54 protein-coding genes, 1 tRNA gene and 1 pseudogene (1 of these 56 cut by a window edge) are annotated in these 54,622 nt (G+C 69.1%); 25 read left to right on the top strand and 31 right to left on the bottom strand.

The genetic code is table 11. From position 1 onward, the window contains the following. The 6 genes from AC6EUL_RS14580 to AC6EUL_RS14555 form a co-directional block, all read right to left on the bottom strand. Positions 1-673, bottom strand: partial view of a bestrophin family protein gene (locus AC6EUL_RS14580; RefSeq protein ID WP_499870885.1) — the 5' portion only. Its footprint begins 248 nt before the window's first position; only the first 673 of its 921 coding nucleotides appear in the window; it begins with the start codon at positions 671-673; its stop codon lies beyond the left edge, outside the window. Positions 674-753: 80 nt separating this feature from the next. Further along, the gene (locus tag AC6EUL_RS14575) at positions 754-1,509 is read right to left on the bottom strand and encodes a glucose 1-dehydrogenase (protein WP_056352272.1); all 756 of its coding nucleotides are present in this window, start codon (positions 1,507-1,509) and stop codon (positions 754-756) included. Positions 1,510-1,700: 191 nt separating this feature from the next. Next, on the bottom strand, positions 1,701-2,651 hold the full coding sequence (locus tag AC6EUL_RS14570) for a LysR family transcriptional regulator (RefSeq protein ID WP_499870883.1): 951 nt from the start codon (positions 2,649-2,651) through the stop codon (positions 1,701-1,703). A 55-nt stretch (positions 2,652-2,706) separates the two neighbouring features. Beyond that, the gene (locus tag AC6EUL_RS14565) at positions 2,707-4,680 is read right to left on the bottom strand and encodes an acyl CoA:acetate/3-ketoacid CoA transferase (protein ID WP_056216025.1); all 1,974 of its coding nucleotides are present in this window, start codon (positions 4,678-4,680) and stop codon (positions 2,707-2,709) included. Between the two features lie 323 nt (positions 4,681-5,003). Continuing rightward, complete coding sequence (locus AC6EUL_RS14560) at positions 5,004-6,359, bottom strand: ATP-binding response regulator (protein WP_499870880.1); 1,356 nt, start codon at positions 6,357-6,359, stop codon at positions 5,004-5,006. Next, complete coding sequence (locus AC6EUL_RS14555; RefSeq protein WP_056216030.1) at positions 6,356-7,543, bottom strand: FIST N-terminal domain-containing protein; 1,188 nt, start codon at positions 7,541-7,543, stop codon at positions 6,356-6,358. The genes AC6EUL_RS14560 and AC6EUL_RS14555 overlap by 4 nt, the downstream gene beginning before the upstream one ends. Positions 7,544-7,686: 143 nt before the next feature. On the opposite strand from AC6EUL_RS14555, the gene AC6EUL_RS14550 reads away from it, so the two are divergent. Further along, positions 7,687-8,346, top strand: coding sequence for a response regulator (locus AC6EUL_RS14550; protein WP_082487530.1), 660 nt, complete (start codon positions 7,687-7,689; stop codon positions 8,344-8,346). A 33-nt stretch (positions 8,347-8,379) separates the two neighbouring features. Here AC6EUL_RS14550 and AC6EUL_RS14545 read toward each other — a convergent pair whose 3' ends face one another. The 3 genes from AC6EUL_RS14545 to AC6EUL_RS14535 all read right to left on the bottom strand — a co-directional run bounded on the left by AC6EUL_RS14545 (position 8,380) and on the right by AC6EUL_RS14535 (position 9,610). Beyond that, the gene (locus AC6EUL_RS14545; RefSeq protein ID WP_056277137.1) at positions 8,380-8,817 is read right to left on the bottom strand and encodes a PRC-barrel domain-containing protein; all 438 of its coding nucleotides are present in this window, start codon (positions 8,815-8,817) and stop codon (positions 8,380-8,382) included. 92 nt (positions 8,818-8,909) lie between these two features. Next, positions 8,910-9,413: a DUF2721 domain-containing protein gene (locus AC6EUL_RS14540; RefSeq protein WP_056491107.1), complete on the bottom strand. Its 504-nt coding sequence runs from the start codon at positions 9,411-9,413 to the stop codon at positions 8,910-8,912. A gap of 71 nt (positions 9,414-9,484) precedes the next feature. Continuing rightward, entirely contained in the window at positions 9,485-9,610 is a 126-nt protein-coding gene (locus tag AC6EUL_RS14535) for a hypothetical protein (RefSeq protein WP_499870876.1), read from the bottom strand. Between the two features lie 595 nt (positions 9,611-10,205). Here AC6EUL_RS14535 and AC6EUL_RS14530 point away from each other — a divergent pair. Beyond that, positions 10,206-10,571: an SWIB/MDM2 domain-containing protein gene (locus AC6EUL_RS14530; RefSeq protein WP_055947098.1), complete on the top strand. Its 366-nt coding sequence runs from the start codon at positions 10,206-10,208 to the stop codon at positions 10,569-10,571. Between the two features lie 94 nt (positions 10,572-10,665). Here the strand turns inward: AC6EUL_RS14530 and AC6EUL_RS14525 are convergent, their stop codons facing one another. Together AC6EUL_RS14525 and AC6EUL_RS14520 are read right to left on the bottom strand one after the other, a co-directional pair. Further along, positions 10,666-12,810 carry a helicase-related protein gene (locus tag AC6EUL_RS14525; protein ID WP_499870873.1) on the bottom strand — a complete coding sequence of 715 codons (2,145 nt, stop codon included), beginning with the start codon at positions 12,808-12,810 and terminating at the stop codon, positions 10,666-10,668. 422 nt (positions 12,811-13,232) lie between these two features. After that, positions 13,233-13,361 (bottom strand): annotated as a pseudogene (locus AC6EUL_RS14520) (DUF892 family protein); the annotation flags it as partial. A gap of 515 nt (positions 13,362-13,876) precedes the next feature. Here AC6EUL_RS14520 and AC6EUL_RS14515 point away from each other — a divergent pair. After that, the gene (locus AC6EUL_RS14515) at positions 13,877-14,143 is read left to right on the top strand and encodes a hypothetical protein (protein WP_056216044.1); all 267 of its coding nucleotides are present in this window, start codon (positions 13,877-13,879) and stop codon (positions 14,141-14,143) included. A 60-nt stretch (positions 14,144-14,203) separates the two neighbouring features. Here the strand turns inward: AC6EUL_RS14515 and AC6EUL_RS14510 are convergent, their stop codons facing one another. Both AC6EUL_RS14510 and AC6EUL_RS14505 read right to left on the bottom strand, forming a co-directional pair. Continuing rightward, positions 14,204-14,788 (bottom strand): sigma-70 family RNA polymerase sigma factor, encoded by a 585-nt coding sequence (locus AC6EUL_RS14510; protein ID WP_056216046.1) that lies wholly within the window; start codon positions 14,786-14,788, stop codon positions 14,204-14,206. Continuing rightward, complete coding sequence (locus AC6EUL_RS14505) at positions 14,788-15,135, bottom strand: NepR family anti-sigma factor (protein WP_056216049.1); 348 nt, start codon at positions 15,133-15,135, stop codon at positions 14,788-14,790. The genes AC6EUL_RS14510 and AC6EUL_RS14505 overlap by 1 nt, the downstream gene beginning before the upstream one ends. Before the next feature lie 368 nt (positions 15,136-15,503). Here AC6EUL_RS14505 and AC6EUL_RS14500 point away from each other — a divergent pair, with 368 nt between their 5' ends. Then, a complete protein-coding gene (locus AC6EUL_RS14500; RefSeq protein WP_499870870.1) occupies positions 15,504-16,445 on the top strand; it encodes a glutaminase in 942 nt (313 codons plus the stop codon). 126 nt (positions 16,446-16,571) lie between these two features. On the opposite strand, the gene AC6EUL_RS14495 is transcribed toward AC6EUL_RS14500, so the two are convergent. Then, entirely contained in the window at positions 16,572-17,612 is a 1,041-nt protein-coding gene (locus tag AC6EUL_RS14495; protein ID WP_056216051.1) for a glutamine synthetase beta-grasp domain-containing protein, read from the bottom strand. Positions 17,613-17,808: 196 nt separating this feature from the next. On the opposite strand from AC6EUL_RS14495, the gene AC6EUL_RS14490 reads away from it, so the two are divergent. Continuing rightward, positions 17,809-18,900, top strand: coding sequence for a cytochrome-c peroxidase (locus tag AC6EUL_RS14490; protein WP_499870867.1), 1,092 nt, complete (start codon positions 17,809-17,811; stop codon positions 18,898-18,900). Positions 18,901-18,936: 36 nt separating this feature from the next. On the opposite strand, the gene AC6EUL_RS14485 is transcribed toward AC6EUL_RS14490, so the two are convergent. Further along, positions 18,937-19,098, bottom strand: coding sequence for a hypothetical protein (locus tag AC6EUL_RS14485; protein WP_200927249.1), 162 nt, complete (start codon positions 19,096-19,098; stop codon positions 18,937-18,939). Between the two features lie 319 nt (positions 19,099-19,417). On the opposite strand from AC6EUL_RS14485, the gene AC6EUL_RS14480 reads away from it, so the two are divergent. After that, on the top strand, positions 19,418-20,419 hold the full coding sequence (locus AC6EUL_RS14480; RefSeq protein WP_499870865.1) for a hypothetical protein: 1,002 nt from the start codon (positions 19,418-19,420) through the stop codon (positions 20,417-20,419). 102 nt (positions 20,420-20,521) lie between these two features. Here AC6EUL_RS14480 and AC6EUL_RS14475 read toward each other — a convergent pair whose 3' ends face one another. Next, entirely contained in the window at positions 20,522-20,869 is a 348-nt protein-coding gene (locus AC6EUL_RS14475) for a cupredoxin domain-containing protein (RefSeq protein WP_082503982.1), read from the bottom strand. Positions 20,870-21,082: 213 nt separating this feature from the next. Between AC6EUL_RS14475 and AC6EUL_RS14470 the strand changes: the two genes are divergently transcribed. Beyond that, positions 21,083-23,971 carry an EAL domain-containing protein gene (locus AC6EUL_RS14470; protein WP_499870862.1) on the top strand — a complete coding sequence of 963 codons (2,889 nt, stop codon included), beginning with the start codon at positions 21,083-21,085 and terminating at the stop codon, positions 23,969-23,971. A 70-nt stretch (positions 23,972-24,041) separates the two neighbouring features. Here the strand turns inward: AC6EUL_RS14470 and AC6EUL_RS14465 are convergent, their stop codons facing one another. After that, entirely contained in the window at positions 24,042-24,344 is a 303-nt protein-coding gene (locus AC6EUL_RS14465) for a hypothetical protein (protein WP_499870860.1), read from the bottom strand. Between the two features lie 249 nt (positions 24,345-24,593). On the opposite strand from AC6EUL_RS14465, the gene htpG reads away from it, so the two are divergent. From htpG to AC6EUL_RS14430, 7 genes are all read left to right on the top strand, one after another. Next, on the top strand, positions 24,594-26,429 hold the full coding sequence (htpG, locus tag AC6EUL_RS14460; protein WP_499870858.1) for a molecular chaperone HtpG: 1,836 nt from the start codon (positions 24,594-24,596) through the stop codon (positions 26,427-26,429). A gap of 358 nt (positions 26,430-26,787) precedes the next feature. After that, positions 26,788-28,440 (top strand): DEAD/DEAH box helicase, encoded by a 1,653-nt coding sequence (locus AC6EUL_RS14455; protein WP_499870857.1) that lies wholly within the window; start codon positions 26,788-26,790, stop codon positions 28,438-28,440. Positions 28,441-28,515: 75 nt separating this feature from the next. Beyond that, positions 28,516-28,591: transfer RNA gene (locus tag AC6EUL_RS14450), tRNA-Thr, on the top strand. 560 nt (positions 28,592-29,151) lie between these two features. After that, positions 29,152-29,472 (top strand): hypothetical protein, encoded by a 321-nt coding sequence (locus AC6EUL_RS14445; protein ID WP_082504427.1) that lies wholly within the window; start codon positions 29,152-29,154, stop codon positions 29,470-29,472. A gap of 442 nt (positions 29,473-29,914) precedes the next feature. Then, the gene (locus AC6EUL_RS14440; RefSeq protein ID WP_499870854.1) at positions 29,915-30,157 is read left to right on the top strand and encodes a DUF6522 family protein; all 243 of its coding nucleotides are present in this window, start codon (positions 29,915-29,917) and stop codon (positions 30,155-30,157) included. Between the two features lie 379 nt (positions 30,158-30,536). Continuing rightward, positions 30,537-30,809: a hypothetical protein gene (locus AC6EUL_RS14435; protein WP_056352230.1), complete on the top strand. Its 273-nt coding sequence runs from the start codon at positions 30,537-30,539 to the stop codon at positions 30,807-30,809. Positions 30,810-30,889: 80 nt separating this feature from the next. Next, on the top strand, positions 30,890-31,150 hold the full coding sequence (locus tag AC6EUL_RS14430) for a hypothetical protein (protein WP_499870852.1): 261 nt from the start codon (positions 30,890-30,892) through the stop codon (positions 31,148-31,150). Between the two features lie 234 nt (positions 31,151-31,384). Here AC6EUL_RS14430 and AC6EUL_RS14425 read toward each other — a convergent pair whose 3' ends face one another. Then, positions 31,385-31,660, bottom strand: a complete 276-nt coding sequence (locus AC6EUL_RS14425; RefSeq protein ID WP_499870850.1) for a DUF6894 family protein — start codon at positions 31,658-31,660, stop codon at positions 31,385-31,387. A gap of 144 nt (positions 31,661-31,804) precedes the next feature. Between AC6EUL_RS14425 and AC6EUL_RS14420 the strand changes: the two genes are divergently transcribed. Next, positions 31,805-32,044 carry a hypothetical protein gene (locus AC6EUL_RS14420; RefSeq protein WP_056352224.1) on the top strand — a complete coding sequence of 80 codons (240 nt, stop codon included), beginning with the start codon at positions 31,805-31,807 and terminating at the stop codon, positions 32,042-32,044. Between the two features lie 422 nt (positions 32,045-32,466). Continuing rightward, positions 32,467-32,817 (top strand): 4-fold beta flower protein, encoded by a 351-nt coding sequence (locus AC6EUL_RS14415; protein WP_082487522.1) that lies wholly within the window; start codon positions 32,467-32,469, stop codon positions 32,815-32,817. Positions 32,818-33,372: 555 nt separating this feature from the next. Here AC6EUL_RS14415 and AC6EUL_RS14410 read toward each other — a convergent pair. Both AC6EUL_RS14410 and AC6EUL_RS14405 read right to left on the bottom strand, forming a co-directional pair. Beyond that, positions 33,373-34,512, bottom strand: coding sequence for a diguanylate cyclase domain-containing protein (locus AC6EUL_RS14410; protein ID WP_499870847.1), 1,140 nt, complete (start codon positions 34,510-34,512; stop codon positions 33,373-33,375). Positions 34,513-34,707: 195 nt separating this feature from the next. Then, positions 34,708-37,068 carry a bifunctional diguanylate cyclase/phosphodiesterase gene (locus AC6EUL_RS14405; protein WP_499870845.1) on the bottom strand — a complete coding sequence of 787 codons (2,361 nt, stop codon included), beginning with the start codon at positions 37,066-37,068 and terminating at the stop codon, positions 34,708-34,710. Positions 37,069-37,612: 544 nt separating this feature from the next. Here AC6EUL_RS14405 and AC6EUL_RS14400 point away from each other — a divergent pair. Beyond that, the gene (locus AC6EUL_RS14400) at positions 37,613-37,894 is read left to right on the top strand and encodes a hypothetical protein (RefSeq protein WP_056275908.1); all 282 of its coding nucleotides are present in this window, start codon (positions 37,613-37,615) and stop codon (positions 37,892-37,894) included. A gap of 109 nt (positions 37,895-38,003) precedes the next feature. Here AC6EUL_RS14400 and AC6EUL_RS14395 read toward each other — a convergent pair whose 3' ends face one another. From AC6EUL_RS14395 to AC6EUL_RS14380, 4 genes are all read right to left on the bottom strand, one after another. Continuing rightward, a complete protein-coding gene (locus AC6EUL_RS14395; protein WP_156648110.1) occupies positions 38,004-38,270 on the bottom strand; it encodes a hypothetical protein in 267 nt (88 codons plus the stop codon). A 946-nt stretch (positions 38,271-39,216) separates the two neighbouring features. Beyond that, positions 39,217-39,534 carry a hypothetical protein gene (locus tag AC6EUL_RS14390; RefSeq protein ID WP_499870842.1) on the bottom strand — a complete coding sequence of 106 codons (318 nt, stop codon included), beginning with the start codon at positions 39,532-39,534 and terminating at the stop codon, positions 39,217-39,219. A 53-nt stretch (positions 39,535-39,587) separates the two neighbouring features. Continuing rightward, positions 39,588-39,809, bottom strand: coding sequence for a hypothetical protein (locus AC6EUL_RS14385; RefSeq protein WP_056216093.1), 222 nt, complete (start codon positions 39,807-39,809; stop codon positions 39,588-39,590). A 61-nt stretch (positions 39,810-39,870) separates the two neighbouring features. Next, complete coding sequence (locus AC6EUL_RS14380) at positions 39,871-40,077, bottom strand: hypothetical protein (RefSeq protein WP_499870840.1); 207 nt, start codon at positions 40,075-40,077, stop codon at positions 39,871-39,873. Between the two features lie 455 nt (positions 40,078-40,532). On the opposite strand from AC6EUL_RS14380, the gene AC6EUL_RS14375 reads away from it, so the two are divergent. Next, positions 40,533-40,712, top strand: a complete 180-nt coding sequence (locus AC6EUL_RS14375; RefSeq protein WP_056494159.1) for a hypothetical protein — start codon at positions 40,533-40,535, stop codon at positions 40,710-40,712. 25 nt (positions 40,713-40,737) lie between these two features. Here the strand turns inward: AC6EUL_RS14375 and AC6EUL_RS14370 are convergent, their stop codons facing one another. Next, positions 40,738-40,920, bottom strand: a complete 183-nt coding sequence (locus tag AC6EUL_RS14370; RefSeq protein ID WP_056216177.1) for a hypothetical protein — start codon at positions 40,918-40,920, stop codon at positions 40,738-40,740. 74 nt (positions 40,921-40,994) lie between these two features. Next, positions 40,995-41,756, bottom strand: coding sequence for a DUF3750 domain-containing protein (locus AC6EUL_RS14365; RefSeq protein WP_056216097.1), 762 nt, complete (start codon positions 41,754-41,756; stop codon positions 40,995-40,997). Positions 41,757-41,917: 161 nt separating this feature from the next. Between AC6EUL_RS14365 and AC6EUL_RS14360 the strand changes: the two genes are divergently transcribed. Together AC6EUL_RS14360 and AC6EUL_RS14355 are read left to right on the top strand one after the other, a co-directional pair. Further along, positions 41,918-43,420, top strand: a complete 1,503-nt coding sequence (locus AC6EUL_RS14360; protein WP_056275925.1) for an NAD(P)/FAD-dependent oxidoreductase — start codon at positions 41,918-41,920, stop codon at positions 43,418-43,420. A 59-nt stretch (positions 43,421-43,479) separates the two neighbouring features. After that, a complete protein-coding gene (locus AC6EUL_RS14355; RefSeq protein WP_499870837.1) occupies positions 43,480-45,384 on the top strand; it encodes a hypothetical protein in 1,905 nt (634 codons plus the stop codon). A gap of 20 nt (positions 45,385-45,404) precedes the next feature. Here AC6EUL_RS14355 and AC6EUL_RS14350 read toward each other — a convergent pair whose 3' ends face one another. Then, on the bottom strand, positions 45,405-46,130 hold the full coding sequence (locus AC6EUL_RS14350; RefSeq protein ID WP_082504422.1) for a YoaK family protein: 726 nt from the start codon (positions 46,128-46,130) through the stop codon (positions 45,405-45,407). A 255-nt stretch (positions 46,131-46,385) separates the two neighbouring features. Between AC6EUL_RS14350 and AC6EUL_RS14345 the strand changes: the two genes are divergently transcribed. The 3 genes from AC6EUL_RS14345 (at position 46,386) to AC6EUL_RS14335 (ending at position 47,964) form a co-directional block, all read left to right on the top strand. Then, the gene (locus tag AC6EUL_RS14345) at positions 46,386-46,637 is read left to right on the top strand and encodes a hypothetical protein (RefSeq protein ID WP_056216104.1); all 252 of its coding nucleotides are present in this window, start codon (positions 46,386-46,388) and stop codon (positions 46,635-46,637) included. A 71-nt stretch (positions 46,638-46,708) separates the two neighbouring features. Beyond that, positions 46,709-47,014, top strand: a complete 306-nt coding sequence (locus AC6EUL_RS14340) for a hypothetical protein (RefSeq protein WP_407067288.1) — start codon at positions 46,709-46,711, stop codon at positions 47,012-47,014. A gap of 380 nt (positions 47,015-47,394) precedes the next feature. Continuing rightward, positions 47,395-47,964 (top strand): type II and III secretion system protein family protein, encoded by a 570-nt coding sequence (locus AC6EUL_RS14335; protein ID WP_056382029.1) that lies wholly within the window; start codon positions 47,395-47,397, stop codon positions 47,962-47,964. Between the two features lie 22 nt (positions 47,965-47,986). Here AC6EUL_RS14335 and AC6EUL_RS14330 read toward each other — a convergent pair whose 3' ends face one another. Together AC6EUL_RS14330 and AC6EUL_RS14325 are read right to left on the bottom strand one after the other, a co-directional pair. Next, on the bottom strand, positions 47,987-48,778 hold the full coding sequence (locus AC6EUL_RS14330; protein ID WP_499870833.1) for a hypothetical protein: 792 nt from the start codon (positions 48,776-48,778) through the stop codon (positions 47,987-47,989). After that, positions 48,775-48,990 (bottom strand): hypothetical protein, encoded by a 216-nt coding sequence (locus tag AC6EUL_RS14325; protein WP_056216109.1) that lies wholly within the window; start codon positions 48,988-48,990, stop codon positions 48,775-48,777. Before AC6EUL_RS14325 ends, AC6EUL_RS14330 begins: the two co-directional genes overlap by 4 nt. Positions 48,991-49,434: 444 nt before the next feature. On the opposite strand from AC6EUL_RS14325, the gene AC6EUL_RS14320 reads away from it, so the two are divergent. Further along, the gene (locus AC6EUL_RS14320; protein ID WP_056216111.1) at positions 49,435-50,457 is read left to right on the top strand and encodes a helix-turn-helix domain-containing protein; all 1,023 of its coding nucleotides are present in this window, start codon (positions 49,435-49,437) and stop codon (positions 50,455-50,457) included. A 70-nt stretch (positions 50,458-50,527) separates the two neighbouring features. Then, entirely contained in the window at positions 50,528-51,841 is a 1,314-nt protein-coding gene (locus AC6EUL_RS14315) for an MFS transporter (protein ID WP_499870831.1), read from the top strand. Here the strand turns inward: AC6EUL_RS14315 and AC6EUL_RS14310 are convergent. Both AC6EUL_RS14310 and AC6EUL_RS14305 read right to left on the bottom strand, forming a co-directional pair. After that, entirely contained in the window at positions 51,822-52,205 is a 384-nt protein-coding gene (locus AC6EUL_RS14310; protein WP_056216114.1) for a hypothetical protein, read from the bottom strand. The genes AC6EUL_RS14315 and AC6EUL_RS14310 overlap by 20 nt on opposite strands. 157 nt (positions 52,206-52,362) lie before the next feature. After that, the coding region (locus tag AC6EUL_RS14305) for a polysaccharide deacetylase family protein (protein WP_499870829.1) at positions 52,363-54,622 on the bottom strand (2,260 nt) is incomplete at its 5' end.

Below are 54,622 nucleotides of genomic sequence, written 5' to 3'. Positions count from 1 at the left end.
AAATCCACGCCGTGCGGTAGAGGAGCAGGGTGTAGGCGAAGGGCAGCGGGGTGTTCTGGATGCGCTCGCACACCACCTGGACCTGTGCCAGGGCGGCGATCTTGTGCTCCAGGGCGGCCAACAGCACGTCGGTGAGGACACCCTGACGATAGGCCCCGGCCAGATCGGCGGTGAGCCCGGCCAGCACCGCATCCGCCGCGCTCGGATGCCGGGCCAGCGGCGCGACCTCTGCCTCCGGAAGCCAGGGCGCGGCCGCCGCCTGAGGATCGCCGCCGCGGAGCTGCGCGTGCAGGGCGTGGGCGAAGGCCGAGAGCCGCCGCAGGGTACGTCCGCGCAGGGGCTCGACGGGCTCCCCCGGCAGGAGGGCGGTCACGAGCCGGGCGAGCCCCCGGGTCTCGACCACGAGGCTGCCCCAGGCGCGGCGGCCCTCCCACCAACGGTCGTAGCAGGCGCTGTTTCGGAAGCTCAGGAAGATCGACAGGGCGATCCCGATCAGGGTGAAGGGCCCGACGCCGGCGGTGATCGGGAACGCCTCGGGCCAGCGCCGCTCCACCGCCACCACGACCACCGCCACCAGGGTAATGCCCCCGACCTTGAGGGCGACCTTCGGCAGGATCGAGCCGCGCAGGGTGAACAGGATGTCGAGGAGGCTCGGGCGCGAACGGACGATCATCCCTCCGTCTTCTCAGGCCGCGGCGCGTCCCGCAACCGCGGCGGCCTCGACGGGGGCGAGCCGAACCGCGGACGGCAGGATCAGAGCGACCAGCCGCCATCGACCGAGATCGCGGCGCCGGTGACGAAGGCGCCCAGCTCGGCGCTCATCCACAGGACCGCCTCGGCGATCTCCTCGGGCCGGCCCAGGCGGCCGACCGGCTCCAGGTCGATCGCCTTCTGGATGTCGCCCCCGGTGAACCGGTCCATCATCGGCGTCGCGATGTTGCCCGGCAGGACAGCGTTCACCCGGATGTTGGCGGTGGCGTAGTCGAGGGCGGCCGACTTGGTGAGACCGATGACGGCGTGCTTCGAGGCGGCGTAGCTGGCGCCCCCCGCGACGCCCCGAATGCCGGCGCCGGACGCGGTGTTCACGATCACGCCGCCGCCCTGGCGCAGCATCTGCGCGATCTCGTGCTTCATGCAGACGAAGGTGCCGCGCAGGTTGATGTCGAGGATGCGGTCCCAGTCCGCGAGGGCGATCTCCGCCACCGGTGCCGCGACGTTCTCGACGCCGGCATTGTTGAAGGCGATGTCGAGCCGGCCGAAGGTCGCGACCGTCTCGGTGATCGCCGCCTCCACCTGCTCCGGCCACGCGATGTCGCAGGCGAGGACCAGCCCCTCGCCGCCGACCTCCCGGATCGCCTCCGCGGTCGGCTGCAGCGCGGCCTCGGTCCGATCGAGGATGGCGACGCGGGCCCCTTCCCGGGCGAAGGCGATGGCGGTGGCGCGCCCGATGCCGCTCGCGGCTCCGGTGACGAGGGCGACACGGCCGGTGAATCGATCGGGACGGGACATGGGCGGGACCTCACGGGTTCGGGAAGCGGGACGTCCCGGATTCGCGGAATGTCCCGATGACCGCGTCGCCATCGGCCCCTCGATCCGGAGCGCCCACCGCGATGTAGGCGGGGCGAAAACGAGGCGTGAGCCGGCATCGCCTCATCGGAGCGATGAGTCCCGTTCATCGTGCCCGGCCGATCCGCCGCGACCTAGAAGCCGAGCGGGCGCATCTCGCGGATGAGGGCAATGAGCAGACGCAGGCCCGTCGGCAGCTGACGGCGCCCCGAATAGTAAAGGTAGAAGGCGGCGCCGGACGCAGACCAGTCGCCGAGCACGCACCGGAGCGCGCCCGCCCGGACCAGCGGCGTCACGCAGGGTTCGGGCAGGTAGGCGAGGCCCGCTCCGGCCTGGGCGAGGGCCACCGCGAGGCCGGTACTGTCGAGGGTCAGCGCCCCCGGCACATCGACGGCGATGGCCTCGCCGTGCCGCTCGAACTCCCAATGATAGATGCGGTCGTCGCCGAGCCGGACGCGCAGGCCGCGATGGGCGAGAAGGTCGTGGGGATGCGCCGGCACCCCGAAGCGCTCCAGATAGGCGGGCGCGCCCACCACGACCCAGCGGATGTCGGCGGAGAGGCGCTGCGCGACCATGTCCTCCGGGACCGTGTCGCCGTAGCGGATCCCGGCATCGGCGCCCGCGTCGACCACGTCGAGCAGGCGGTTCGCCACGCGCACATCGATCGCGATGTCCGGGTAGCGGGCGAGGAAGACCGGAAGGACTGGGGCGAGGAGGAGCGCACTTGCGTGCTCCAGCACGTTGAGGCGCACGCGCCCGGCCGGCGCACCGCGATGGCGGTTCAGCGCCTCGACGGCCTGCCCGATCGCCAGGAAGGGCCCATCGAGCGACGCGAAAAAATCCTCGCCGGCGGCGGTGAGGGTAACGCTCCGGTTGGTCCGGTTGAGGAGGCGAACCCCGAGCTGCGTCTCGAGACCCTTCAGGGCATGGCTCAGGGCCGAGGCGCTGACGCCGAGTTCGAGGCCCGCACGCCGGAAACTGCGATGCTTCGCGATCGCCAGGAAGGCCCCGAGGGCCGGCAGGCTGGGACGAGGGGGTGGCACGGACCGGTTGTGCCGGCGCGGAAGCGCCGACGCAAGAACCATGAGCGCGCCTCAACGTGGCGCGACGCCGGCGTCCGGGCCGACGACGCCCTTCGATTCACGCCGCCGAGGCGATCGCCGTGGAGGCGCGGCGCACCTTGCCGGCGCCTTCGAGGAAGGCGTGGGCGTCCTCCTTGCGCTCGAAGACGTGGGGGGCGAGGCCGCGGCGGTTGAGGGCCTCTTCCATCTTCAGGCGCAGGAAGGCGCTGGTCGCGTAGCGCGTGGTGGTGAGATAGTAATTCGCCTGCAGGTATTGGATCATGTGGGCGTAGTCGTCGTAGAGGTTCTCGTTGATGCGGAACCCGTCGTGGTTGACCACCGTGTTGACCCGCTGGCCGGCCTTCTTGCAGGCCCCCACCAGCACCATGCGCAGGTCGTCGAGGTCGCTCTTGGCGCGGGCGTGCCAGCCCTCCAGGTTCACGAACAGGATGTTGCGCTCGGTGTCGTAGCTCACCCGCTCCGGCAGGTTGAGGTTCAAGAGGTCGGCGAGCAGTTCCATCGGCTCGTCGCGGAACAGGCGGGCATCCATCGGCATCGGCTGCTTGATGATCGGCCGGAAGCCCATATGGGGCAGGATGTCCCGCTCGATGTCGATGCCGGGGGCCACCTCGATGAGTTCCAGCCCCTCGTCGGTGAGCTGGAAGACGCAGCGCTCGGTGACGTAGATCACCGGCTGTGAGCGCATCTGCGCATAGTGCCCGCTGAAGGTGATCTGCTCGACCTGCGGCAGGAATTTCTGCGAGCGCCCTTCCGTGACGATCCGGAGCTTGCCGTCCTCGATCACGGTCTCCAGGCCGCCCACCGTGAAGGTGCCGGCGAAGACCACCGAGCGGGCGTTCTGGCTGATGTTGATGAAGCCGCCGCAGCCGTTGAGGCGCCCACCGAACATGCTGGTGTTGACGTTGCCGTGCTGGTCGCACTCGGCGAGGCCGAGGCAGGTCATGTCGAGGCCGCCGCCGTCGTAGAAGTCGAACATCTGGTTCTGGTCGATGACGCAATCGGCGTTCGTTGCCGCGCCGAAGCTCGACCCCGACGCGAGCACGCCGCCGACCGCGCCGGCCTCGGTGGTCAGGGTGATGTAGGGGGTGACCTTCTCCTCGTTGGCCACCGCCGAGATGCCCTCGGGAGCGCCGACGCCGAGGTTGACGACGCCGTTGGGTGGCAGCTCGAAGGCCGCGCGCCGGGCGATGACCTTGCGGGCGTCGAGGGGCATCTTCTTCATGCCGCTCACGGGCACGCGGATCTGGCCGGCCAGCGCCGCATCGTGCTGCACGCCGTAGTTCATGCGGTGCATCTCGGGCTCGGCGAGCACCACGCAATCCACCAGGATGCCGGGCACGCGGACGTCCTTGGGCAGCAGGAAGCCGTCATCGACGATGCGCTCGACCTGCGCGATGACGATGCCGCCGTTGTTGCGCGCCGCCATGGCCTGAGCGAGGCAGTCCAGGGTCAGCGCCTCCTTCTCGAAGGAGATGTTGCCCGACGGATCGGCCGAGGTGCCTCGGATGAAGGCGACGTCGATCTTGGTGGCGGTGTAGAACAGCCACTCTTCGCCATCAACCTCGACCAGTTTGACGATTTCGTCCTGGGTCACGGTGTTGACCCGGGCGCCGCCGTGGCGCGGATCCACGTAGGTGTGCAGGCCCACCTTGGAGAACAGTCCCGGCTGGCCGGCGGCGCAGGCCCGGTAGAGCTGTGAGATCACGCCCTGGGGCAGGTTGTAGCCGAGAATCTTGTCTTCCTGCGCGGCCTTGGCGACCTTCGGCATGCGGCCGAAATTGGCGGCGATGACGCGCTTCAGCAGGCCTTCGTGGTGCAGGCGCCCGGTGCCGAGGCCTTTGCTGTCGCCGGCCCCCGCCGTCATGATCAGGGTCAGGTCACGGGGTGCGCCGGTGTCGACGAAGCGCTTCTCCAGGGCAGCGTGCAGCGCCTCCGGAATGCAGCTCTGGACGAAGCCCGTCGTGGTGACCACGTCGTTGTGCCGGATCAGAGCGATCGCTTCGCCAGCCGTGATGACCTTGTTTTTCTTCATGAACCGGGCCGTCCTCCGCACCCCAGGCCGGCGACGGGCGGCAGGTCAGAGCCTGGAGCGGGCCGCACATGGGGAAGTCTTATTCTGGCGCGACAGCGTAAAGATCCGCAGGAAGCTTCGCAAGGGCACTCCAACTCTCGTTGCAGCGCAATTCTATCTTGGTGCAATGCAAATTTTTCAATCGCGCATCAAATTGAACTAACAGTGCGGCCGCAAAAGATTTTGCGTTCCTGCGGCCGGGATGCACCAAGACGGAACGATGCCTCCGACACGGCCAAGATTATTCAAAATACTCTTGGGATGCGCATCCTTCGGGAGCCCCCTTACGTCAGCAGATAGGTCAGGAGCGCCCGCAACTCGGCCGGCCGCACCGGCTTATGGACGAGTTGCGCCCCGAATTCGGCGACCTGCGCCTCGATCTCCGGAGAGTGGTTGGCGGTGGTGACGATGACCGGCAAACGGGATTCGGCACGGGCCTGAAGGTGGATCGCCACGTCGAGGCCGCAGGCGCCGTTGTCGAGATGGTAGTCGAGGATGAGCAGATCCGGCAGGCTTTTCCCGGCCGCCAGCGACGCCGCCACCCCGGCCAGGTCGCGATGCACGCAGACCTCGGCGTCCCAGGTGCGCAGGAGGCGCTCCAGGGCATCGGCGGTGGGCGGATCGTTCTCCACCACCAGCACCCGCGCGCCGGTGAGCCGGGTCGTCGCGGGGGCGGACGGAACCGCGCGCTCCGGCGGCGTCAGGCTCACCGGGACGGTCAGGGCCATGCGGGTGCCGCGCCCGACCCGGGAGGCGAGATCGAGGGGATGATCGAGGGCCTGCGCCATGCGGCGCACGATGGAGAGGCCGAGGCCGAGGCCCGGCTCGCCCCCCTCCCCCTCGGCACCCCCCCGGAAGAATTCCTCGAAGACCAGGCCCTGCTCCGCCGGCGCGATGCCGCAGCCTGTGTCGAGCACCTCGATGCGGCAGGCGTCCCCGCGGTGGCGGATCGCCACCAGCACGCCGCCCTGCCGGGTGTAGCGGATGGCGTTCGAGACGAGGTTCTGCAGGATGCGCTGGAGCAGCATCGGATCGCTCGCCACAGCGAGGTCGGGCCCGCGCACGGTGAGGCGCAGCCCCTTGCGCTCGGCGAAGGGCCGGAAGCTCGCCGCGATGCCGGCGAGAAGCTCGCCGAGGGCCACCGGCTTGATCGCCGGGCGTACCACACCGGCATCGAGCTTCGAGATGTCGAGGAGGGTCTTGATCAGGTCCTCGATGATCTGGAGCCCGCGCTCGATCTGCCCCGAGATCGCCGCGGCCTCCGGACCGAGCCCGAGGTCGGCCAGGGCCGAGGCCGAGAGCCGGGCCGCGTTGAGCGGCTGCAGGAGGTCGTGACTCGCGGCCGCGAGGAAGCGGGTCTTCGAGCGGTTGGCGTTCTCGGCCTCCTCCTTGGCCGCCACCAGGGCGGCGTTGGAGCGCTCCAGGCGGTGCATCAGCCCGGTCAGCTCCTCTGTGCGGGTGCGGACGCGCCCCTCCAGCATGGTGGCGGTCTGAAACAGGGAATAGGCCCCGCCCTGCTGGTCCATGCTGCGCTCCACATGGGCCATCAGGGCGGCGTTGATGCGCTCCAGCTTGGCGATGCGCCGCAGGTTCGCGTCCTCCTCCGGGGCGGGGGACGCGGCCTCGGGCGGCAGGATCATGGCTCGGCCTCGCCGCGGGCCGGCTCGCCCCGCCCGATGGCGATGCCCGTGAAGGTCTGGTTGAGGTGCATTGACCGGTACTGCTCGCCGTAGGTGTCGAAGCCCACGATGTCGTAGCGCCGGTAGAGGTCGACGATGCCGTGCCGCACCTGCCGGCTCTCGGCATCGAGGCGGCGCAGCACGCACTCGAAGCCGATGACGAGATCGATGCCGCCCAGCGCCGCGTCGAGGCGGGCGAGTTCGGCTTCCGTGGCCGCCACGATGTCGCGCGGGCGCGCCAGGGTGAGCACCACGCCTTCGTCGATGGCGCAGAAGAAGCTGAGCGAGCCGTCCGCGTTCATGCGCCGGATTGATCGGCAGAAATACTCGCCACCGACCTTCACCGCGAGCGGATAGGCGGCAAAGCTCATCGGCGACAGGCGCTCCGGATCGAGCCCCACCGCCATGGCGTATTCGCGCGCCGCCGGTTCCGCATTGAGCTCGTGGACGGTACGCTGCTCGTCGTCGGAGGCGGTGACGACGAACTTGGTCGCGGTCGGCTCGAAATTGTCGCTCTTGAAGATCTGGATCGGGAAATCCGAATCCACGAGGAGCAGCACGGCGGCGCGCTGATGGATTCGGCCGTCATGGAGCAGCACCGTCTCGCGGAAGGTGAGGTCGTCGCCCGCCGAGCCGCCCACGAGGGGTATGCCGTCCAGGGCCCAGGCGATGGCCGAGACCACCGTCTCCTCGGCGTTGGTGAGCCCGTCGATTAGCGAGAGGGCGAAGCAGCGGCCGGATGCCGGATCGGCGCCCGCGCCGTCGAGGCTTCGGCGCAGGGTCCGTACGCTGGAAGCGGTCCGCTCCACGTCGAGGTGGTCGATGGCGTCCAAGAGCGTGGAAACGATGCGGAAGCCCGCCTTCGGGAAGGCGATCACGACGAGGCCGCGATCGAGGCCGCCCGCCGGCGAGATGCCGCCCGACATGGTGCAGCCCGCGATGCCCGCGCCCGGAAAGCGCGCGCTGAGTTCGCGATTCAGGATCTCGACGTCGTAATCGGCCGAGAAGAAGGCCACGATCTGGGCGACGGGACGCGGGCCGATGGCCGCGCCGATCTCCGCGATGGCCCCGTCGGCCGCGGCGGCGTCCGTCCACGCCGTCGTGATGCCGCACAGATGCGTGCGCACCTGCGTCCCCTGTGCCACGTTCCATTCCCCGCCTGCGCGTCGCGTGCCGGACTTGACGCCCGGTTCTCCGCGGTGACACGAGTATGTCGGGCGGCCGGCTCCCGCGCAATGCGGCACCGAACAGCTCGGGAACAGGGGCGCACGCACCGGGCGGAACGGGCATGCATCTCCTCATCGTTGACGATCACCCGCTCTTTCGCGACGCGCTCGCCAGCGCGGTGGGGCTCGCCTACCCGGACGCGACGCTGCACGAGGCCGACGGCATCGCCAGCGCCTGTGCCGTGCTGGCGGCGCAGGCCGCCATCGAGATCATTCTCCTCGACCTGTCGATGCAGGGCGTGACCGGCTTCGAAGGCCTGCTGGCGATCCGGGCGCAGGCGCCGCGGGTCCCGATCCTAGTCGTCTCCGGACTGGAGGATCCGCGGATCATCCGGGAGGCGCTGGATCACGGCGCCGCCGGCTTCGTGCCCAAGGCGGTCGACAAGGCGACGCTGACACGGGCCATCGCCGACGTTCTTGCCGGAGGACTCTGGGTACCGGCGAGCCTGCCGAACGCGACCCTGCCCCCGTCATCCGCCCGCAAGGCGCCGATCGCCGAGCGGGTCGCGAGCCTCACGCCGCAGCAGGTGCGGGTGCTGGCGATGATCCGCCAGGGCAAGCTCAACAAGCAGATCGCGCACGAGCTCCAGGTCGGGGATTCCACCGTAAAGGCCCATGTCTCCGAGATCCTGCGCAAGCTCGACGTCATCAGCCGCACGCAGATCGTGATCGAGACGGCGCTCCTCGACTTCGACCGGATCCTGGCGGCGCCCGAGAGCTGACCGGCCCGGCGAGCCCTCGAGCGGCGGGTCCCTTCAGGCCGTGGGAACCTTGGAGCCGCCGTAATGGCCGTCGACGCGCCCGCCGAAGGCCGGGTCGGCGAAGGGATCCTCGCCGGGGCCGTGGGTCGGCGCCCCCGCCAGGGTGTCGCGGTCGATGTCCACGATGTAGCCGCCGAGATCGACGCTGTAGGTCAGCGCCCGCCAGGGCACGGGATGGTAGCTCTCGCCGAGCCCGAGGAAGCCGCCGAAGGAGATGACGGCGTAGGCGACCTGGCCCGAGACCTTGTCGACCATGAAGTTGTAGACGGTCCCGATCGACTCGCCCTCACGGCTGTAGGCGGCGGTGCCCTCGACCTTGTTCGACGCGATCAGGCGCCGGGTCTCGTCGATCGCGACGCCCTCGGCCGAGGGGTCGAGCTCCATCGAGCCGGTCGGGCGGATGCTGCGCTCGTTCGGGAGGTCCGTCGGCATGCGCATTCCTCTTGCAGAGTGGATTCGGGCGGCGGGGGCACGGGATGCCGCGCTCGACCGGACAAGCCGCCACCCGCGCGGGGGTTCCGGATTCAGGCCCGCTCGTCCACCGGCACGCCGGTCTCCTCGGCCACCTCGATTTGGCGCACGGCCACCCGTTGACGCATCCCACGGCTCGCCAGCAGCATCTCGAACCCGAAGACCATCAGGGCGCTCAGGGTGCAGAGGATGGCGAGGCCGAACAGCACGAACAGGATGTCGGCGACGGTGGCGTCCCGCAAGGCCCCGACGAACAGCGTGAGGACCGCCCCGCAGGTGGCGACCCCGCCCAGCGCCCCGAGGATCACGGCGGCGTCGAGGGCGAGGGAGCGCCGGCGGAGCGCGTTCATGCGCCGCGCCAGGCGGACCTGGTCGAGGCCGGAGGCGCCGTCGATCGCCTGCGAGATGCGCTCCGCCTGATCGGCCACCCGGGCGAGGCGGGTGCCGAAGACGTTGAGGAGCGTCGCGATGCCCGAGAGGAGGAAGACGGGCGTCAGGGCGATCTGGATGATGTGAGCCGTGCTGTCGAGGGACGAGGCGACGGAGTTGTCGAACATGAAGGGGTGATCGCGACCGGGACGGAACCCTGGCGCAACGTTCGAGGACGCGGGCGGTTCGGGGCCGCCGGTCAGATCAGACCGGCATCGGCACGGCCGCCGGGACCGGTCTGGGCCTCGATGGAGACCAGCGTGCCGAGTCCGATGATGAGTGCGACGGCGGCACCCAGCGAAAGCGTGAAGACAAGGAGGATCATGCCCCCGGTTTCGTCGATCGCCCTTAAGGTTCGCTGATGCCCCGGCCGCCGCTCCGTCCCGAAATCGGACGCAGCGGGCTCGATCCGGGTCCAGATTCCGAGGATCCCGTCGCGCCCGGGAGTCCGATCAATTCTTCAAGGCGGTCGGAAATTCTTGCGCCCACGCCCGCACCTCTGGGCCGAGGCGCGGGCCCGGGCCGGAATCGCTCCCCCACACGACGTCTAAGCCGGGCTGGGGCCGGGAGTGGGTGCCGGAGCACGGGCTGGCACCGTGCCACCGAAAATCCCCCAACCAACTGTAACTCTAGAGCTTTCCGCGCAGCTCTACGAGCCGCCAAGCCGTTGGCTCCCTTCGCCTTCATGCCAAAGTACAGGTCGATGACGATGAAGTTCTCGTCCAAGTCGAGGCCATCTCACTTCGCCCTGGGGCGGCCTCGACCGGAGACGAGCCTCCGCGCCTGTGGATGACGAGCGCGCCGAGGGCGGTTTTCCCTTGGAACGCTCGCGGCACCGCTTAGTTGTTGCAGCTATGCGCTGCGAGGCCACCGGCCGTGGGCGTACCGGCGCTCACCGTCGACATCCGGAGGAACACCCCATGGCAAAGAGCACCACCAAAACCGCCGAGAAGGCCGCCCCCAAGGCTGCCCCGAAGGACGCCGAGAAGCCCGCCGCCAAGGGCAAGAAGGTCGCCGCGCCGAAGGGTGATGGCGCCAAGCCGAACGCCCTGCAGCAGCCGCTGAAGCCGTCCTCCGAGCTCGCCGCCGTCGTTGGCGACGCCGCCCTGCCCCGTGGCGAGGTGGTCAGCAAGGTCTGGGAATACATCAAGAAGCACAACCTGCAGAATCCCGAGAACAAGCGCGAGATCCTCGCCGACGACAAGCTGAAGAAGGTCTTCGGCAAGGACAAGTGCACCATGTTCGAGATGAACAAGCACTTGGCCGCGCACCTCAAGTCGGCCTGAGCCCAGCCGTTTGAAGCAACACCCCGGATCGGCGTCGGGGAGGGGCTGCCCCCTCCCTTGGCCGACCGGTTTTCGTGGCCCGAGGGCGACCTGATCAGCCCCGCGTGCCCGACCGGCGCGTCCGCCGCTCGACCTTGCGGGTCGCCGTCTCCCGAAGATGGTGCTCGATCGCCCCGTTGGCGCGTGCCCGCATCGTGCGCATGGCCTCGGCATCGTCGAAGGTCTCGGGAAAGCGCCGGGACAGCCAGAGATAGGCGCTGGCGAGCTTCACCGTCCGCTCCTGGTAGTCCAGTTCGCCCGCGAGGTTCGCCCGGAGAGCGGGCACCGTCGTGCCCGCCGCGCGGGCTTGGGTCCAGCGCTCCAGCAGGCCGAGGGAGACCGGGTCGCGCCGGTCCACCGGGCAGACCGAGAACGCGAACTTATCGGCGATGGACAACCGCGCCTTGTCCACCACGCGGGCGATCTCCAGGATCTCCTCCAGGGCGGAAGGCTGGAACGGCGAGCCCGCGTAGAAGGTGGCGCGGGCGAAATGCGCCAGTACCTCGCGCAGGCTGTCGGTGTGCATCTCCTCGGCCACGGAATTGATCGCGATGAGGTCGGGGCGCACGTAGAAGCGCGTGTCGGCGGCCGGCGCCGTGGGGGCCCCGGCCAGCGCCGCCCGGATCGGCTCCAGCCCGGTTTCGTCAACGGCGGCGACGTAACCCTCGTCCTGATGCCCGAACCGGCCCGCGCGGCCGGCGATCTGGCGAATCTCCGAATTGGTCAATCCCCGCTCGCCGACCCCGTCCCACTTGCGCACCGCCGAGAAGACGATCCGCTTCAGCGGACCGAGGTTGAGGCCCATGCCGATGGCATCGGTGGTGACGAGGACGTCGGCCTCGCCGGTCCGGAAGCGCGCGGCCTCCGCGCGCCGCACCTCGGGCGAGAGTGCTCCGTAGATCGTCGCCACCCGGTGCCCGGCCGCCACCAGGATCTCGCGGTTCTCGTGGACGGCCCGGCGCGAGAAGGCCACCACCGCGTCGCCCGGCATCACCTTCTCAAGGGGAACGGGCGTCTCCTGCAGCACCAGCGGCGTCTTGCGCACGAAGGCGATCACTTCGAGGGACTCGTTGGCGGCCTCCGCGGCGCGGCGCACGGCGGCCAGCGCATCGTCGGAGCCGCAGACCACCACGGTGCGGGCTGCGACCCCGAACAGGGCGTTGGTCCAGGCCCAGCCCCGATCGGGATCGGCGATCATCTGGATCTCGTCGATCACCGCGACGTCGACGGGCCGCGTGAGGTCGGCGGTCTCGATGGTGCGGGCGGTGTGGGTCGGGTTGAGGTCGCCCAGCGTCTCCTCGCCCGTTACCATGCCGGCACGCAGGCCGCGCTCGGCCAGGGCCTCGTAGTTCTCCAGCGCGAGGAGACGCAGGGGCGCGAGGTAGGTGCCGGTCTCAGCCGCCCGCAGCATCTCCAGGGCCGCGTAGGTCTTGCCGGAATTGGTCGGCCCCATGTGGAAGATGATGCGCCGGCCGAGGCGCCGGGCCGCGGTGAACTTCTCGATATAGGCGCCGAAGCCGACCTGGTCGCGCAGGCGGCGCAGGCGGGAATCCTCCCGTGCCACGGTGCGGGCGCGGGCGCGCACGCCCTTCAGGGTGTCGGTGAGCGATTGGTTCAGGTTCGGCGAGAGGAGGAAGGCGCGCGAACGCAGCGAACGGTCGAGGTGGTCGATATAGGTGGCGGCATCGGCGCCGACCTCGTGCAGGTCCTCGGCGACCTGCTCGCGCAGGCGCTCCACGGCGCGGCGCAGGGACTTCGCAGTCCGCAGCCCGGCCTCGGCGACGGCGGCACGCAGTTCCTCGAGGCGCCAGCTCGGATCGTTGCGATGGGCCATGCCGGAGAGGATGCCGGCGACACCCGTCTCCGGCTTCGCGTCGATCCGCAGGTCGAGGCGCCCGCCATCGAGGACGGGGATCAAGGTCCGGATGGTCCAGGCGATGCTGCCGTCCTGCATCACCGCGGCGCGCAGGCTGGGGATCGCCTTCCTCACGGCCGCAACTCCGCCCTCCGCGAAGGTGCGCCGCGCCTTCAGCTCCCGAAGGGCCTTGGCGACCACCGCGTCGTCGACGAGACCGCCATAGTCCGGCAGGCCGAGATGCAGCCGGAGGGCCTCCACCTCGACGCTCCGGGGCGGCAGGCCGAGGCGGACCGCCGCCTCCAGCAGGATCTCGTTGGTCGGTCGCGCACGCTTGCGGGCCATGGGCCTCTCGTCGGGGAGTCTCGATCCGCCGCGGACGGACGACCGGGCGGCGTCAGGGTGCGCGGGACGCAACCCAAAAAGCAACGGCTCCGATCAGCGCAAGGCCCTCCGTGCACCGCCCGGTCGGACTCGGCCGCGCGCGGACCGACCTGACGCTCGGCCCTGGCGGCGAGCAGGTGGTCGGTCGCCTTTTTCGCGTTGAGGTTCTGCTGGAGCCCGCTGGCACACTCCTCCCGTCCCGGGCGCTTGGCCCGGGACGGGAGGAGTGCCGTAGCGGGCGATCTCGTCGTGCTCCACGGCCTGGGCCGAGGCCACGAGGACAGCGTCCCGCACAGCCTTGTGTCGACGATCTCGCCGTCCTCCGCGCCGGCCTCCTCGATGAGGCCGCTGATCGCCGGACAGGTCACCGCCTTGGGGCTGGGGCCGTGCATCTGGAAGACTTTCGCCAGTCGCTGGATCGGGTCCTCGGTCTGGCGCAGGTGGATCGCGAAGCGCTGCTTCAGTTCCGGATGCGTCCTCTTCGCATTCATCTTGCGCGGCGCTTTCGTGATCCGGTGCTCCGCGTCGTAGATCTCGTGGAGCGTGGGGACGATGAGGTCGTCGCGGGTTTGATGTCGCGGGTGCCCACCCCCAGGGATGCCTCCGCTGGTGTCGTCGTGCAGAATCGAGGAGCCGACGGGAAATTCGGCTCCTCCTGCCGGTCGGCGTACCCCCGAGCCATCAGGGCCAGGGCCCGTGCATCGAGAGGCTAGTCTCGGGGTGCCTTGATGAAACGCGTATGATTCGAAAACACGTCGCTTGTGCTTCGTGCTCGCGAGGCAGAGCTTCGCACCAGCCCGATCTACAACTTAGGGCTGGAAACCGAACAACAGTCTGGGCCTTTTTGTAACAACAGCCACCATTTGTTTTTGCTTCGTTCTTGATGCAGGTTATTTAAGGCCCCGCTTCTCTCTTGCTAATTTGGATGCGGGTTGACCACGAAAGGGCCGCTTGGGCGGCGGATCGCCTTGCACGCTCGGCGGGTCGTCGGACCCTACGCGTCCACACACGTCAGGGAAGCGATACGATGCACGAGAATTCCGCCGGACCGGCCGCATTCTGGGCCTCGGTGGCGAACGACGTCACGTCGCGGGTCGAGCCGGTGCTGGCCCGGGACGGCAAGGCCCGAGAGGGCGTGATCGAGTATCTGCGCGACCTCGAAGCGGTAGCCCTGCGCGACGGCAGCAGCCGCGAAGCCTTGCAGGTGATCGCTTCGGGCCGGCGCCTCCTCGGCGACCGGAGCGATACCCCGCCCGCCGAGATCGCCCGCGCGGTGCGGACAGCCTTGATCTGATCCCGAGCCGGACGCGAAATGCGTCCGGCTCGGGCTGATGCCCTCAACCGGCGATGTCCCTTACCCGGGAGGCGACCCCAGGGCCGCCCGCGTGAACGCATCGGCGCCGATCTCGTCGGTGCCGTTCATCCCGAGGCTCTCGATGAGCCGGCCGCGGGCGCGGCTGACACGGCTCTTCATGGTGCCCACGGCGACCCCGCAGATCTCCGCCGCCTCCTCGTAGGTGAAGCTCTGCGCACCGACGAGGACCAAGGCCTCGCGCTGGCTGAACGGCAACGCGTTCAAGGCCTCCTGGAACTCGCGCATCTCCACCCGGATCTCCTGCTCGGGCAGGCTGGTCAGACGCCCCGCCAGGGCACCGTCGGCGTCCTCCACCTCGCGCTTGCGCTTGCGCTGCTCGGAATAGAACAGGTTGCGCAGGATGGTGAACAGCCACGCCGTCAAGTTGGTGCCCCGGGTGAAACTGTCGGCCTTGGTCCAGGCCCGCACCAGGGTGTCCTGGACGAGGTCGTCGCTGCGGTCGAGATCGTAGGTCAGCGAGAACGCGAAGGCGCGCAGGGCCGGAATCGCACCGAGCAGGAGTTCACGCATCTCGGCATCGGCGCCCTGCGGCGTGCCGACCCGTTGGGGCATCGCGTTGGTCATCAGGATCCTCGCGTGGTGCTGCGGGCGGCCAGATCGGCGAGGAGGGCGTCGAAGCGGTCGGGGAGCGGCTGATTCAGCACCTCGGCATAGAGGAGGCGCAGGTTGCGTCCGATGCGCCGGCGCGCCTCCACCGTCATGCCGGCTTCGCCTTGGCGGGCCCAGGGTGATGGAGGCGGCGCGACGCCGGAAGTTCCGGCGCGCGCGGCCTCGGGCGCGCCCGCTTCGGAGCGGGCGACCGCCATCGTGGCCGTTGTTTCCGCGGCCCCGCGGGACGCCGCCATCGGCGCGACGAGGGAGAGATCGCCTGGATCTGTGCTGCGGTTCGGGTCGCTCGAATCAATGCTCATTGCTGCTCGTCGCTCGACGGCCGGGGCCGGAGAGTCCGGAGCGCCGTCATTTCGGCGGCCGTGCTACGGCTGCGCGATTTAACGACCTCTGAAAAAAGCATTCATCTGATCTTAAGCCGCCGAATGCAGGCGAAAGACCACGAGCATTTAATAGAAACAGTTAGAAACAAATGAGATACATTGCCGAAGCTTCGCCGTTATGGTTCTATAGTCCCACAATCCTGTCGCCAAGCTGAACAATACGGCGACGGAGTTGAGCCTGGGCGTCCAAGCCCACCGTGCCATCCCGGACCGGGCCGGATACCGGCATGGCCCGGGGTTTGCGCCCGTCGCCGAACCCTCGTTCCAGCCCTCCCCCGGAATCGCCCATGAGCCTCGACGTGCCCGACCTCGACCGTGTCGTTCGCGAGATCGCCGACGAGATGCGGGAGCGGCCGGACCGGGGCGAGGTGGCGACCTACATCCCCGAACTGGCGGGTGTCGATGCCAAGGCCTTCGGTCTCGTGGTGATCGATGCCGAGGGACGGATCGCGGCCGGCGGCGACAGCGACGAACCCTTCTCGATCCAGAGCATCTCCAAGGTCTTCACCCTGACCCTCGCCCTCGGCATGGCCGGCGACCGGCTCTGGCGCCGCGTCGGGCGGGAACCCTCGGGCAGCCCCTTCAACTCCATCGTCCAGCTGGAGCGCGAGCGCGGCATCCCGCGCAATCCGTTCATCAATGCCGGGGCGATCGCGGTCACGGACCTGATCCTGTCCGGCCACCAGCCCCGTGAGGCCATTGGCGAGATCCTGCGTTTCATGCAGTTCCTGGCGCAGGATTCCAGCATCGCCATCGACGAGGCGGTGGCCGCCTCCGAGCTGCGGACGGGCTTCCGCAACATGGCGCTAGCCCACTACATGAAGTCCTTCGGGGTGCTCGACAATCCGGTCGACTTCACCCTCGGCGTCTACTTCCACCACTGCGCCCTCAGCATGTCCTGCCGGCAGCTCGCCCAGGCGGGCCGCTTCCTCGCCCATTCGGGGCGCAACCCCCTGACGGGGTTGTCCGTGGTGTCGCCCGAGCGGGCACGGCGCATCAACGCGGTGATGCTCACCTGCGGACATTACGACGGCTCGGGGGAGTTCGCCTATCGGGTGGGTCTTCCGGGGAAGAGCGGCGTCGGCGGCGGCATCCTGGCGATCGCGCCGGGCAAGGCCTCGATCGCCGTCTGGTCGCCCGGCCTCGACGCCTCCGGCAATTCCCATCTCGGACGGATCGCCCTGGAGACGCTCACCCGGCGGCTGGGCTGGTCGATCTTCGGCGCTTGAAGGCGGGAGGACCGGCTCGCTCCGACCGACTTGCCATCCGAACAGGCAAAAAGAAGGGCCCGCCGCGCAGAACGCGGCGGACCCTGCCTAGGTTCGAAGCAAAATCGACGAATTGACGCCTAAAACCTAGGCAGCCGCCTGCTGACTCGTCGCGGTCGGAACCGAGGAGATCGTCTTCAGGATCTGCGAGGCGATCTGGTAGGGGTCCCCCTGGCTGTTGGGACGGCGATCTTCGAGGTAGCCCTTGTATTCGTTGTTCACGAAGCTGTGCGGCACGCGGATCGAGGCGCCCCGGTCGGCGACGCCGTAGCTGAACTGGTCGATCGCCGCCGTCTCGTGCTTGCCCGTCAGGCGCATGTGGTTGTCGGGGCCGTAGACGGCGATGTGGTCGTCGAGGTTCTCCTTGAAGGCCGCCATCAGGGCTTCGAAATACGCCTTGCCGCCCACCGTGCGCATGTGCTCGGTCGAGAAGTTGGCGTGCATGCCCGAGCCGTTCCAGTCCGTCGCGCCGAGCGGCTTGCAATGGTACTCGACGTCGATCTCGTAGGTCTCGCACAGACGCTGCAGCAGGTAGCGGGCGACCCACATCTCGTCGGCGGCCTTCTTGGAGCCCTTGCCGAAGATCTGGAACTCCCACTGGCCCTTGGCCACCTCGGCGTTGATGCCCTCGTGGTTGATGCCGGCATCGAGGCAGAGATCCAGGTGCTGCTCGACGATCTTGCGGGCGATGCTGCCGACTTCCTTGTAGCCGACGCCGCAGTAATACGGACCCTGCGGAGCCGGATAGCCGGAGGCGGGGAAGCCGAGCGGACGGCCATCCTTGTAGAAGAAGTACTCCTGCTCGAAGCCGAACCAAGCGCCGTCGTCGTCGAGGATGGTGGCGCGCTTGTTGGAGGCGTGCGGGGTGACGCCATCCGGCATCATGACTTCGCACATCACCAGCACGCCGTTCTTGCGCGTGGAATCGGGGAAGTGGCGCACGGGCTTCAACATGCAATCGGAGCTGCCGCCTTCGGCCTGCATGGTCGAGCTGCCGTCGAAGCCCCAGAGCGGAAGCTGCTCAAGGGTCGGGAACGCGTCGAATTCCTTGATCTGGGTCTTACCGCGAAGGTTCGGCACCGGAGTGTAGCCGTCGAGCCATATATACTCGAGTTTGTATTTCGTCATTCCGAGCCTCTCGTCCTGAAGCGATGCGACATCCCAGGACACCTGACGGGATTCGCAGCCATTGCTGACTGAGGCGGCCTAAGCAACGTTCGCGCCAACCTGCACAGGTTCGGTGCGCGGCATTTGGGCGGGAGAGGCTTCGCGTGAGACTTCGTTAACGGATCCGGACTAGCGCTGAGAGGATCAGGAGATCGCGATGCGCAGACGGGTAAGCGCCGCGCTTGCCGGCGTTGCCCTGATTGCCTTCGCGGCATCGGGCCTCGGATTACGCACCTCGGGTGCCGGCGAGCCGGAACAGGCGAATGTCAGCACGACGCAGGCCGAGCTGTCGGCGCTGCGCGAGGCTTATCGGCGCGTCGACGAGGCGGTCTACCCGGCCGACAATCCCTACAGCCCGGCCAAGGCCGCACTCGGCCAGCGCCTGTTCTTCGATACGCTCCTGTCGGGCGCGCGCACCATGAGCTGCGCCAGCTGCCACGTCCCGACTCAATCGTGGAGCGACGGCCGCCCGCGCGGCATCGGCGAGACCGGCGCGGCAATGAAAGTGCGCACGCCGACCCTGCTCGACGTGGCCCAGATCCCGATCCTCGGTTGGGACGGCAAATTCCGCGACCTCGAGAACGTTGCCTTCACGCCGATCACCAGCGCCAGCGCGATGAACCTGCCCGAGGCGACCTTGCTCGCACGGCTGAGAGCGGACCCCGGCTACGTCCGCGCCTTCGCGGCGGCGTTCCCCGAACGCGCCGCAGCGGACGGCTCGCCTGAGGCGATCAGTCGGCGGACCGTCGAGCTGGCGCTGGCGACCTTCCAGCGCTCCATCGTCTCCGGCGAGGCGCCGTTCGATCGCTGGGTCGCGGGCGACGTCCGCGCCATCGGCCCGAGTGCGAAGGCCGGGTTCGCGCTCTTCAACGGCAAGGCGCAATGCGCCGGCTGCCATTCGGGCTGGACCTTCACGGACGGATCCTTCCACGACATCGGCGTCGGCGCCGATACGGATGTGGGACGGGCCGCGTTCTTTCCGGATTCGGTTCAGCTCCGCTACGCGTTCAAGACCCCCACCTTGCGCGACGTCACCGAGCGCGGCCCCTACATGCACGACGGTTCGCTGACCTCCCTGCGCGACGTCATCGATCTCTACGATCGCGGCGGGATCGACCGGCCCAGCCGATCGCCCGCGATCAAGCCGCTGGGGCTGACCGACGCCGAGAAGCGCGACCTGATCGCGTTCCTGAAGACCCTGAGCGCCGACGGCACGGCCAGCCTCCCGGTCCCGCCCCGCCTCAACTGAGGGATCGCCCTTCGTCAGGGACGCTGTCGGGTCGCGTCAGCGGAAGAGCGGGAGAGCGGCCCCGAGGAGGCCGAGCCCGCCGAGGAGAAGGCGCCCGGACCAGCGTTCGAGAGCGTCGGCCCGGCTCGGCGCGCGCGTCGCCGCGTAGGACAGGCCGGTCCCCACCATCAGGCTCGACAGGCTCAAGGTCGCGATCATCGGGCTCTTCAGGGTCGAGGGGGGCGATCCCCGGCTTAGCCCCGCGAGGGTTAGCGGACCATGTCCGGGCGCAGGCTTTCCGACAGCATCGTCATCGAAGCGTTACGGGATCCCCATGCATCCGACCGGTCGGACGCGGATCACGGCCGATGCCGGCAAGCAACAGGTTAACCATTTGGAAAGGTCTATTAACAAGTTCCTTCCGCAAACCGGCGAAGGCGCGTAGTTTTCATCGCGCCGGCAGGCCCCCGCGCCGGTGTCGTGAATAGGGCTTCCCACCATGCACCCCGGAAGACGTTGGCTGCCGCGCACCGCAGTCATGATGATGGCGGCTGTCCTCACGGTCGCAGGCTCCGACGCCGCGATGGCACACGTGAAATGGTTCTGCGCCTACGACCTGGTCGGGTCGCCTCGTGACCTCGGCGAGGTCCTGTGCTCGGACTTCGAGAAGCTGGTCGGCCTCTCCGTGCTCGCCCTGATGGTGGGCGGTCTTCTCGAAGGTACGGTGCTGGGGGCAGCACTCACGCGATCCCTCGACCGGACCACGGCCTGGGCACGCGAGAACACCGAGCTCCTGTTCCGTGCGGTTCTGGGCGGCTTCTTCGTCGCGCTCTGGACCCTCGGCGGCGTCATTCTGACGCCCGAGCTGAAGACGACCAGCAGCGCGCTCCCGTGGTTCCAGCTCGCCATCGCGGCCGGCTTCCTGTGGCGGCGGACCATGCCGTTCTCGGCCCTCGGCATCGTGGTCCTGTTCACGACCGCCCTGGTCCAGTACGGCGCCTTCCACCTCGCGGACTACCCGATCTTCCTCGGAGTCGCCGCTTACTGCGCGCTGACCGGCCTCGGCCGCTCCCTACCCGGCGGCCTCCGTCCCCTCGACATCGTGCGCTACACCGCCGCCATCACCCTGATGTGGGCCTCCGTCGAGAAATGGGCCTATCCGCAATGGTCGTTCCCGCTCTTCATCGAGCATCCGGCGATGACGCTCGGGTTCACGGGCGAATACTTCATGAAGGCAGCCGGCGCGGTGGAATTCGCCCTGGCCTTCGCGCTGGTCTGCACCCCGCTGGTCCGCCGGGTCGCCGCGATCCTGCTGGCCGCCACCTTCATCTCGGCGATCTTCGAGTTCGGCAAGGTCGACGCCATCGGCCACGCGCCGATCATCGTCGCGATGGTGGCCCTCGCGGCCGACAACGCCGCATCGCCCTATCGCCTGCGTAACCTTGCCCTCACGCCCGTGGGCTATGGTACGGCGCTGGCGGCCTTTCTCGGCCTCTACTACGGCGCCCACGCCGTGCTGCAGGGGTCGACCCTGCTCTGAGGGTCGCTCGCGCGCCGTGCAGGCGCGACGGGACGCGCCGCGGGCGGCTCCGGCGGGAGCCCCGGCGGCGCTCGATTCGGAGACGGTCGATCGCCCCGGATGTCAGCGGCCGTCAACCCGTACGGTCAACTTCATCTTCGGATGGATCCCGCACAGGACGGCGAAGGTCCCAGCCACGTTGAAGACGACCTGGGTCCGGCTCCCGGGCCTCAGGTCTCCCGAATCGAACGTGAAGTCCGGCGCATCGATGTAGACGTGGTGAAGCAGGTCGCCGTCGTCGTTGACGATTTCCACGTTGGCACCGCGTGGAACCATAAGGGCATTGGGTTGAAAGGCGCGCCCCTTCTGGGACACGTGCAGGCTGGGCGCACCGACGGTGGCCCACGCAAGCCCGCCACTCATCGCACCAAGAAGCCCGAAGGCCAGGCAAGCAATTGTCGAGGGCCGCATCGGTTTTCCGTTCGTTCAACGACGATCAGGATCGAAACGAGCCGCGACCGAACCACGACGAGCAGTCTCGATGCTCAAGAGCCTTTCGACCTCCACAACCATAAAACGCCTGAGTGAAAGTCCGGTTAAGGGGATAAACTGCCGGCCCGATCTCAAGGTCGCCTTAACGTCTTTCGGTCATCCTGCTGCGATGATGGGACGGGACAAGGCTGGATGACATCGCCCGCAGACCCGATGACATCGCGGGCGCGTCCCGGCCGGCGGCTCGCGGAGGCCGTCGCCGCGATGCTCGGCACGATCCGGGGACGGATCGTGATCGCGTTCCTCGTGATGAGCGCCATCACGGGGGCGCTCGGGTTGTCGGCGGCGTCGAGCATCCGCCGCGCCGACGAACTGGTCAGCCAGACCTTCGACCGGTCGCTGATGTCCATCAATTATGCCCGGGCCGCCGCCACCGACTTCGCCGGGATGCGCACGGCCGAGGCGCGGCGCTGGATGGTCACCGATCCGGCGGCCCGCACCCGCCTCGACGAGCGCTTCGCCAGCCTGCAGCGCCTCCTCGCCGAGGACCTCGAGATCGCCGTGGAGCGCGCCCAATCCGAGCGTGCGACCCGCGCGGCGCAGGCGGCCGAGCGCGCGGTGTCCGCGTGGACGGAGGCCCGCGCCAGGATCACCGATTTCGGCCGGAGCGAGGCTGCCTATGCGGAGCTCGACCGCCACGCGGCGGTGGCGGAGGAAAACTTCGACCTGTTCATCAACTATACGGCCGGCGACGGCTTCATCTATCGGCAGCAGGCCCGGGCCATCGTGGCCCGTGAGACCCGGCTCAACCTCCTGGGCACCCTGATCGCCGTGCTGCTTTCCGGGACCGTCGCCTTCTGCCTGGCGCGCCGCATCATGGGGCCGCTCGCCGATGCTTCGCAGGTCGCCACCCGCATCGCGGGCGGCGACCTCAGCGGCACGATGCCGGCCGGAGGGGCCGATGAGGTCGGCACGCTTCTGTCGGCCATGGGCACCATGCGCGACAACATCCGCCGTGCGATGGAGAAGGAGGTCGCACAGCGGATTTCCGCCGAGGACCGCCTCGCCGATGCCCTGGAGACCTCCCGGGAGGGGATCGTGGTCGTCGACGAGGCCGGGCGGATCAGCCTCACCAACAGCCAGGCGGAGGACTACCTCGGCTTCGCCGCCGGGACCCGGCCCGCGGGCCGCACGATCGCCGCCCTCGCGGCGGGTGAGGCCGGTCTGGGCAGCCTCGCCCAGGCGCTCCTTGCCACGATCGACGAGCGCAGCGAGCTGCGCCTCGGCGATGGCCGTTGGCTTCGGATCAGCCGGAGCGCCACGCGCACGGGCGGCTTCATCGCGGTCTGCAGCGACATCACGCTCCTGAAGGAGCAGGAAGCCATCCTCCAGGCCACCAACCTGCGCCTCGACACCGCCCTCGACAACATGTCCCAGGGCCTCTGCCTCTTCGACGCCGACGGCCGCCTCACCGTCGTGAACCGGCGCTACTGCGAGATCTTCAGCCTCGAGCCCGGGCAGCTTCCCCTCGGTCTGCCCTATCGCGACGTCGCGGGGCTCAGCGCCGCGCGCGGGGACTACCCGCAGCCCGAGCCCGATGCCTTCGCCCTGGCCCAGGCCGAGACCGCCAGCGGCGGCGCAGTCGATTCCGACTTCCTCCACCTCGGCGACGGGCGCGTGGTCGCGGTCTCGCACAAGGCGGTGCGCGGGGGCGGCCTCGTGGCGACCTACGAGGACGTCACCGAGCGCCGCGAAGCGGATGCGCGCATCGCCTTCATGGCCCGGCACGACGTGCTCACGGGCCTGCCGAACCGGGCGATGTTCGGCGAGCGGATCGAGGAAGCGGTCGCCCACCTCGGACGCGGCAGCCCGTTCGCGGTGCTCTGCCTCGACCTCGACCGCTTCAAGGAGGTCAACGACACGCTTGGCCACCCCGTGGGCGATGCCTTGCTGCGGGCGGTCGCCGACCGCCTGCGTGCCTGCGTGCGCGAGGTCGACACCGTGGCCCGCCTCGGGGGCGACGAGTTCGCGATCATCCTGTCACAGGCCGAGCAGCCCCGGGACGCCGCCGTGCTCGCCCGGCGGATCGTCGAGGTGGTCAGCGCGCCCTACGACCTCGACGGCCACCGTGCGAGCGTCGGCGTCAGCATCGGCATCTGCTTCGCGCCCGGCGACGGCACCACCTGCGACAAGCTCCTCAAGAATGCCGACGTCGCGCTCTACCGCGCCAAGGCGGATGGGCGCGGGACCTGGCGCTTCTTCGAGGCGGAGATGGATGTCAGCCTCCAGGCCCGCCGGGCCCTCGAACTCGACCTGCGCGAGGCCCTGGCGCGCGAGGAGTTCGAGCTGCACTACCAGCCGATCTACGACTTCCGCGCCCGGCGCATCGGCGGCTTCGAGGCCCTGGTGCGCTGGCGCCACCCCGTGCGCGGCCTCGTTCCGCCGGGCGACTTCATCGCGGTCGCCGAGGAGATCGGTCTCATCGTGCCGCTGGGCGCCTGGTGCCTCACCACCGCCTGCACCGAGGCGATGCGCTGGCCCGATGGACTCAAGGTCGCGGTCAATGTCTCGGCGGTGCAGTTCCGCGACGAAATCATCGTCGAGGCCGTCCGCCAAGCCCTGATCCAGAGCCGCCTGCCACCGGGACGGCTCGAGCTCGAGATCACCGAATCGGTGCTCCTCAAGGACAACCTCGCGACCCTGGCGACCCTCTATGCCCTGCGCCGCCTGGGCGTGCGGATCGCCATGGACGATTTCGGCACCGGCTACTCGTCCTTGAGCTACCTGCGAAGTTTCCCTTTCGACAAGATCAAGATCGACCAGTCCTTCGTCCGCGACATCACCAACAAGACCGATTCCGGCCTCATCGTCCGGGCCGTGATCGGCCTCGGTCTCAGCCTTGGGATGCGCACCACCGCCGAGGGGATCGAGACGGAGGCGCAGTTCGATCGCCTGCGCAGCGAGGGCTGCGACGAGGGCCAGGGCTACTTCTTCGCCAAGCCGAGTCCGGCCTCCGAAGTCCCCAAGGCGATCGAACGCTGGTCGCGCGGGAACAGCGACGCCGCCCGGGCGGTGGCCTGACAGCTGCGCCCTTCTCGGCAAGGCCGCCAGGTCCCGCTCTTGCCGGCCGGGACCTGGCGACGGTCTCGGATCAGTCGACGACCTTGAGGTCGTCCACGGCGACGTCGCCGTTCTGGCTCGTGAAGGTCGGCGAGCGTCCGTTCGACTGCGAGACGCCGCTGATCCGGTGATCGCCGCTGTCATAGGTCGTCCGCTTGCCGTCCCGCTCGATCAGCAGGCGGTGCTTGTCGGGAAAGAACGCGTAGCGCATGTCCTTCTGGCCGCCGCTGGTAGAGGGCTGCCCCAGTTCCTGCGGCCACCACGGGTCGGATCCCTTCATCGGCTCCATGGGCTTCATGGGTTCCATGGGCTTCATCGGCTTCATCGGTTCCATCTCGGGCCGTCTCGCTGTCGTGAGGGGAAGGGACGTCATGTGTCGTGAAGGCACGGCTACGCCCGAGACCCGCGAAGGTTGCGCGCCGGCAGCGGGAAATCGGGTTTGCGCGCCGCGCATGCCGGTCCGCGTCCGACCTATCCCCTCCCCGCCCAAACCCTTCCGGACCTTGGCCGCCATTGAATTCGCCGGGGCGCGACGGCATATCGCGCTCGCTTCATCCTTTCTTCGACATCAGGAGGCGGTCCCTTGAGCGACACCGTGGAACGGCACGAATTCGGTGCCGAGGTCGGGCGTCTGTTGGACCTCGTGGTCCATGCCCTCTATTCCGACCGGGAGATCTTCCTGCGCGAGTTGGTGGCCAACGCCGCCGACGCCATGGACCGGCGCCGCTTCGAGGCGCTGACCGATCAGGCCTCCGCGCTGCCCGCCGACGCCAAGGTCCGCATCGCGCCGGACAAGGCGGCCCGCACCCTGACCATCACCGATGCCGGCATCGGCATGACAAAGTCGGAGCTGGCCCAGAACCTCGGCACCATCGCCCGCTCGGGCACCCGCGCCTTCAGCCAGACCCTCAGCGACGCCAGGCCCGAGGACAAGCCGAGCCTCATCGGCCAGTTCGGCGTCGGCTTCTACTCGGCCTTCATGGTCGCCGACCGGGTCACCGTCACCTCGCGCCGGGCCGGCTCCGAGGAGACCTGGACCTGGGCGTCCGAGGGCCAGGGCAGCTACACCCTGGAGCCCGCCACCCGGGCGGAGCCCGGCACCGACATCGTCCTGCACCTCAAGGAGGATGCCGACGAGTACCTGGAGAGCTACCGGCTCGACCACGTCGTGCGCAAATGGGCCGACCACATCACCGTGCCGATCGCGATCCGCGGCGAGGACGGCAAGGAGGAGAACGCCAACCAGGGCACGGCCCTGTGGCGTAAGGCGAAGTCCGAGGTGACGCCGGAGCAGTACACCGAGTTCTACCGCCATGTCGGCATGAACTTCGACGAGCCCTGGGCGACCCTGCACTGGCGCGCCGAAGGGGCGCTGGAATTCTCCGCGCTGCTGTTCGTGCCCGGCATGAAGCCGTTCCAGGCGGTGGAGGGCGAGCGCGCCAGCAAGGTGCGCCTGCACGTCCGTCGCATGTTCATCACCGACGAGGCGGAGCTCCTCCCCTCCTGGCTGCGCTTCGTGCAGGGCGTGGTCGACACCGAGGACCTGCCCCTCAACGTCTCCCGCGAAATGCTGCAGGCGACCCCGGTGCTCACCAAGATCCGCCGCGCTGTCACCGGCCGCGTCCTCTCCGAGCTCACCACCCGGGCCAAGGACGCCGAGGGCTACCGCCCGTTCTGGGAGAATTTCGGACCCGTCCTCAAGGAGGGCATCTACGAGGATCACGAGCGGCGGCCCGAGATCGCGCCGCTCTTGCGCTTCCACTCCTCCGCCGTCGAGGGTTGGACCTCCCTGCCCGAGTACGTTTCGCGGATGAAGGACGGTCAGGAGGCGATCTACTATCTCGTCGCCGATGATGCCGACGCCCTGAAGCGCTCGCCCCAGCTCGAGGGTTTCCGCGCCCGCGGCATCGAGGTGCTGCTGCTCTCCGACCACGTCGACGCCTTCTGGCCCGAGGCCCTGGCCCGCTTCGACGACAAGCCCCTGCGCTCGGTTACGCAAGGGGCCGTCGACCTCTCGAAGTTCGCGGGCGAAACGCCCGAGGGCGAAGAAGCCCCGGCCTCCGTCGAGGCCCTGGTCGCGGCGCTCAAGGACGCGCTCGGCCCCGACGTCTCCGACGTCCGCGCCACCGACCGCCTCGTCGAGAGCGCCGTGGTGCTCTCCGCCTCCGGCCATGGCCCGGACCTGCAGATGCAGCGGCTCCTGCGCCGGGCCGGCCGGGGCGGCGGCGGTATGCCGGTCCTGGAGATCAATCCGCGCCATCCCCTGATCCGCGCACTCAGCGCCAAGGTCGAGGCGCAAGAGGCGATCACCGACGCGGCCGGGACCCTCCTCGACCTCGCCCGGGTGCAGGACGGCGACACGCCGCGGGATCCCGTCGCCTTCGCGCAGAAGATGGCGGCAGCCCTGGCGGCGGCCTGAGTCCGGCCTCCGCTCGACGAGGCGGGTCCGGCGGGCCGTCTTGGCCGGACCCGCCTGGCCTGATGGGCGATCGGACTTCGGGAGCACGGGTTCCGGAAGGGCTTGGCGCAGGCCGTGTCCGACGCTAAGGGCCGCTCCGGAGACACGAAGGCCGCCGCACTCGTGCAGGGCAGAGCGACAGCCCCGACACGTGCCGATCCGACCGTCGGAGACTTCTGCGGTCTGGACCGGAACGGCCCACCGGCCCGATGGACGGCCCCTGGCGTGCCGGGGCCGTGGGGCGTCGGACGGCGACGGCGCGGACGCGCGGCAGATTGGCCACGGACGCCGGAGGCGGCAGGCGCTAGAAACGCCGCCGATGGATCTCCGCCCCTATCAGCGCGCCAGCCTCGACGCCCTCTATGCCTCCTGGGCACGACAGGAGGGCCCGGGCCTCATCGTCCTGCCGACCGGTGCCGGCAAGTCGCTGGTGATCGCCGCCCTGGTGCGAGAGATGCTCGATCGCGATCCCCGCCATCGCATCGTCGTCGTCACCCACAGCCGCGAACTCATCGCCCAGAACCACCGCGAACTCCTGGCGCTCTGGCCGGAGGCACCGGCGGGTATCTATTCCGCCGGCCTCGGTCGCCGCGAGGCCGGCGCACAGGTGCTGTTCTGCGGCATCCAGTCGATCTGGAACCGGACCCGCGACCTCGACGCGTTCGACCTCGTGGTCGTAGACGAAGCCCATCTCATCCCCCGCGACGCCGAGACCCGCTACGGCCGCTTCCTGGCCGCCCTGCGCGCCGAGCGCCGCGACCTGCGCGTCGTCGGCCTGACGGCCACGCCCTACCGCCTCGACAGCGGGCGCCTCGACGCGGGCCCCGGCCGGTTGTTCGAAGCCATCGTCTACGAGGCCAATGTCGGCGACCTGATCCACCAGGGCTACCTCGCGCCGCTCATCTCCAAGGCCACCGCCACGACCCTCGACGTCACGGGGGTGCCGCGGCGCGGGGGCGACTACATCCCGAGCGCCCTCGAGGCCGCCGTCAACCAGGATTGGATCACCCGCGCGGCGGTGGAGGAGATGGTCGGCTACGGGCAGGGCCGCCGGGCCTGGCTCGCCTTCTGCGCCGGCGTCGCCCACGCCACGGCGGTGCGCGACGCGATCCGGGCCGAGGGCCACAGCTGCGAGACCCTCTCGGGCGAGACGCCCAGGCGGGCGCGGGACCGCATCGTCCGGGCGTTCCGCGAGGGCCGGATCCGCTGCCTGACCTCGGTCGGCGTCCTCGCCACCGGCTTCAACGTGCCCCAGGTCGACCTCGTCGCCCTGCTGCGCCCGACCCAGAGCACCGGGCTCTACGTGCAGCAGGTCGGTCGTGCCCTGCGCCGGGCCCCGGACAAGGCGGACGCCCTCATCCTCGACTATGCCGGCCTCGTCCGCATGCACGGTCCGGTCGACATCGTCACCGCGCGCAGCGCCGCCGCGATCCGGGGACGCGAGGGCGAGATCCGGGCGAAGCCCTGCCCCGGCTGCGGCGCGCTGATCGCGCTCAACGCCAGCACCTGTGAAGCCTGCTGGGTCGAGCCCGAGGCGGAGCGGGACGACCCGGGCCACGAGGCCTCCGCCGACGACGCCCATCCGATCCTCTCCCGGCCGATGCCCGTCCGCGCAGGATCGGCTTGGCAGGGCGTCGCCGGCTGGACCTTCGCCACCCGCGCCCGTTCCGGTTCGGCGGAAGACCTCGCGATCACGTTTCACCTCCGCGATGGCCGGCACCACCGGATCGTGGTCGGCCTCGCGCAGGTCGGTTACCCGCGCGAGAAGGCGGTCCAGTGGTGGCGCCAGCTCGGCGGCGGCCGCGACGTCCCGATGACGGCCATCGAAGCCATGGCGGCGCAGGACCGTCTCACCCGCCCGGAGGCCATCGACATCCGCGCGCAGGGGCGCCTGACGGAGACCATCCGCTACCGTTTCCCGGACGGCCGCATCTTCGCCGATACCCGCCGCCTCGACGATCGCGCCGCCTGACATCCGCCGATCCGGCACCGTCCCCCCCACTCGGGCTTGCGCCGGGCCAACGGCACTGGTAGCGCAAGAACGCACGCCGGTTTAGCTCAGCTGGTAGAGCAACCGCCTTGTAAGCGGTAGGTCGCGAGTTCAAGTCCCGCAACCGGCACCATACGTTCTCGCTCCGCGCGGGCCTCGATCATGAAATTTTCGGACTGACAGACATCGGCTTCCGAGAGCCGTGGTGACCTTGGGGTTACAAAGCGGCGCTCGGCGCGATCCGCACCGACCGGCTTTCAAGCTCCGGTTCTGCAAGAGCGTTTCGTGGCAGCGTCGCGCGCATCCCGGTCGTTCAACTGGTCTTTTCGGGGGATCAAAGCCGGACAGTCACATGGACTCGACCGGCTGGCTTTGGGCCGGGTCGGCTGAGAGTGCCAGGCACCATCGGTTTGATGGCGACGTCCCCCTTGCGGGCGAACTGCCGACACCAGCGTCACGCACCGGCCAAACCAACCTCGAAGCACCCGGCCACTCTGTGCTCGGACCAAACATCAGGAACCCCTCGGAGCCCGACCACCCGAATACGTTTTGGCCCCAGGGGTTCCTGACGGGTATTGGGGCCGTCTCCATCGAGTAAAGCGGCGGCGAGAGAGCGTGGACGCCGTTCAGATTGGGCCTGCTACGAGGGACGTGCAGCCTATCTGAACGGGTAGGTCCGCAGGGAGATACCCAATGCTCAAGACGCTCACGCTCGGTGCTGGCCTGATGGCTGCCAGTTTGTTTCTGGCAGCGACACCGTCCTCGGCAGCACCGCTCGGTGTCGCGGCGATGACTGAGCCTGCGGCCGCGGTAGAGACCGTCCAGTACGGCTACGGAGGCTATGGCGGCCGCGGATACGGTCGCCGCGGTTATGGTGATGGATACGGTCGCCATGGCTACGGCGGTGGTCGCCATTTCGGACATCGCTTCGGTGGTCGAGAGTTCGGCTTCGGTCGAGGACGCGGTCACGGCTACGGTCACGATCGGGGTTACGGCCGGCGCAGCTATTACTAAACAGTCCCGGCGCCCCTTGTGATCGAGGGGCGCCGCTCTTTGCACGGCCGGCATGCGTAGCCCAGACTGCGCGGTCTTCGCTGTCTACGGCCCGCACCGACATGGCCTCGTGTCGGACAAGGCCTTCCCGGGCCTGGGCCTGCGCGGCGTCCCCATCTCCCGGCTCCGTCCGTGAGCCGGGTTCGTTCTCGCCGTCCTGATATGCGATGCGGTCTGTCACGGGGCGTCAACGCGCCCGCTCGTGATGGATTGGACTTCTAAAGAAATCATCTGGGCCGGCTGCACGTCCGCGAGCTCGCGGATCAATGGAAGCCGGCGTCTAAACGCTTGCACTTCGTTCAGGCGCGTCGACGTTCATAATCGGCACGCACCTCGAGTCGGGAATCCGTGCTATCTTCGCGTTCAGCTCCGCATTTGCCGCCAAGCTGATCAAAGGCTTGTTATGCGTCTGGAGCGAAACGATAGCGGCGACTGGATGCTGGATCCGAACCAGCTGCATTCCCGGCTTATAATCAATCCCCGTTTGATGCGCCAGAAGATGCGGCTCGGGCAAGTGACCAGCCGCATCGAGAAAGGCATCGAGGAGCACGTCGGCACTTGGCGGGTCACGCTTCGCGTCGCAGCCTCGGTGTGGGAGGGCATCTTCGATGATGCCGGGATGCTGATGAGCGAACGAATGGTTTAAGGCTCTTCGATCGCCATGCTCTTCAGGTTTGAGCACGACATCTGCAGCCGCTTCCTAGAAAGACCCTCTCAAGGTGGGCTCGGCTCACCATCCCTCAAAGTGGAGACGCGGCGCAACCCGTCTCCTTAGAAGCTTAACGTCGACCCCGAATCGGGAGCGTACGGCGCCTACGCGAGAAAACACGCTCCGATATAGCGTAAGCCCACGCAATGCCTGCGAGCATCACGGGCATACAGCCGAGCAGAGCCTCGTTTGGGTGCGGTCCTGGCGACCCGCATGCTGCCTCACGTCCCTGCGCATAGGAAACCATGATACATGATGGGCGTGCCCTGCGAGGGCATCGAACGTCTCCGCACGATGACGGAGCAGGAGATCATCAATGGCCGACGAGAACCGCTCCGAACAGGATCAGTTCTTCGCGCTGGAGGCGGCCGAGCAGGTCGAGTTCGACGGCGAAGGCCCGTTCATGTTCCCCCTCTGCGAAGCCAAGGCCGGCATCTTGATGGGCGAGGACGTCGGAATCCTCATCCTGAAGACAGTCGATGGAGATCGTTTCGGCATACCTCTGGGACACGAGGCGCTGTCGACCCTCTACCAGGTCATCGGTGAGGCACTGCGCGGCTTGAAGCCAGACTCAGAGGTCATGCAGTGACCGGCCCCCACTCTGAATAGACCGACTGGGGAAGCGCGCTCAGCCATCGGCGCCTCTCAAATTCAGCTGCGGAGATGGTTATGAGCGAGCAGAAGCCGTTTCGACCCTCGGTGGCGAAAGAGGCGCGATCGGACGCCTCCGAGGGCGACGTACTCCTCCCTTTGATGATGCCGAAGCCGGACCTGATGATGGGAGAGCGCATGGCAATCGTCATCCTCACCACCGTAGAGGATCAGAGGGTGGGCATCCCGATGGGCCACCAGGGCGTGTCCGACCTGTATGAAATTCTCGGCGAAGCGCTGCGTATGCTGCAGGCGCCTGAGGGTGGATCGGTGCAGTGATCGCACATCCTCTGCGCCCCTATCCCGATCTCGCGGAGCTCGAGCTCCATCAGGGCCGTCGGGCTTGAGCCATGCGCACTTTCCACGCTCCGATCTTGGTTCGTGGAGTCGGCATGTTACGATCAACCAGACAGCATCACGAACCCGCAAGCAAAGGCGATAAAATCGAGCCTAAAGCGGACTTTCATCAACCGCTGGAACGGATAGCCAACCCGAAGGCATCCAGGACCAGGGTTATTGACCAAGCGCTTTCAACGGACTTGTTCCAAACGGACTTGCGGCTGGAGAGGGCGTCACAAAGAAATCCAGCCGGAATAGGATCAGCTCCGTTCCGTCGGTAACTTCCATCCGCCATTCCCGACCAAGGCTTTTGAGTCTTGCGCCTTCCTCCAGAAGGACGCCCGCATACCGGATAGCCTCTCGTCGTGCGAACATAGCGTCCGGCAACTCGACACCCTTTTTGTCGAGAAGGACGATGCCGTCATAGACGTTGAAGTGATAGCGAGGCATGCGCCTCCCCCAGCTGTCGCAAGGCGGGAGCGCGCGTCTCTCTCCGTCGCCGACGCTCGGATATCGTGGCCGGCAATGGGATAGCGTACCAGGCGGAGCACTAGCGCACACACGACGGCTCGCGCAGGCGTAGGTGCGGACACCATGTCCGCGAAAGATTTTGAAGGGTACCCCGTGAAACTCACGCTCTACATCGCCGGAGCGCTGCACATCGCGTTCGGCATCTTCTTCCTGCTCGCCTCTTCGGGAGCACCGGCATCTGAAGGGGGCGCCTACCTCGGCCCAGCCCTGGGAGGGACGATCGGCGGATTTGTGATGCTCGCGCTTGGTCGAGCAATCCAGCTCTTGAAGCGGATCGAGCGGAACGGCAGGCCGCTGCCTTAAGTGCTACGGAAGCGGATCGCCCGTCATACCTCGGTGGGGTCGAGACCAGACGATGCATCCCCACAGGCGATGGCCGCGGGAGAGGGCATCGGTGCCCGCTCTTCGCGTCCGTGATGCACACCGGCATCAAGGAAATATTCCCGCAATCGCGTTTCGGAATAGCGAAGCCCTCATTCGTCACCCGGGATCAAATCATGTCTCAGCGCAGGCTTTGATCTTGAAAAACCATGCGCAGACTGATCGGGCACGAGCTGGAATACGTGATATGAGTGTGCGCCGGCCCAGTTCGATGATGCCGTGGCCGACATCGCACGCGTCACTGATGGCATCGACACGCCGGAAAGCCGGGACCGGGATTAGGTCTGTGAATCTCGGCATGACGCGTCGGACCTGACGCAGCAACTTGAGGGGCGGCACCGGCCATGATCGAGTTCTTTGACCAGGCCGGGCGAGAGGCCGTCTTCTGCCACGATGGACACTCGCTCTATCTCTGGAGCGGCAAGGCTGTGGCCTTCATCCATGATGACAAAGTTTATGCCTATGACGGGCGCTTCATCGGATGGGCTGACCGAGGCTGGATATCGGATGAACAGGGAGCGTGTCTCCTGTTCGAGCGGGACGCCATCGGTGGCCCACAAAAACCAAGCCGTCAGACAAAGACGACGCCCGGGCCAAGAGGCCCGAAGCCGCCGCGCGGCGAACGGCTTCCCACGCCATCGGGCCGGGCCAATCTCAAGGGTTGGTCAGATCGTGTATTCTCGGACCTGATCTGAGGGTCGGAAACGATAGACCCCTTTGGGGCTTCGAAGACGGGCACCATCGGAGGGATGCCACAGCCAACGGACTTCCCTGATCCGCGCCCGGATCAACGACCATCCTGCCGAAACGCAAGCCTCTGATATCCTGGCAGCAAGCGCGAGGCGTGCCGACGGAGCGGGCCGGACGGGTGCCCGTCACCGCCGCCCCGTACGCGTTCTGGGGGGCATCAGCCTCGGTCGTGAGCCCTGGGGCCGTGAGGGGCGAGAAGCTTGCGGAAAGTCCGGCGAGGGGGTTGGAATCGGTGGACGCCGCGCGGGTCGCTCGCCTTACCGCGATCGCTCCCATGGTTCGTTCGCGCTCCCGGGTTCCGCCATTGCGGAACCGGGGCCGTGCCGCCCGGCTCACCGCACGATGCTGCGCCAGGCGCGCGGCGACCGGCACGGATGCGCGCCGTCCGCTCCGGCGCCGGGCTCACCGGGTCTTCGTCATAGGGTCCTTGCCACTCGGTCCTCGACGATCGTCACCCGGCCATGCGGTCGGCCCGCCCCGGCCGTTCGCCCGCCGTCGGGTCAGGCCGCCGCGCGTTGCGGCGCGAGGGCGCTGCGGCTCTTGCCCAGGGCCTTGGCGGCATAGAGCGCCTCGTCGGCCGCGCAGAGCAGGCCCGCCAGGTCGGTGCCGTGCTCAGGCGCCAGCGCGATCCCGATGCTGACCCCGACCTGCACCGTCCGCGCGCGATCCAGGGGGAAGGGAACGGAGATCTGCGCCACGATCCGGTCGCTGAACGCGATCAGCGCGGCGGGCGCCGGGACATCGGTGAGGACGACGAACTCGTCGCCGCCGATGCGCGCGACCATATCCTGCGGTCGCGCGCTGGACCGCAGGCGCTCCGCGACGGCCTGGAGCAGCTGATCGCCCGCGGCGTGGCCATGCGTATCGTTAATGGCCTTGAAGCCATCGAGGTCGAGATACAGCAGGGCCGTGAGACCATCGCGCCGCGCTGCGATCGCGTCCGCCAGCCCGGCCCGGTTCAGAAGGCCGGTCAGGCTGTCGTGCCGGGCCCGGAACGCATGGTCGCGCTCGGCCTGCATGGTGGCCACCAGCATCCGGTTCAGGCGAAACCCGGCCGCGCTCATGCTGGCAAGGTAGAACGGGATCTGCAGGAACGTGATGAGGAGGAGCGGCTCCCCGGTGAAGGGCGCGGCGAGGCAGCAGGAGCCGAGCGTCAGAACGATCATCGCCCCGGCGAGCCGCGGCGCGCCGAAGTTGCGGAACGAGATGCCCCCGACCATCGCCGCCGCGGAGAGGCAGGCCAGGGTCGCCACGACCCAGTCCCCGCTGGTCAGGCTGATGAAGGTCCCGTAGCCGACGCTGGCGGCCCAGGCGAGGCCGAGCAGGATATAGAGGTCGGTCGGCGTCTTGCGGCGCGCAGCGGCGGCCCGCTGCGCGATGACGAGCACCAAGAGGCGGGTGAGGCAGATGCCGCACTCCAGCACACACCAGAGCAGGAACGGCCTCTGCGGAATCCGCGAGGCCACGAGCGCCGAGACCGCCAGAGTGTTCAGGACGCCCCCGGCGAAGATCGGCAGCGTCCCGAACAGGCTCGCGACCAGGGCCTTGCGGATCTCGTCGGGGACCTCGTGGCCTGCATCGGTCAGCCACCGTGTCACGCGCCAGCGGGGCAGGCTGAACAGCCGTGGATCGTTCTGCATCGCTCTACCTGGACCGGGCGGAAGACGCCCCTGGGCGCGTAAGGATCCCGATAGGTCCCGAACGCGCCGCATCCTGATCGATCACCCGCCTTGGGTTAACATTCACACAACCGGACGCCTGGGGGTTCAGCCCCTGGGCGGTTGCACCCCATCCGCCGGCGGCCGGCCGAGGCGGGCTGCGGGGCGGTCCGGCGCCTACGCCGCGCGGGCGCCGCCCTCCGGGTAGGCGACCGTCTGGCGACGGGAGGGCCGGCCGATCAGGTAGCCCTGGACCGCGTCGCAGCCGATCGCCCGGAGGAGATCGAGTTGCTCGCGGCTCTCCACGCCCTCCGCCAGGGTCGGGATGTTCATGTCGCGGCCCATCTGCGTCACCGCTTTGATGACCGCCAGGGATTGCCGGTCGTCCAGCGCCGCGGCGACGAAGCTGCGATCGATCTTGATCCGGTCGAGGGGAAGATCGCGCAGGTGGGCAAGGGAGGAGTAGCCCGTCCCGAAATCGTCCATCGCGATCTTGACGCCGACCCGCCGCAGAGCGTCCAGGGTATGGGCGATCTGCCGCCCGTCCTCGACAAGCGCCGTCTCCGTGAGTTCGAGTTCGAGCCGGCTCGCAGGCAGGCCGCTCGCGGCCAGGGCTTCGGCGACATGCGTCAGCAGGAGGGGCGAACGGAGCTGGACCGCGGACACGTTGACGGCCAGATGCTGCGCGTCCGGCCAGTTCGCAGCCTCCCGGCAGGCCTGTTCCAGCACCCATTGTCCGATCGGAACGATCAGCCCGGTCTCCTCGGCGAGGGGGATGAACTCATCCGGCGAGACCAGTCCGCGATGCGGATGGTTCCAGCGGATCAGGGCTTCACAGGAGACGATCCGGTCGGTCGTGAGCGACAGGATCGGCTGATAGACGAGATAGAACTGCCGCAGGGCGAGCGCCCCGCGCAGATCGTTCTCGAGATGGCCGCGGGCGGCGATCGCCTCGATCATGCCGGGCTGGTAGCCGACCGCCACCCCGCGGCCCCGGCGCTTGGCTTCGTACAGGGCGATATCGGCCCGCTGCATCAGGTCGCTGGGACTGGTGCTGTCGTCGAGGCCGCACACGCCGATGCTGCAGCCGACGACCACGGTCATGCTCGCGAGGATGTAGGGCTTCTCGATCTCCGCCACGATCCGGTCTGCCAGGGCCTTGGCCGAGGCCGTATCGCCCGCCGTGAGGATCGCGAGTTCGTCGCCGCCGTGCCGGGCGATGAAGTCCGCCTCGCCGATGAGCGCGCGCAGCCGGCCCGCCACCGCGACGAGCAACTGGTCACCGACCGCATGGCCGAAGGTGTCGTTGACGAATTTGAACCGATCGAGATCGAGCAGGAGCAGGGTGGATCGAGCCCCCGTCTGATGCACGGCGAGCATCCGCTCGTTGAGCGCGCGCCGGTTGCACAGACCCGTCAGGGGGTCGTGATAGGCCAGTTGCGAGATCTCCGCCTGGGCGCGCCGGTCCCGGGTCACGTCGTCGTAGGTCAGGACGGCGCCGTCGGCGACGGGCTGGCAGGCGATCGACAGGATCCGGCCGTCGTCGAAGAGGTGCTCGATCCGGGTCTCCTCGTCCTTGCCCATCCAGAGCCAATGGTTGCCCGCCACACGGGCGGTGCGCTCGGCATCCCATCCGTTGGAATCACCCGTGGCCTTGAGAAAGTCCTCGAGGTGCATCCCGACCCGGACGGCGTCCGGAGCCAGATCGAGCATGCCGAGGAGGCGCTGATTGTAGAGTTCGATGGATCCCTGGGACGAGATCTTCAGGATGCCGTTGGACATGTTCTGGAGCGCCGTCGCCAGGACGTTCAGGTGGGCCTGTTCCTGGGCCTCGAAGCGCCGGGTCGCCGCCAGGGCGACGAAGGCACCCGTGATGAGGATCGCCGCACCGGCGGCGGTCAGGATGCTCAGCGCCACCTGGACGTTCGGGCCGAGCGTCGCGGTGGGTTGCCCCTCCAGCACCGTCCCGGCCAGGGAGGTGAAGTGTGTTCCACACACCGCCAGGACGATGAGCGCGCAGGCGATCGCATCGAAGGGCCGGCGCTCGGGGAGGAGGCGCGCCCCCGCCATCACCCCCGCCCCCAGCAGGTAGGCCAGGGCGTTGGCCGTGTCCGACTGGCTTTGGGTGCAGCCTTCGAGGGCGGACATGCCGGTGATGTGCATCGCGCCGATGCCGAGCCCCGCCACGGCACCCAGGAGGCCCCGGGCCGGGCGACCCTTCGGCAGAGCCGAGAGCGCGAAGGGCACGCCCACCGCCACCACGGCGATCAGGGCGGACGCGATCGTGGTCCCGGAATGGAAGCCCAGGATGACGTCGGTCCGATATCCGAGCATGCCCAGGAAGTGCGTGGTCCAGACTCCGAGCCCGGCGGCGAGGGCCGTGCCCACCAGCCATCGTCCGCGTCGGGTTGCCGGCGCGGCCTCGGCCTTCCGGAGCAGGTGCACCGTCAGCCAGGCACTCAAGGTGCAGATCGTCGCTGCAGCCAGGACGGAGATGACGGCCTGGCTTTCCAGAAGCGTTGCGAGGGTGAGCATCATGGGATGCATTTAGCACGGGAGACCTTATGTCTTTGTCAAAAGCTTCAGTGAACGCCGCGTTACTCTTGCTTGATGTTATCATGGTCGTCCGCGGCTTTTATCGCGGATTGAAGGCGGCAGACTCAGACACGACTTTGTGATTGGGATGCTATAGCCTAGTTGTAGAGGACCCCGCCCTTCCCGTTCCTCGATCATCGTCGAGCTCCTGGTTGCCGTGAAGGCCGGCCCGACCGGCGCGCCTCGGGTCTGGAGGGACTGCCGGTTCTCCCGTGCATCCCGCCCTGGCATCTGCTAGAACGAAGGAAGAACATCTGTTGGGGCGGCCACCGGCCCGGCATCGATCCGTGCACGGGCGCTCGGCCCCTCTCCCACGCCGGGTGAAAGGGCCGGAGGGCGCGGACGCTCGGCGCGTTCCGTTTGCCCGGCGAACCCGGCAGGGCGCGGACCGCCCACTCGATCACCGGGGGCGATGGGGTGGCCGGCACGAGGCGGGATCCACACGGGCCGGTCCTCATCACGGATGATACGAGAAGAGGATCCGATCATGGCATTCAAGGCGAAATCGGCGGCCGAGACCAAGGCCGCGGATCTGGCATCCGCCCTCATCCGCATCGCCGACCGCGAGGGCGCGCCCTTGAGCATCGGCGTCGACCAGCTTCGACAGAGCCATCCGCGCCTGACGCCTCTGGCGATCGGGCAGACGTTCCGAAAGCACCGGGACGGTCTCGAGGCCGCCTTGCGCGAGCGCGGCTATGCCCTCGTCGACTATGCCGACCAGGGGCCGGGCCGCGGCATGGCGTTCGACATCGACGTCGACGTCGGCTGAGGCGGCCCCCGGTGGCTTGACCACCGGGCATGAAGAACCCGCCGCGGCCGGAGCCGGGCGGGTCGGTCGGGACTTGTCAAGAACAGACCTCGTCGAAGGCCGTCAGGCGTCAGCGGCCGCCGGCGCTGCTGTTGGGGACGGCCTGCTCGGGCTTGCCTGCATTTCCACCCGCGGCCGAGTCCGTCGTCGCCGTCTCGGCACCGGTCGCACCCCGGGAGACGGACACGCTCGGGTCGTTGCCCGTGGTGTTCGGCTGACCCTGGATCACGGTGCCGCGCGGCTGGCCGGGGGCGGCGCCAGGGGCCGTGGCGGGCTGGGCCAGGGCGGACAGGCTGAAGAGGGAAGCGCTGAGGGCGAGGGCGGCAGTTCTGATCATGGGGTGTCCTGATGGCGAGATTACCAGGGCAACAGTCGGTCCGTCTTCGTCGTTCCCATCGGAACCTGTCGATCGGAACTTGCGAATCGGAACTTGCCAATCAAAACCCGCCGCGGCCGGAGCCGGGCGGGCGCGGTGAGACCTAACGGTTGATCGGGCGTCGACCTCAACGGAGGAATTCGACACGAATCGTGGACGATTCGCAGCAACAATCCAGCAACAGGAACCGAAAAACGCGTCGGAGCTTTCGCAGAACCGGGGAAGGCATTCGACGGACGCCCCCCGCGGATGCTGGCACCGAGCAGGACGTGCGTCGCACCGGCAGCATCCCCGCGATGGATTGGCGTTCCGACCATTGGCGGTCAGGGTCGGCTCGCACGGCCGGGATCTTCGCTGTCGCATGCGAAGATCGCCTTACTCGGGCCCCTGTCCTTTCGAGACCTGTCTCGGATAACAGTCGGACGCCGGCGCTGCGAAGATCTTCGCGCGGCATCGCAGGTCTCGCAGACCCGTCCGATCGCCTCGTTGCGACGGGCGTTGCCGCGTTCAGCGATAGAGTCGCGCGCCCATCCTGCGCAGGGCGGACGAGCCGGCCGGTCGGTCGATCGGCCCAATGCCCGTCACGCCGGACGATTCCTGACGATGTCCCAGGGCGAAGCCAGAAAAAACACCCGCCACGGCGTGAACCGCGCGGGTGTCAAGGTAACAGCCCCCGGGTTTCGGGAGGCATGAGATAGACGAACGGCCGAGCCGGAATCATCCGATGGTTGCGCGAACTCCGTGGGCCGGATAGCGCCTCTCCGGGCGACGCGCCGACGCGGGGTGCCTGCTGTCGGGCATGCGCGGGCGGCAGGGCCTCGACCTGGATTGCCGTCGTCACGCCCTATCCGGTGGACGGCGGCCGGGCCGTGTTGCCCTTGAACCGGGGCGGCGCCGGGCTGCCCCGCTACTGGTTGCCGATCGAAGGGCCGCCCGCCGCACCACCGGTCCCGGGCGGCCCGCTGGTTGGCGTGCCGCCGATGTTCAGGCCCGGGCTGCTTCCGGGAATGGAATTGGAGCTCGGATTGCCCACGACGTTCGGTGCGGGGCGACCCACGGCGTCGCTGGCCCGCGGCGCGGCGCTCGGGGCCATGGACGGCGTGGTGACCCCGGTATTTCCCGCTCCGCCGGTGGGCGCGAGCGGTTCCGCCGAGGCCGGATGCGTTAGGGGGGAGGCGGACAGGGCAATTGCCAAGGCGGCGAGGGTCAGAAGGGTGCGGGTCATCGGTCCGTCCATGCAGCTACGATCGATCGGCGACCGCCGGTCGTCCCGGAGGTTCAGCCCACCAGCCAATGGGCGGCGAGCATCACGATCGATCCCGCCACCGCAAACCCGAGCAGGGTCACGCTGCTGACCTGATCCACCTGGTCGACGGTGTTTCCGACGCGGTGTTCGCGGTTCATCGACGTGCTGTGCGGCCCGGTCCGATTGGCGTCGACGTTGCGGACATCGTTCGTGGTCTGGCGGGGTGTGGCATCGAGATGGGTCAGGGTGGTCATCGAAAAAATCCTGTGAGGGCGAATGATCGCGTCGGGGACGCGGTCCGGTGCGGGCTTCGGCTCAGGAAAACGAGCCGAAGCCCTCGAAGTCGGAAGCCGGCGAGACGCGGGCGCCGGACGGCCTGGACGATGGGCCGGCCGCAGGCCCGCCGTGCTCGTCATGAAGCCGCTCGAGGCGCTGGGTCGGGGCGGCGGAACCAGAGTTCTGATCCGCCTCGATCGATGGCCCCGACAGGGCGCGATGGTCGGGCGTGATATGGTTGCGCATGCGGGGAACCCCGTTGGTATGCCACGACTGTCTGAATGTGAGCAGAGAATGTCTCGCAGCGACGGGCGTTCCTTGCCGACGCCTAAGCAAGGAGTCGCAGGCCGCGGCCCGTGCCGAGCCCTTGAACTCGGCGCATCCTCCCCCCGGATCGCCGTCGAGGATGCGCATTCCCGGGCGGGGACGCCGGTGACGAGAGCGACGGACCCTGGAGCCGCTCGTGGCGGCGCCGCGGATCCGGGTTCGCCGACGCACGTCGATCGCGATGCCTCGCCTCCGCGCTGCCGTCGCTGTACCGGGACTGCTCGGGATGGTGTCCGGTGGCCATCCGCGACACCCGAAGCCGCCCGTGACCCTGGCCCCCGTCGCCCCCTCGGGGCAGCGCTTTCCCGCGGCCGGCCATCATGGCGCCACGAACCCGGCCGAAGCAGCCTGAACGCCACGTCAGGGATGGAACTATGCGCTCCGCTACCGGCCGCCTCTGGACGGTTCTGAAGGCCACGTTGGGAATCGGTCTACTGGCGGCCCTGTCGCTGTACTCGGCCAGCGTGGTCGACCAGAGGGGACTGAATCCCTTCGCCGCCGCCCTGGCCGAGCCGGCGACGACCGGAACGGTGAAGGCGAGCCTGGCGCGCTAGCGGAGATCACCCGCCCCTGCCGGGCCTACATGTTCTCGCCGGCATCCGGACTGACGCCGAGTTGCTCGGCCTCGACGGTGGTGTAGCCCTCCAGCCAGTCCGCGCTCTCCTGCGATCCGGCCGGATAGGGATTGGCGGAAACCGGGAGCCCATCGGTCCGGGCGGTACTGCCTTCCAGCCAGATCTTGTTCGAAGCCACGACGGTCATGAGCACACCTCCCGATGCCATGAAACGGTCCATCGGTCGGATGGTTCGAGGGAGCCCGGTGGGGGCCGAGCCCGTCACCATCCCACGCGACCGAGGGCGGGAAGCTTGAGGGCCGGACGCCGCAGATCGAGTCCCGCCACGGCACCGAGCAGGTTCACCTCGAGGCCCTCGACCCAAGCCACCGTCAGCCCGAGATAGCCGCCGAGGTTGAGCCGCAGGCCGGTTCGCGACGGCGTCAGGCCGATCCAGCGGCCGTCGTAGGGGAAGTCCTTGCCGATCGCGGTGGCCGGCAGGCTCGCCGCCATCTCGGGCACCGCGCTCATCACGGCGGCCACGAAGGTGTTCGAGTTCGGACCCGGCCAGACCGTGTAATCGCCCGGCTGCGCGTAGCGGTAGGTCCGGATCGTCTCCCGGATGCGCGGGATCATCGCCTCCGCGGTGGGACCGTCGGCGGCCACGATGGTGTCGGGAACGCTTCCGAACCAGCGCCCGTCCGGCACGAAGCGGTCGATCCAGATCGGCTGGCCCCAGGCCGTGTAGTCAAAGCGCTGATAGGCGGAGGCCCCCGCCTCCTTGACGACGATCCAGCTGTGGGTGGCGAGGATGCCGCGCCAACTCACCGTCCGTGCCGAGAAGATCCGGACGATCGCCTCGGGGTGGGTCGCGGCCGGCGGCAGGAGGCCGGTGCTGGACCGGTCGGCGGAGCGCCAGTCCCCGCGGGTCTGGCGGGCGTAGAGGGCGGCGGAGATCGCGATGGGCGCGAGATAGAGGAGGACGAAGGCGAGAGCGGCGATCTTGAGCAAGGCGGTTCCGAACGGCGGGAGGACCGTGCGCATATGGGGCGCCGGGTCGACGGCGGGAGGGCCACCGCGCACCGCGGGACCCCGGGGGCCCTGCGCGCGGAGGCCCCCGGCCCGGCGCGGACAGGGCTTCCTTAACCACTCGCGCGCTATCCCGGAGATGTGTCGTCCTTCGGTTAACTTGACGGTCCTGCCCGATGAGCCACCACTCGGAAACGCTCGTGATCGGGGCGGGACCCGCCGGCCTGACCGCCGCCTATCTGCTGACGAAGGCCGGGCGTTCGGTGACGGTCCTGGAGAAGGATCCGGCCCAGGTCGGCGGCATCAGCCGCACGGTCGCGCATAACGGCTACCTGTTCGATATCGGCGGTCACCGCTTCTTCTCGAAATCGAAGGCCGTGGTGGATCTCTGGGACGAGCTGCTGCCGGACGACTTCATCGAGCGGCCGCGCCTGTCGCGGATCTTCTACAAGGGCAAGTACTACGCCTATCCGCTCAAGGCCTTCGAGGCCCTGCGCAACCTTGGGATCCTGGAGAGCACCGCCTGCGTCGCCTCCTACCTCTATGCCCGCGCCCGTCCGATCGCGGAGCCGAAGAGCTTCCACGACTGGGTCCGCAACCGCTTCGGCGAACGTCTGTTCTCGATCTTCTTCAAGACCTACACGGAGAAGGTCTGGGGCATGTCCTGCGACGCCATCTCGGCGGACTGGGCGGCCCAGCGCATCAACGGACTCGATCTCGGGGCTGCGATCCGCGACGCGCTGGTTCGCTCCCTCGGCCTGCGCAGGGCGCCGCGCGCCGGCGAGCCCGTGATCAAGACGCTGATCGAGTCCTTCCGCTATCCCCGCAAGGGGCCGGGCATGATGTGGGAGGCGGCCGCCGCGAAGGTGGCGGCCCAGGGCGGAACGCTGCGCCTCGACCGGGGCGTGGACGGCCTGCACTACGAGGTCCGGACCGGCCTCTGGACCGTGACGGCCAAGGCCGCCGACGGCACCCGCGAGACCTTCACGGCGCGCAACGTCATCTCCTCGGCGCCGCTGCGCGAACTCGTCGGATCGCTCTCGCCCGCGCCGATCAGCACCTTCCAGGCCCGCGCCCTGCAGTACCGGGACTTCCTCACCGTGGCGCTGATCGCGCGTTCGGACCGGAATTTCCCCGACAACTGGATCTACATCCACGATCCGTCCGTGCAGGTCGGGCGCGTGCAGAACTTCCGCTCGTGGTCGCCCGAGATGGTGCCGGACGCGGCGCATACCTGCCTCGGCCTGGAGTATTTCTGCTTCGAGGGCGACGGGCTCTGGGCACAGTCCGATGCCGACCTCATCGCGCTGGCCAAGCGCGAGATCGGCCAGATCGGGCTGATCCGCTCCGAGGACGTGGTCGACGCCTGCGTCGTGCGTCAGCCCAAGGCCTATCCGGTCTACGACGAGGACTACAAGGCCCACGTCGCCACCATCCGGCGGGACCTCGAACAGGCCTATCCGAGCCTGCACCTCGTCGGGCGCAACGGCATGCACAAGTACAACAACCAGGACCACGCGATGATGACCGCGATGCTCACGGTGGAGAACATCCTCGCCGGGGAGCGCCGCTACGATCCGTGGTGCGTGAACGAGGATGCGGAATACACCGAGGCGGGCGTCTCGGGCGCACAGGACGCCCTGACGAGCGAGCGCATGGTGCCGCGCCGGGCAGCCTGACGATGCGCGCGGCGTCCGGGACCTCCGACCCCCTGGTGGCCGTCCCGGATACCGTCCCCATGCCCGGAGCCGTTCCGCGCTGGGCGGCGGTCCTGCGCCGCTCGGCTTGGCCGGCGCTCGGCATGGGGGGTCTCTATCTCCTGCTGCATCCCTACGAGGGGATCGACGGCGATGCCCGCATCTACGTGGGGCGGGCCCTCGCCGACCTCGATCCGGACGGGGTCGGACGCGACCTCATGTTCACCCATGACGGGCAGTCGCGCTTCAGCCTGTTCCCCGTCGCCTTACGGGCGCTGGTGGGGGCGCTGGGGCCCGGTCCGGCGGCCCTGGCCGTCAGCCTCGTCGGGCTGATCGCCTGGTTCTGCGCCGCCTCGGCCCTGGCCGCGGCCCTGGGCGCCGGCCGGCGGCGCTGGGTCGTCCTCGCGGCGATGGCGGTCCTGTCCGCCTCTTACGGCTATCCCGGCATCTTCCGCGTCGGCGAGGCGCTGGCGACGCCCCGGACGCTCGCGGAGGCGGCGGTCCTCGCCGGTCTCGCGGCGAGCCTGTCCGGCCGCCGCGCAGGGGCCCTGGCCTTCATGGCCCTGGGAGGCCTCGTCCACCCGATCATGGGGCTGGCCGGCCTGGCGGTGCTCGTCCTCGCCCTGGTGGCGGAGAACCGGCGCTGGCTGCTGGTCCTGGTCCCGGGTCTCCTCGCCATCCTGGTGGCCGCCCGCCTCGGCGTGCCGCTGTTCGCGCGCCTGCTGCAGCCCGTCGATCCCGCCTTCCTCGAGATCCTGCGCCAGCGCTGTGCCGACCTCTTCCCCACGCTCTGGCCGAGCCAGGCCTGGGGTCCGCCCCTCGTGCAGGCCGCCACGATCCTCGTCGCCGCGACCCGTGTTCCGATCCGGGCTCGGAGGCTCCTCCTGGCCGCGCTCCTGGCGGGCGCCGGCGGGGTGGCGGCCACCACGGTGTTCGAGGAGCAATGGTCGTCGCTCCTGGTGATCCAGGTCCAGCCCTGGCGCTTCCTCTGGGTAACCTCCGTCCTCGGCGCCGCCGCCCTGGGCCTGTGCGCCAGCATCCTCCCGCGTGGGACGCCGGGCGACCGGATCACCCTCGCCCTCCTGGGGCTCGCCTGGGTGTTCTCCACCGACCTGCCCATCGCGGCGGCCGCCGGCCTCCTCGCCGTCGGGGTCCACGCGGCGCTCCGCCGGGACCGGCTGGCGCCGTCGCGCGGCCTGATGCGCGCGACCCTGGGTCTGGTCGGCCTCCTCGTCGCCGGCCGCCTCCTCCTCGAAGCGCTCGCCCTCGGCTGGCTCGCCGCGAACCGGACCGAGGGTGCCCATCTCGGCCTTAGCCTGATCCGAAGTTTCCCGATCGTGCCGTCGCTCGCCTTCGGGGCCGGCCTCGCGTGGCTCGCCGCCGAGCGGTCCCGGGTCGCGCGGCCGGTCCTGGCCGTGGCGCTGGTCATCGCCCTCCTGGGCCTCTGGGACGAGCGCGCGCGGGCGTTCCGGCGGATCGAGGACCGCACCCTGCTGCCCGGTCTCGTCGAGGCCATCGCGCGCCGGCCGGGCGAGGTGCTCTGGCTGGACGGGCGGGCCGAGACCTGGCTGACGCTGGGCCGCCCGAGCTGGATCACCAACCTTCAGGGCGCCAGCATCGTCTTCTCGCGCTCTCTGGCGATGCTGTGGTCCGAGCGGATCGACCGGCTCATCGCCCTCGGCCTCGCCACCGAGGCCCAGCGCAGGCCGTTCGCGCCTCCGGTGCCCCCGCGGGCCGACGACCTGCCGGCCGGTGCGGTCGCGACGCTCTGTGCGGCTCCGGACGGGCCCGCCTGGATCGTGGTGCCCCTGCGGGAGGGCCAGGCGCCGCCGGACGGAGCGCGCGTCTTCCCGCTCGCGGAACCCTATGTGAAACCGATGGCGACGGTCGAGGGCATGGGCTGGCAGAGCGTGACCGCCTACGGGCTGCTCACCTGCCGCGCCTGAGTCCGATCCCGCGCCGCGGCTCAATCCCCGCGAAGGAGCACGAGGACCGTGAGCACCGCGATCGGGATGACGAGGCAGCCGAACGAGACGGCGGCGACGCCGAAGGCCCCCGCGAGGGCGCCGACGGCGAAGGCCAGTACCGCGGGCAGCATCCGGCGCATCCGCCCCCGCGCAGCCCCGTCCGGCGGCACGGCGCCCCGCGCCCAGTCGACAAGGTCTATCACCGCCTGGGTGACGTTGACCGTCATCACCGTGGTGGCGGCGAGATGCGCGAGGCCGAGGCGTCCGATGGCGTTCTGGACTCCCATCGCCGCGACGCCGAGCATCCCGACCGTCACCGCCGCCGCGCCATCGGGGGAGCCGAGGGGCGAGAGGGCGAGACCGACGACGCAGAAGGCGGCCAGCAAGGCGATCTCGAGGGCCAGCAGCCAGCGCAGGGGCGCCCGGCCGCGGCGCTCCAGGGCCAGGGCGAGGAGCCGGGTGGCCGCGACCGCCCCCACGAAGGCCGGCAGGGCGAGGAGCTTGGCGACCACGCCGGTCGAGGTCGAGACGAGTTCGGCCCCCAGCAGCACGAAGTTGCCGGTCACGTGAGCGGTGAACAGGCCCGTCAGGGCGATGAAGGCGGCCGCGTCGACGAAGCCGGCCACGAAGGCGAGACCGATCCCGGCGGCGAGGTCCGTGTCGATGCGGAGGGGGCCCGACCCGCGCGTGCGGGAACGCTCGTTCGAAGAGGAGATCGGTGCCATCCGGTGCGTCTGCTGAGGATCCAGGGTGGAGGGATGTCGAATCGGCCGCCCCCCCATGCGCCGCCGGTTCTCGCCGAACCCGCGGCGAAACGGAAGCATCGGGGTACGGGATCATGGTCGGAGGATTTGAGCCTGCGTGCTTCGACCCGTGACCCTCCTCGCGGAACGGGGTGGAATCCTTCGGAGAGGCCAAAGAAAGCTTGCGACGACCGCAGGAGTCCCTGAACCGCTGGCGGGGCCGTTCGTTGTGTCGGCATGACCCATGCTGCAACTGATCCCGCCCCCGCCGAGTCCCGAATCGCGGACGCGCGCCACCGTGAACTCGCGACCGAGCACCTCCTGTTCGGAACGATCCGGTTCCTGGCCCAGGAACATCCGGACCTGCTCAAGAGCCTGGAGGCGAGCGTCGACCACCTCTGGGACAAGGCCGACGACGACACCCGGGACGACGAGGCCGTGCGCGAGGTCGCACGCCGCTTCCTCAAGAGCCTGCGGGCCGAGCGCTGATCCTCCGGCCGCGCGGCCCCGGCCCGAACGTCCGTGCCACGCGTCCGTTCTCAACGCGACAGGAGGTCCCCATGGCGCACAATGCGATGATGGCCACAGCCATCCGACGCACCACGCTCTCCGCCACCCTCGTTCTGGGCACCCTCGTTCTGGGCCTCGGCGGCGGCGCGCTGGCCCGGGGCGGCAGCGGCGGCGGCGACGGCCTGTCGCCCTACGCCGCCCTGAGCGGCAACGACCGCTCGGCCGGCGTGAACAACGGCAACTACCGCGATCCCGCCCTCGACCCGTATCTGGGCGCCTACGAGGGCCGCTACGATCGGCCGGTTCGCGCGCGCCCTCGCCCGAGCCGGCAGCCCTATGACGGCACGCCGTACTGACACGGCACGCCCTGACGACCGGTGCGGAGGGAGCGGCGCCGAGGGGGTCCGAGGCTTTCCGTCCCGAGAGGATCGGATCGGAGGGTCCGTCTGCGGCACGCTCCCATGGGACGAGCGGCGCCAGACCCGGAATCCGCCGGCGCCCATGCCCTGCCGGAGGTAGAGCGGGTCCGGTCCGATCGGAATGGGAAACGCGCCGGTTGGCGGCAGGCGGCCGTATCTGCGGGCGACGATCGACTCGCGCGCTTTCGCCTCCTCGTCCATGCGGGCACAGGCGCGGGCGGGCCGACGCATTCCGTCCGCGGCGGACGCAACCGATCCCGGGCCGGGAACTTGCGTTCTCGCCGCGACGGCCGCGCCTCGGCCACCAGGAGTGCCCCATGGATACCCCCGCCCTGCCGCCATCCGCGTTCGACGCCCCCGCCATCCTTCTGTCGGGGACGGTCGACCAGGAGATGTACCGGGATTTCCGCCGCCAGCTCGACGCGGTCGGCGACCGAACCCTCGTGGTGGTCGAGCTGACGACGCTCGGCGGCGATCCCGAGGTCGCCCGAATGATGGGCGAGGACATCCGCTTCAAGACCGGCCTCCTGACGGATCGCCGGTTCGTCTTCCTCGGTAAGGCCGCGATCTACTCGGCCGGGACCACCTTCATGAGCTTCTTCGCCCGGTCGAACCGCTATCTCACCCGGGGCACGCGGCTGATGATCCACGAGCGCAAGCTCGACAAGCAGGTGGTCCTCAACGGACCGCTCACGACCTGCATCGCCAGCGTGAAGGCCGCCCTGCACGAGATCGAGTGCTCCATCGCGATCCAGAACGAGGGCTTCGCCAACCTCATCCGGGGCTCGCAGGTGACCCTGGACACGGTGCTGCAGCGGGCTCCCGAGAACTGGTACATTGAGGCGAGCGAGGCGCAGGAACTGGACCTGATCGAGGGGATCCTCTGAGCGGCCAGGGCCGCCCGGCCCGTCAGCCCGTCCCGTCGACCGGCAGGCGCTCCGGTGCGGCCTCCTCGGCGCGATCCGCCGGGAAGGCGGTGCGCAGGAGCGCCACCTGCCGGCTCAGCGCCCGCTCGCCAGCCTCGCGGCCACATTTCTCCACGTGGACCCCGCGGTTGACGACCTGAAGGTTCGGGGCGCCCCAGAAGCCGAGCAGCGTCGGCCAGGGATCGTCCCGGTGCTCCCGCCAGACGCGGTAGAGGGGCACGCGATGGTCGACCTCGGCGGTCTTGAACAACCGCTTGCCCGAGGCGGCGCAGCGGTGGCGCTGATGCGCCTTCAGAACCTTCACCTGGTCGCTGGGCGCCACCCAGAGCTTCCAGGCGGCGACACAGGCCGCGTGCCAGCGCGCATTCTTGTTCGGGACGCCCCCCCCCCAGAGATCCCGGTGCCAACCGAAGCGGAAGACCGGCTGCCCGCAGATGCAGCAATGGCCCTTGCCGCGCGCATGGGCCGGCTCCCGGAAGGGCGAGGGCGGCATCCGGAAGGTGGCGGCGAGGCCGGATCCCTTCTCGGTGCCGAGACGCCAGGTCCAGCCCTCGGGATGGCCCGAGCGTGTGGCGAGGGCCCGCGCCAGCCGGTCCGCGCGCAGGAGATGCGCACGCCAGTAGCTCTCCACCGCGAGGCGCGGCGTCGGCGGGATCAGCGGGCGCGACAGGGCGTGCCGCAGGACGGGGGCCGGGAAGATGCCCGGCAGGGCGCGGTCGAGGCGCGCGCGCGCGGCGACGTTCCGCTCGGCCCGCCACTCCGATGCGGCGCTCACGCCTGAACGAGGCTGTCGTCGGCGGGCGCGGGCGTGGCGACCGGCGCCGGGCGTCCCGCGACCGCATCCGCGAGGCGGTTCAGGCGTCGACCCAGATCGATGACCTCGTTCAAGGCAATGGATTTCTCGCCATTCTTGACGGCACGGGTGATATCGCTGAGTTGCAGCTTGGAAATACGAAGCAACTCGGCGGCAAGCTGGTCTCTGGTCATCGTGCGGATCGCGGAGTTTGGTGGGCGGCGGGGTTCGCGAGAGTTAGGGCGTAACGGTTACCGAGGCGTTGCCGTGCGGGGGCGGCGGCCCCGGAGAAGGTCTTATCTCGGTCGCCGATCGCAGCGCGTCCGATTGCTTGCGTGTCGGGCGCGGCGGCGGCCTCGACGGCCTCGACGATGGTATGTCGTGAACCGCCATCGTGGAAACTGAGGCGGAACGCTTTATTGTCCTGGGCCGACGGCGCTGGCACCAAGAACCCTTTGCCGCCGCGCCGGCAGCGCGCTCAACTGGGATGGCGCGCCCTCATACTGATCTCTTGCATCGATCACAGAACCGTGAGTTGTCTCGCGCGTTCGGAACGCCCATCCCGGGGGGTGTGAGAATGGGTCGATTGGGATTTGTCCGATGGGCCCTCTGATCCATCCGGTCGGGTTCAGTCAGACGTGTCGCTTCCGTCGTTTGCCTTTTCCACCCAGGAGGTCGGTGCGGAGTTCGCATTCGAGGCGTATCGCGACCTCTATGCCGGCGGCGCCGATGTCGCACGGATCGGCCCGGATTTCTCCGCGCAGGTGCAGGCCTACCGGCTGGATCGGATGATCCTGTTCAAGCGCCAGCTGAACGGGCTTCAGCACAGCCGATCCCCGCAGCGGGTGCGCCGGGACGGCTTCGACCATATCACGCTCCACCTGCTCCTCGAGGGCGACCTCCTGGCTGGCCCGCCCGGGCACGAGCGCCGCGTCCGACCGGGGGAGATCCTGGTCTGCGACAACACGCTGCCACACCAGAGCCGGGCGCACCGCGTGCGGCAGATCTCGACGCCGGTGGCGCGCGAGCTCATCGAGCCCCTGGTCCCCGACCTGCGCAAATTCCATGGGGCGATCCTTCCGGAGACCGTGGGCGGCCTCGTGGCCGATTTCATCGTGTCCCTGACCCGCCGCTCGGAGACCCTCGACGGTTCGGTGGTCTCGCGGTCGAGCGCGGTCCTCGGCATGCTGCTGGCCGCCGCGCTGCGCGGCCATGCCGCCCCCACCGAGGCGATCGTCTGGGCCGCCGTCCACGATGGCCCCGACGACGCCGCCCGCCGCCGCGAGGCCGAGGCCCACGTGGAGCGGCACCTCGCGGATCGCGACCTCAGCGCCGAGACCATCGCGGCGGAACTGGGGATTTCGCGGAGTCGCCTCTACCGGGCCTTCCTGCCGGATGGCGGGGTCGCGCGCTTCGTGCAGCAGCGCCGCCTGGAACGGGTGCGCGATGCCCTCCGGCGCCAGGGCGAAACGCGCTCGATCGCCACCCTCGCCTACGCCTACGGTTTTGCCAGCGAGCAGCATTTCAACCGCGCCTTCCGGACGGCGTTCGGCCGCCCGCCCGGACAGTTCCGGACCCATATCCAGCAGCTGCGCGGCGACCCGCATGCCCGGGGCGATCGATCCTGGCCCCTCGCGGCCTGGCACAGCGAGCTCTACTGATGCCCCTCGACTCCGGCGTGCGTCGACCTCCTCGCGCGTCGCGGACCGCCCCTCGCGCGTCGCGGACCGTATGAGCGAGACCGCCGGACGGCGTCCGCTCACGGCTCCGGCACGCAGGGTCCTGGGGTTCGGCCCCCTGGTCCTGCTCATCCTGGCGCAGCTCTCGGCGGCCAGCGACCGGTTCCTGATCACCCTCGTGACGACCCCGGTGAAGCAGGATCTCGCCCTCAGCGACGCCCAGCTCGGCCTGCTCCACGGCTCGGCCTTCGTCATCCTGTACGCGCTGACCATGCCGCTCTTCGGCAGCTTGGCGGATCGGGGGCACCAGCGGACGATCCTGCTCGCCAGCATCGGCCTCTGGACCTTGGCGACCCTCGGATTCGGACTCGCGGGCTCCTTCGCGGTGCTGTTCCTCAGCCGGTTCGTCCTCGGACTGGGACAGGCCGGTCTCGCGCCGGCCTCGCTGTCGCTCATCGCCCACGGCTCCGAGCAGGGCCGCATGGCCCGGAACGTGTCGCTGTACACGGCGGGAGGCAGCCTCGGGCAGAGCTTCGCCCTGCTCGCCGGCGGTGCGGTCCTGGCCTGGCTCGTCCTGCGCGGCGGCCTGGCGTTTCCCGGCCTCGACCCGCTGCCGCCCTGGCGCGCCCTGTTCCTGCTCGCCTGCCTGCCCAACCTCGTGCTGATCCTCGGCGCGGTGGCCGTCCGGCTGCCGCGGGCGCCACCCGCCGCCAGGGCGGGGCTGAACCCCGCCTGGGCGTGGGTCCTGCGGCGGCGGCGGATCTACCTGCCCCACTTCGCAGCCGCGGCCTGCGCCGTCCTGATGGGTCGGACCCTGGCCGCCTGGGGGCCGACCCTCTACGTGCGAAACCACGGCATGAGCCCCGCGGAGAGCGGCGTGGTTCTAGGCGGCCTGCTGCTGATCGGCGGTCCGCTCGGCCATCTGTCCGCAGGCCTGCTCCTGGACCGGGTGGCGCGGGCGCGCCGGCGTGCGGCCGCCTCGCGCCTGCTCGGTCTCAGCCTGATGGCGGCCCTGCCGCCCGCCATCGTGATGGCGGTGGCCGCCGACCGGACGCTCTCGCTCGCCGCCTTCACCCTCCTCACGGCCGTGATCGGGTTCACCGCCCCCCCCGCCGTGACGGGGGTGCAGCTCCTCACGCCCGTCAGCCTCCGCGGGCGGGTCAGCGCCCTCTTCATCGCCGCCGTGACCCTGACGGCCTCGGGCACCGGGCCGCCCCTCCTGGGGTTCCTGGCCGACACCGTCTTCGGCGCCGAACACCTCGGACGGGCCCTGATGGTGCTGTACGGCCTGGTGGGTATCCCCGGGATCCTCCTGGCCTTTCGGGCGGCCCGGATGGGCCGTCCACTCACCGGCGCAGGGCGCTGAGCCAGGACGAGACCGGATCGAGGACGTCGCTGGCGACGGAGGCGGCCCAGGCGCGCGCCCGCTCGGTCAGGGCGGGACGTCGGGCCGGCTCGCCCGCGCGCGCCTCGCGCGATCCGGCATCGACCTCCGTCATCGCCGCGGCCACGAAGGCATCTTCCTGGGCCTGGCAGGCATCGAGGGCGTTGCGCTGGGAGCCGGCGCGGCTCTGCGTCCGCGGCTGCTGCGCGAACGCGTCCCGCACGCAGGCGTGCCAGGTCTGTTCGAGGGCGGCGAGCCCGGCCTCGGACCGGCCAGGCACCTGCGCCGTCGCCGCCTGTGGCGCGAGGCTGATCAGCAGGAAGGCGGAGCGGACGGTCATCGACATGGAGGGGAGTATGGCCGTCCGGCCCGTCGCAGCCTAGAACAAAAGCGCAACACCCGGGGAGCCGCGATCGCCCGTCCGCCGGATCGTCCCCCGGCCGGGACCGAATGCCGGGCCGCCCGCGCTGGGCGCTTCGGATCCGTCCGGGTCGATCGCGCGATCAGACCACGATCGCGAAATCCTGATACTGGAGAAGCGGGTTGTTGGAGAAGGTGGCCACCTGTTGGGCGGCCGCACTCCCGATGCCGTCCGCGTCCCAGCTCAGCGTGTGCGACCCCGAATTGAAGACGAACTCCGCGTGCGCCTTCGTGGCGAGACCGGTGGCGCTCGTCTCGAACCAGTCGCTCGCGAGCGTGCCGACGGGAAGCCCGTAGTCGGAGGCGTGCACCTGGATCTTGTCGCCCTGCGCCCGCGAGAAGTCGCGCACGAGGTCGATGCCCTGACCGGCCTTGCTGAAGAGGAAGGCGTCGGCGCCGAGCCCGCCCGTCAGGATATCGTTTCCGGCCTTGCCCTCCAGGATATCGGCGCCGTCGCCGCCGGCGAGCGTGTTCGCCGCGCTGTTTCCGGTCAGGACGTTCGCCAGGGCATTGCCCGTTCCGTTGATGGCGTTCGTCCCCGTCAGGACGAGCTTCTCGACATTCGCCGCCAGCGTGTAGGTCACCGCGCTCTGAACGGTGTCGATCCCCGCATTCACGGCCTCGATGATCCGGTCTCCGGAGTTGTCGACGATGTAGGTGTCGTTGCCGCTGAGGCCTTGCAGCGTGTCGGCGCCGGCCCCGGCATTGATCGTATCCGCGCCGTCCGTTCCGAAGATCCAATCGCTCGCGGTCGTTCCGACCGGCGCCGACGCGAGGACGATGGAGACGTTGTGCTGTCCCAGTCCGGTCAGGGTCAGATCCAGGTTGGCGCCGGAGAGGCTCGCGCCATCCGTTCCGGTGATCTGCACCATCTGCCCGACATGGGACTTCAGCTGGATGATGTCGTGGCCCTCACCGACGACCGAGTAACTGAGGTTGGTGCCGTCGCCGGTCACGCTGAGGAGGTCGGACCGGTCCGCAAGGGTCGTCAGGTGGGTGACGTCGTCCGGCGTGCCGTCGAGGGCGATCTTGAAGGTCCCGCCCGCCTTCGGCACGAAGACGCTGTTGCTGTCGTAGGCGTACCAGCCGGCCACGCTCTTGATCGTATGGCCGCTGCCGATATCGAGGGCGAACTTGCCGAGATCTCCGGCCGCGGTGGTCGCCGACGCGGTGAGGACGTTCGCGGCCGCATCGAAGCTGTAGCTGACGTCGGACTTCTCGAGGGTCGCGGTGCGCTGGGCCAGATCGTTCAGGGTCACGAATTCCGAACCCGCCTGCGCGGCCCGTGCGATGAAATCCGTGAACATCTGCTGGGTGTAGCCGGCATCCGTCGTATCGGTCAGCCAATTCGTCGGACCGTAATCGTGCCAGGGCCAGACCACGACCGGCAGGTCGGAATGCGCCGTCAGCGTCGCCCACTCCTTGGCCCACGCTGCGGAGGCCTGCGCGGCGGTGAGGTGCTGGTAGCCCACGAGGGTGAAGTCGAAGGAGGTATTGGGCGCGATGTAAACCGATTTCATATCGGTGGCCGTCGGGCTGAGATAGCCGATCGCCCCCGGATACCCGGCGCCGATCAGGGAGGCGCCGCCGGAGATGTAGGGATAGTACTGCGCGATCTGCCGCGCGGTGGCGAGATTTTCTCCCGCCCCGGGAACGGCGGCACCGATATTGGTCAAACCGAGCTGCTGCTCGATGATCGCGCGGGATTGCTGGAATTCGGTCTGGAATTGGGCCGCGGTGAGGAGGTTGGTGTTCTCGGGATGGGTTAGGGAATGCGAGCCGATCTCGTTCCCCATCGCCAGCATCTGGTTGTAGTACTTCTTCGAGTAGGTCCAGTCCGTGACCTCGCCCTCGGCCGGATTGTTGCCGACATCGATGTAGTAAGATCCGACGAAGTTGTAGGCCTGCTTCCACTGCGTCAGGATCGGCAGGAGCTTGTCGTAGATTCCCGATCCGGAGGCCGGCCGGACATCATCGGTGTACATGGCCTGATCCATGTCCACGCGGGCGGCGACGATCGCCTTGTTCCGGCTCATGTGGAGGCTGACATCCGGCCCCGTCGCCGGCGCCATGGTCCAATCCAGGGCGTGGGCCAGCATGTTGTTGTCGGCGAGCATGCCGTCCGTGGCGAAGTGAACGTTCTTGCCCCCGGTCTGCGTCGCCATCACCGCGATGTTGGATTGCCCGTTGACGATCTGATTGGCGAGCGTCGTTCCGAGCCCGTCCGTACTGGTGAAGTAGGAGGTGCTGATGTTCGTGTACTGGCGGATCGACTCGCCGGCCGTGTACCCGGCCATGACGGGATTGGTCGTGGCCGCCGCCTTGACCTCGACGTTCGCCCCG

The sequence above is a fragment of the Methylobacterium sp. 001424705 genome (assembly GCF_059816145.1).
Note: the sequence above shows the minus strand (reverse complement) of the source record. Positions and strands in the feature narration are given on the sequence as shown.

What these genes read in the sequence shown, in the direction of transcription:
- AC6EUL_RS14445 (WP_082504427.1), top strand. Translation starts at nt 29,152, where the DNA reads ATGCTCAAGACGCTCACGCTCGGTGCTGGCCTGATGGCTGCCAGTTTG.
- AC6EUL_RS14540 (WP_056491107.1), bottom strand. Translation starts at nt 9,413, where the DNA reads ATGTTCGACAACTCCGTCGCCTCGTCCCTCGACAGCACGGCTCACATC.
- AC6EUL_RS14565 (WP_056216025.1), bottom strand. Translation starts at nt 4,680, where the DNA reads ATGAAGAAAAACAAGGTCATCACGGCTGGCGAAGCGATCGCTCTGATC.
- AC6EUL_RS14505 (WP_056216049.1), bottom strand. Translation starts at nt 15,135, where the DNA reads ATGAGCATTGATTCGAGCGACCCGAACCGCAGCACAGATCCAGGCGAT.
- AC6EUL_RS14535 (WP_499870876.1), bottom strand. Translation starts at nt 9,610, where the DNA reads ATGATCCTCCTTGTCTTCACGCTTTCGCTGGGTGCCGCCGTCGCACTC.
- AC6EUL_RS14425 (WP_499870850.1), bottom strand. Translation starts at nt 31,660, where the DNA reads ATGCCTCGCTATCACTTCAACGTCTATGACGGCATCGTCCTTCTCGAC.
- AC6EUL_RS14420 (WP_056352224.1), top strand. Translation starts at nt 31,805, where the DNA reads ATGTCCGCGAAAGATTTTGAAGGGTACCCCGTGAAACTCACGCTCTAC.
- AC6EUL_RS14475 (WP_082503982.1), bottom strand. Translation starts at nt 20,869, where the DNA reads ATGCGGCCCTCGACAATTGCTTGCCTGGCCTTCGGGCTTCTTGGTGCG.
- AC6EUL_RS14360 (WP_056275925.1), top strand. Translation starts at nt 41,918, where the DNA reads ATGAGCCACCACTCGGAAACGCTCGTGATCGGGGCGGGACCCGCCGGC.
- AC6EUL_RS14575 (WP_056352272.1), bottom strand. Translation starts at nt 1,509, where the DNA reads ATGTCCCGTCCCGATCGATTCACCGGCCGTGTCGCCCTCGTCACCGGA.
- AC6EUL_RS14495 (WP_056216051.1), bottom strand. Translation starts at nt 17,612, where the DNA reads ATGACGAAATACAAACTCGAGTATATATGGCTCGACGGCTACACTCCG.
- AC6EUL_RS14340 (WP_407067288.1), top strand. Translation starts at nt 46,709, where the DNA reads ATGGCGCACAATGCGATGATGGCCACAGCCATCCGACGCACCACGCTC.
- AC6EUL_RS14455 (WP_499870857.1), top strand. Translation starts at nt 26,788, where the DNA reads ATGGATCTCCGCCCCTATCAGCGCGCCAGCCTCGACGCCCTCTATGCC.
- AC6EUL_RS14390 (WP_499870842.1), bottom strand. Translation starts at nt 39,534, where the DNA reads ATGACCCGCACCCTTCTGACCCTCGCCGCCTTGGCAATTGCCCTGTCC.
- AC6EUL_RS14410 (WP_499870847.1), bottom strand. Translation starts at nt 34,512, where the DNA reads ATGCAGAACGATCCACGGCTGTTCAGCCTGCCCCGCTGGCGCGTGACA.
- AC6EUL_RS14335 (WP_056382029.1), top strand. Translation starts at nt 47,395, where the DNA reads ATGGATACCCCCGCCCTGCCGCCATCCGCGTTCGACGCCCCCGCCATC.
- AC6EUL_RS14530 (WP_055947098.1), top strand. Translation starts at nt 10,206, where the DNA reads ATGGCAAAGAGCACCACCAAAACCGCCGAGAAGGCCGCCCCCAAGGCT.
- AC6EUL_RS14430 (WP_499870852.1), top strand. Translation starts at nt 30,890, where the DNA reads ATGAGCGAGCAGAAGCCGTTTCGACCCTCGGTGGCGAAAGAGGCGCGA.
- AC6EUL_RS14380 (WP_499870840.1), bottom strand. Translation starts at nt 40,077, where the DNA reads ATGCGCAACCATATCACGCCCGACCATCGCGCCCTGTCGGGGCCATCG.
- AC6EUL_RS14375 (WP_056494159.1), top strand. Translation starts at nt 40,533, where the DNA reads ATGCGCTCCGCTACCGGCCGCCTCTGGACGGTTCTGAAGGCCACGTTG.
- AC6EUL_RS14355 (WP_499870837.1), top strand. Translation starts at nt 43,480, where the DNA reads ATGCCCGGAGCCGTTCCGCGCTGGGCGGCGGTCCTGCGCCGCTCGGCT.
- AC6EUL_RS14370 (WP_056216177.1), bottom strand. Translation starts at nt 40,920, where the DNA reads ATGACCGTCGTGGCTTCGAACAAGATCTGGCTGGAAGGCAGTACCGCC.
- AC6EUL_RS14385 (WP_056216093.1), bottom strand. Translation starts at nt 39,809, where the DNA reads ATGACCACCCTGACCCATCTCGATGCCACACCCCGCCAGACCACGAAC.
- AC6EUL_RS14310 (WP_056216114.1), bottom strand. Translation starts at nt 52,205, where the DNA reads ATGTCGATGACCGTCCGCTCCGCCTTCCTGCTGATCAGCCTCGCGCCA.
- AC6EUL_RS14500 (WP_499870870.1), top strand. Translation starts at nt 15,504, where the DNA reads ATGAGCCTCGACGTGCCCGACCTCGACCGTGTCGTTCGCGAGATCGCC.
- AC6EUL_RS14550 (WP_082487530.1), top strand. Translation starts at nt 7,687, where the DNA reads ATGCATCTCCTCATCGTTGACGATCACCCGCTCTTTCGCGACGCGCTC.
- AC6EUL_RS14560 (WP_499870880.1), bottom strand. Translation starts at nt 6,359, where the DNA reads ATGATCCTGCCGCCCGAGGCCGCGTCCCCCGCCCCGGAGGAGGACGCG.
- AC6EUL_RS14440 (WP_499870854.1), top strand. Translation starts at nt 29,915, where the DNA reads ATGCGTCTGGAGCGAAACGATAGCGGCGACTGGATGCTGGATCCGAAC.
- AC6EUL_RS14365 (WP_056216097.1), bottom strand. Translation starts at nt 41,756, where the DNA reads ATGCGCACGGTCCTCCCGCCGTTCGGAACCGCCTTGCTCAAGATCGCC.
- AC6EUL_RS14405 (WP_499870845.1), bottom strand. Translation starts at nt 37,068, where the DNA reads ATGATGCTCACCCTCGCAACGCTTCTGGAAAGCCAGGCCGTCATCTCC.
- AC6EUL_RS14490 (WP_499870867.1), top strand. Translation starts at nt 17,809, where the DNA reads ATGCGCAGACGGGTAAGCGCCGCGCTTGCCGGCGTTGCCCTGATTGCC.
- AC6EUL_RS14315 (WP_499870831.1), top strand. Translation starts at nt 50,528, where the DNA reads ATGAGCGAGACCGCCGGACGGCGTCCGCTCACGGCTCCGGCACGCAGG.
- AC6EUL_RS14470 (WP_499870862.1), top strand. Translation starts at nt 21,083, where the DNA reads ATGACATCGCCCGCAGACCCGATGACATCGCGGGCGCGTCCCGGCCGG.
- AC6EUL_RS14400 (WP_056275908.1), top strand. Translation starts at nt 37,613, where the DNA reads ATGGCATTCAAGGCGAAATCGGCGGCCGAGACCAAGGCCGCGGATCTG.
- AC6EUL_RS14570 (WP_499870883.1), bottom strand. Translation starts at nt 2,651, where the DNA reads ATGGTTCTTGCGTCGGCGCTTCCGCGCCGGCACAACCGGTCCGTGCCA.
- AC6EUL_RS14325 (WP_056216109.1), bottom strand. Translation starts at nt 48,990, where the DNA reads ATGACCAGAGACCAGCTTGCCGCCGAGTTGCTTCGTATTTCCAAGCTG.
- AC6EUL_RS14345 (WP_056216104.1), top strand. Translation starts at nt 46,386, where the DNA reads ATGACCCATGCTGCAACTGATCCCGCCCCCGCCGAGTCCCGAATCGCG.
- AC6EUL_RS14395 (WP_156648110.1), bottom strand. Translation starts at nt 38,270, where the DNA reads ATGATCAGAACTGCCGCCCTCGCCCTCAGCGCTTCCCTCTTCAGCCTG.
- AC6EUL_RS14465 (WP_499870860.1), bottom strand. Translation starts at nt 24,344, where the DNA reads ATGGAACCGATGAAGCCGATGAAGCCCATGGAACCCATGAAGCCCATG.
- AC6EUL_RS14525 (WP_499870873.1), bottom strand. Translation starts at nt 12,810, where the DNA reads ATGGCCCGCAAGCGTGCGCGACCGACCAACGAGATCCTGCTGGAGGCG.
- AC6EUL_RS14545 (WP_056277137.1), bottom strand. Translation starts at nt 8,817, where the DNA reads ATGCCGACGGACCTCCCGAACGAGCGCAGCATCCGCCCGACCGGCTCG.
- AC6EUL_RS14415 (WP_082487522.1), top strand. Translation starts at nt 32,467, where the DNA reads ATGATCGAGTTCTTTGACCAGGCCGGGCGAGAGGCCGTCTTCTGCCAC.
- AC6EUL_RS14350 (WP_082504422.1), bottom strand. Translation starts at nt 46,130, where the DNA reads ATGGCACCGATCTCCTCTTCGAACGAGCGTTCCCGCACGCGCGGGTCG.
- AC6EUL_RS14510 (WP_056216046.1), bottom strand. Translation starts at nt 14,788, where the DNA reads ATGACCAACGCGATGCCCCAACGGGTCGGCACGCCGCAGGGCGCCGAT.
- AC6EUL_RS14480 (WP_499870865.1), top strand. Translation starts at nt 19,418, where the DNA reads ATGATGATGGCGGCTGTCCTCACGGTCGCAGGCTCCGACGCCGCGATG.
- AC6EUL_RS14435 (WP_056352230.1), top strand. Translation starts at nt 30,537, where the DNA reads ATGGCCGACGAGAACCGCTCCGAACAGGATCAGTTCTTCGCGCTGGAG.
- AC6EUL_RS14515 (WP_056216044.1), top strand. Translation starts at nt 13,877, where the DNA reads ATGCACGAGAATTCCGCCGGACCGGCCGCATTCTGGGCCTCGGTGGCG.
- AC6EUL_RS14485 (WP_200927249.1), bottom strand. Translation starts at nt 19,098, where the DNA reads ATGATCGCGACCTTGAGCCTGTCGAGCCTGATGGTGGGGACCGGCCTG.